The organism is Xanthobacter sp. NM-25, from assembly GCF_022138605.1.
GTDB lineage: Bacteria > Pseudomonadota > Alphaproteobacteria > Rhizobiales > Xanthobacteraceae > Xanthobacter.
Genome location: NZ_JACBFS010000010.1, coordinates 1 through 56,588, shown reverse-complemented (window position 1 = coordinate 56,588; position 56,588 = coordinate 1). Strand labels below are relative to the sequence as shown.

52 protein-coding genes and 3 pseudogenes (1 of these 55 running past the window's edge) are annotated in these 56,588 nt (G+C 63.8%); 23 read left to right on the top strand and 32 right to left on the bottom strand.

Annotation, left to right across the window (positions count from 1 at the left end; genetic code table 11):
- From MEU52_RS20990 to MEU52_RS20980, 3 genes are all read right to left on the bottom strand, one after another.
- Positions 1-291 carry the 5' portion of a DUF2285 domain-containing protein gene (locus MEU52_RS20990; RefSeq protein WP_238123814.1) on the bottom strand. The gene continues 171 nt to the left of window position 1, outside the view, so only the first 291 of its 462 coding nucleotides appear in the window; the start codon lies at positions 289-291; its stop codon lies off the left edge, out of view.
- Positions 254-598: a transcriptional regulator domain-containing protein gene (locus MEU52_RS20985; RefSeq protein ID WP_238123815.1), complete on the bottom strand. Its 345-nt coding sequence runs from the start codon at positions 596-598 to the stop codon at positions 254-256. Before MEU52_RS20985 ends, MEU52_RS20990 begins: the two co-directional genes overlap by 38 nt.
- A gap of 119 nt (positions 599-717) precedes the next feature.
- Positions 718-978 carry a DNA -binding domain-containing protein gene (locus MEU52_RS20980; protein WP_238123816.1) on the bottom strand — a complete coding sequence of 87 codons (261 nt, stop codon included), beginning with the start codon at positions 976-978 and terminating at the stop codon, positions 718-720.
- Between the two features lie 134 nt (positions 979-1,112).
- Here MEU52_RS20980 and MEU52_RS20975 point away from each other — a divergent pair, with 134 nt between their 5' ends.
- Positions 1,113-1,361, top strand: a complete 249-nt coding sequence (locus tag MEU52_RS20975) for a helix-turn-helix domain-containing protein (protein ID WP_238123817.1) — start codon at positions 1,113-1,115, stop codon at positions 1,359-1,361.
- Positions 1,362-1,435: 74 nt separating this feature from the next.
- On the opposite strand, the gene MEU52_RS20970 is transcribed toward MEU52_RS20975, so the two are convergent.
- A complete protein-coding gene (locus MEU52_RS20970; RefSeq protein ID WP_238123818.1) occupies positions 1,436-1,762 on the bottom strand; it encodes a DUF736 domain-containing protein in 327 nt (108 codons plus the stop codon).
- Positions 1,763-2,478: 716 nt separating this feature from the next.
- Between MEU52_RS20970 and MEU52_RS20965 the strand changes: the two genes are divergently transcribed.
- Positions 2,479-3,024, top strand: a complete 546-nt coding sequence (locus tag MEU52_RS20965) for an AAA family ATPase (protein WP_238123819.1) — start codon at positions 2,479-2,481, stop codon at positions 3,022-3,024.
- 20 nt (positions 3,025-3,044) lie between these two features.
- Here the strand turns inward: MEU52_RS20965 and MEU52_RS20960 are convergent, their stop codons facing one another.
- The 8 genes from MEU52_RS20960 to MEU52_RS20925 form a co-directional block, all read right to left on the bottom strand.
- The gene (locus tag MEU52_RS20960) at positions 3,045-3,212 is read right to left on the bottom strand and encodes a hypothetical protein (protein ID WP_238123820.1); all 168 of its coding nucleotides are present in this window, start codon (positions 3,210-3,212) and stop codon (positions 3,045-3,047) included.
- Positions 3,213-3,595: 383 nt separating this feature from the next.
- The gene (locus MEU52_RS20955; RefSeq protein WP_238123821.1) at positions 3,596-4,516 is read right to left on the bottom strand and encodes a DUF2493 domain-containing protein; all 921 of its coding nucleotides are present in this window, start codon (positions 4,514-4,516) and stop codon (positions 3,596-3,598) included.
- Positions 4,517-4,854: 338 nt separating this feature from the next.
- On the bottom strand, positions 4,855-5,892 hold the full coding sequence (locus MEU52_RS20950) for a DUF7146 domain-containing protein (protein WP_012112596.1): 1,038 nt from the start codon (positions 5,890-5,892) through the stop codon (positions 4,855-4,857).
- A 90-nt stretch (positions 5,893-5,982) separates the two neighbouring features.
- Entirely contained in the window at positions 5,983-8,046 is a 2,064-nt protein-coding gene (locus MEU52_RS20945; RefSeq protein ID WP_012112595.1) for a ParB/RepB/Spo0J family partition protein, read from the bottom strand.
- 166 nt (positions 8,047-8,212) lie between these two features.
- Complete coding sequence (locus MEU52_RS20940) at positions 8,213-9,409, bottom strand: hypothetical protein (protein ID WP_012112594.1); 1,197 nt, start codon at positions 9,407-9,409, stop codon at positions 8,213-8,215.
- 374 nt (positions 9,410-9,783) lie between these two features.
- On the bottom strand, positions 9,784-11,268 hold the full coding sequence (locus tag MEU52_RS20935) for a hypothetical protein (RefSeq protein ID WP_238123822.1): 1,485 nt from the start codon (positions 11,266-11,268) through the stop codon (positions 9,784-9,786).
- A complete protein-coding gene (locus MEU52_RS20930) occupies positions 11,265-12,257 on the bottom strand; it encodes a nucleoid-associated protein (protein WP_238123823.1) in 993 nt (330 codons plus the stop codon). Before MEU52_RS20930 ends, MEU52_RS20935 begins: the two co-directional genes overlap by 4 nt.
- Positions 12,258-12,575: 318 nt before the next feature.
- The gene (locus MEU52_RS20925; protein WP_238123824.1) at positions 12,576-13,208 is read right to left on the bottom strand and encodes a tyrosine-type recombinase/integrase; all 633 of its coding nucleotides are present in this window, start codon (positions 13,206-13,208) and stop codon (positions 12,576-12,578) included.
- Positions 13,209-13,598: 390 nt separating this feature from the next.
- Between MEU52_RS20925 and MEU52_RS20920 the strand changes: the two genes are divergently transcribed.
- From MEU52_RS20920 to MEU52_RS20860, 13 genes are all read left to right on the top strand, one after another.
- A complete protein-coding gene (locus tag MEU52_RS20920) occupies positions 13,599-14,357 on the top strand; it encodes a DUF5131 family protein (RefSeq protein ID WP_238123825.1) in 759 nt (252 codons plus the stop codon).
- A 42-nt stretch (positions 14,358-14,399) separates the two neighbouring features.
- Complete coding sequence (locus MEU52_RS20915) at positions 14,400-15,665, top strand: three-Cys-motif partner protein TcmP (protein WP_238123826.1); 1,266 nt, start codon at positions 14,400-14,402, stop codon at positions 15,663-15,665.
- A 304-nt stretch (positions 15,666-15,969) separates the two neighbouring features.
- Positions 15,970-16,956: a P-type conjugative transfer ATPase TrbB gene (trbB, locus tag MEU52_RS20910; protein ID WP_238123827.1), complete on the top strand. Its 987-nt coding sequence runs from the start codon at positions 15,970-15,972 to the stop codon at positions 16,954-16,956.
- 29 nt (positions 16,957-16,985) lie between these two features.
- Positions 16,986-17,285 carry a TrbC/VirB2 family protein gene (locus MEU52_RS20905; protein WP_238123856.1) on the top strand — a complete coding sequence of 100 codons (300 nt, stop codon included), beginning with the start codon at positions 16,986-16,988 and terminating at the stop codon, positions 17,283-17,285.
- Entirely contained in the window at positions 17,285-17,557 is a 273-nt protein-coding gene (locus tag MEU52_RS20900; RefSeq protein WP_238123828.1) for a VirB3 family type IV secretion system protein, read from the top strand. The genes MEU52_RS20905 and MEU52_RS20900 overlap by 1 nt, the downstream gene beginning before the upstream one ends.
- 14 nt (positions 17,558-17,571) lie before the next feature.
- Entirely contained in the window at positions 17,572-20,001 is a 2,430-nt protein-coding gene (gene trbE, locus MEU52_RS20895; RefSeq protein WP_238123829.1) for a conjugal transfer protein TrbE, read from the top strand.
- Positions 19,998-20,732 (top strand): P-type conjugative transfer protein TrbJ, encoded by a 735-nt coding sequence (gene trbJ, locus MEU52_RS20890; protein ID WP_238123830.1) that lies wholly within the window; start codon positions 19,998-20,000, stop codon positions 20,730-20,732. Before trbE ends, trbJ begins: the two co-directional genes overlap by 4 nt.
- Positions 20,733-20,741: 9 nt before the next feature.
- Entirely contained in the window at positions 20,742-21,002 is a 261-nt protein-coding gene (trbK-alt, locus tag MEU52_RS20885; RefSeq protein ID WP_238123831.1) for a putative entry exclusion protein TrbK-alt, read from the top strand.
- The gene (trbL, locus tag MEU52_RS20880) at positions 20,999-22,306 is read left to right on the top strand and encodes a P-type conjugative transfer protein TrbL (protein WP_238123832.1); all 1,308 of its coding nucleotides are present in this window, start codon (positions 20,999-21,001) and stop codon (positions 22,304-22,306) included. Before trbK-alt ends, trbL begins: the two co-directional genes overlap by 4 nt.
- Entirely contained in the window at positions 22,303-22,992 is a 690-nt protein-coding gene (gene trbF / locus MEU52_RS20875; protein ID WP_238123833.1) for a conjugal transfer protein TrbF, read from the top strand. The genes trbL and trbF overlap by 4 nt, the downstream gene beginning before the upstream one ends.
- Positions 22,989-24,041: a P-type conjugative transfer protein TrbG gene (trbG, locus tag MEU52_RS20870; protein ID WP_238123834.1), complete on the top strand. Its 1,053-nt coding sequence runs from the start codon at positions 22,989-22,991 to the stop codon at positions 24,039-24,041. The genes trbF and trbG overlap by 4 nt, the downstream gene beginning before the upstream one ends.
- The gene (locus MEU52_RS20865; protein WP_238123835.1) at positions 24,038-25,285 is read left to right on the top strand and encodes a TrbI/VirB10 family protein; all 1,248 of its coding nucleotides are present in this window, start codon (positions 24,038-24,040) and stop codon (positions 25,283-25,285) included. The genes trbG and MEU52_RS20865 overlap by 4 nt, the downstream gene beginning before the upstream one ends.
- A gap of 1 nt (position 25,286) precedes the next feature.
- The gene (locus tag MEU52_RS20860; protein ID WP_012112629.1) at positions 25,287-25,508 is read left to right on the top strand and encodes a DUF2274 domain-containing protein; all 222 of its coding nucleotides are present in this window, start codon (positions 25,287-25,289) and stop codon (positions 25,506-25,508) included.
- A gap of 22 nt (positions 25,509-25,530) precedes the next feature.
- Here the strand turns inward: MEU52_RS20860 and MEU52_RS20855 are convergent, their stop codons facing one another.
- From MEU52_RS20855 to MEU52_RS20780, 16 genes and pseudogenes are all read right to left on the bottom strand, one after another.
- Complete coding sequence (locus tag MEU52_RS20855) at positions 25,531-26,448, bottom strand: LysR family transcriptional regulator (protein WP_012112630.1); 918 nt, start codon at positions 26,446-26,448, stop codon at positions 25,531-25,533.
- 119 nt (positions 26,449-26,567) lie between these two features.
- Positions 26,568-29,075: a heavy metal translocating P-type ATPase gene (locus MEU52_RS20850; protein WP_238123836.1), complete on the bottom strand. Its 2,508-nt coding sequence runs from the start codon at positions 29,073-29,075 to the stop codon at positions 26,568-26,570.
- Between the two features lie 522 nt (positions 29,076-29,597).
- Complete coding sequence (locus MEU52_RS20845) at positions 29,598-29,912, bottom strand: TFIIB-type zinc ribbon-containing protein (protein WP_393990513.1); 315 nt, start codon at positions 29,910-29,912, stop codon at positions 29,598-29,600.
- 526 nt (positions 29,913-30,438) lie between these two features.
- Complete coding sequence (locus tag MEU52_RS20840) at positions 30,439-30,900, bottom strand: hypothetical protein (protein WP_198139188.1); 462 nt, start codon at positions 30,898-30,900, stop codon at positions 30,439-30,441.
- Positions 30,901-30,994: 94 nt separating this feature from the next.
- Positions 30,995-31,246, bottom strand: a complete 252-nt coding sequence (locus MEU52_RS20835) for a hypothetical protein (protein WP_238123837.1) — start codon at positions 31,244-31,246, stop codon at positions 30,995-30,997.
- A gap of 421 nt (positions 31,247-31,667) precedes the next feature.
- A complete protein-coding gene (locus tag MEU52_RS20830; protein WP_238123838.1) occupies positions 31,668-31,970 on the bottom strand; it encodes a hypothetical protein in 303 nt (100 codons plus the stop codon).
- Positions 31,971-31,981: 11 nt separating this feature from the next.
- Positions 31,982-32,377: a hypothetical protein gene (locus tag MEU52_RS20825; protein ID WP_012112635.1), complete on the bottom strand. Its 396-nt coding sequence runs from the start codon at positions 32,375-32,377 to the stop codon at positions 31,982-31,984.
- Positions 32,378-32,401: 24 nt separating this feature from the next.
- Complete coding sequence (locus tag MEU52_RS20820; protein ID WP_238123839.1) at positions 32,402-35,611, bottom strand: efflux RND transporter permease subunit; 3,210 nt, start codon at positions 35,609-35,611, stop codon at positions 32,402-32,404.
- The gene (locus MEU52_RS20815; protein ID WP_238123840.1) at positions 35,608-36,009 is read right to left on the bottom strand and encodes a P-II family nitrogen regulator; all 402 of its coding nucleotides are present in this window, start codon (positions 36,007-36,009) and stop codon (positions 35,608-35,610) included. The genes MEU52_RS20820 and MEU52_RS20815 overlap by 4 nt, the downstream gene beginning before the upstream one ends.
- Complete coding sequence (gene ihpB, locus MEU52_RS20810) at positions 35,999-36,988, bottom strand: divalent metal ion exporter adaptor subunit IhpB (protein ID WP_012112638.1); 990 nt, start codon at positions 36,986-36,988, stop codon at positions 35,999-36,001. Before ihpB ends, MEU52_RS20815 begins: the two co-directional genes overlap by 11 nt.
- Complete coding sequence (locus MEU52_RS20805) at positions 36,985-38,301, bottom strand: TolC family protein (protein ID WP_238123841.1); 1,317 nt, start codon at positions 38,299-38,301, stop codon at positions 36,985-36,987. The genes ihpB and MEU52_RS20805 overlap by 4 nt, the downstream gene beginning before the upstream one ends.
- Before the next feature lie 65 nt (positions 38,302-38,366).
- Positions 38,367-38,792 (bottom strand): hypothetical protein, encoded by a 426-nt coding sequence (locus MEU52_RS20800; protein ID WP_238123842.1) that lies wholly within the window; start codon positions 38,790-38,792, stop codon positions 38,367-38,369.
- A 236-nt stretch (positions 38,793-39,028) separates the two neighbouring features.
- Positions 39,029-39,831, bottom strand: a pseudogene (locus MEU52_RS20795) (IS5 family transposase).
- 185 nt (positions 39,832-40,016) lie between these two features.
- Positions 40,017-41,375, bottom strand: coding sequence for a tyrosine-type recombinase/integrase (locus tag MEU52_RS20790; RefSeq protein WP_238123843.1), 1,359 nt, complete (start codon positions 41,373-41,375; stop codon positions 40,017-40,019).
- Between the two features lie 1,031 nt (positions 41,376-42,406).
- Positions 42,407-43,045, bottom strand: coding sequence for a response regulator transcription factor (locus MEU52_RS20785; RefSeq protein ID WP_238123844.1), 639 nt, complete (start codon positions 43,043-43,045; stop codon positions 42,407-42,409).
- The gene (locus tag MEU52_RS20780) at positions 43,042-44,859 is read right to left on the bottom strand and encodes an ATP-binding protein (protein WP_238123845.1); all 1,818 of its coding nucleotides are present in this window, start codon (positions 44,857-44,859) and stop codon (positions 43,042-43,044) included. The genes MEU52_RS20785 and MEU52_RS20780 overlap by 4 nt, the downstream gene beginning before the upstream one ends.
- A 545-nt stretch (positions 44,860-45,404) precedes the next feature.
- Between MEU52_RS20780 and MEU52_RS20775 the strand changes: the two genes are divergently transcribed.
- The 3 genes and pseudogenes from MEU52_RS20775 (at position 45,405) to MEU52_RS20765 (ending at position 48,799) form a co-directional block, all read left to right on the top strand.
- Positions 45,405-46,883, top strand: coding sequence for a DUF1254 domain-containing protein (locus MEU52_RS20775; protein WP_238123846.1), 1,479 nt, complete (start codon positions 45,405-45,407; stop codon positions 46,881-46,883).
- A gap of 337 nt (positions 46,884-47,220) precedes the next feature.
- A pseudogene (locus MEU52_RS20770) lies at positions 47,221-47,852 on the top strand (tyrosine-type recombinase/integrase).
- 245 nt (positions 47,853-48,097) lie between these two features.
- Positions 48,098-48,799, top strand: a complete 702-nt coding sequence (locus MEU52_RS20765; RefSeq protein ID WP_238123847.1) for a hypothetical protein — start codon at positions 48,098-48,100, stop codon at positions 48,797-48,799.
- Positions 48,800-48,961: 162 nt separating this feature from the next.
- On the opposite strand, the gene MEU52_RS20760 is transcribed toward MEU52_RS20765, so the two are convergent.
- Entirely contained in the window at positions 48,962-49,567 is a 606-nt protein-coding gene (locus tag MEU52_RS20760) for a hypothetical protein (protein ID WP_238123848.1), read from the bottom strand.
- 10 nt (positions 49,568-49,577) lie between these two features.
- Positions 49,578-50,489: a LysR family transcriptional regulator gene (locus tag MEU52_RS20755; RefSeq protein ID WP_238123849.1), complete on the bottom strand. Its 912-nt coding sequence runs from the start codon at positions 50,487-50,489 to the stop codon at positions 49,578-49,580.
- Positions 50,490-50,603: 114 nt separating this feature from the next.
- On the opposite strand from MEU52_RS20755, the gene MEU52_RS20750 reads away from it, so the two are divergent.
- The 5 genes from MEU52_RS20750 to MEU52_RS20730 all read left to right on the top strand — a co-directional run bounded on the left by MEU52_RS20750 (position 50,604) and on the right by MEU52_RS20730 (position 53,386).
- Positions 50,604-51,005, top strand: coding sequence for a (R)-mandelonitrile lyase (locus tag MEU52_RS20750; protein ID WP_238123850.1), 402 nt, complete (start codon positions 50,604-50,606; stop codon positions 51,003-51,005).
- Positions 51,006-51,036: 31 nt separating this feature from the next.
- Positions 51,037-51,780 carry an SDR family oxidoreductase gene (locus MEU52_RS20745; RefSeq protein ID WP_238123851.1) on the top strand — a complete coding sequence of 248 codons (744 nt, stop codon included), beginning with the start codon at positions 51,037-51,039 and terminating at the stop codon, positions 51,778-51,780.
- Positions 51,781-51,794: 14 nt separating this feature from the next.
- Positions 51,795-52,022 (top strand): tautomerase family protein, encoded by a 228-nt coding sequence (locus MEU52_RS20740; protein ID WP_238123852.1) that lies wholly within the window; start codon positions 51,795-51,797, stop codon positions 52,020-52,022.
- 113 nt (positions 52,023-52,135) lie between these two features.
- A complete protein-coding gene (locus tag MEU52_RS20735; RefSeq protein ID WP_238123853.1) occupies positions 52,136-52,606 on the top strand; it encodes a (R)-mandelonitrile lyase in 471 nt (156 codons plus the stop codon).
- A gap of 15 nt (positions 52,607-52,621) precedes the next feature.
- Complete coding sequence (locus MEU52_RS20730; RefSeq protein WP_238123854.1) at positions 52,622-53,386, top strand: carboxymuconolactone decarboxylase family protein; 765 nt, start codon at positions 52,622-52,624, stop codon at positions 53,384-53,386.
- 404 nt (positions 53,387-53,790) lie between these two features.
- Here MEU52_RS20730 and MEU52_RS20725 read toward each other — a convergent pair.
- Both MEU52_RS20725 and MEU52_RS20720 read right to left on the bottom strand, forming a co-directional pair.
- Positions 53,791-55,271, bottom strand: a pseudogene (locus MEU52_RS20725) (protein adenylyltransferase SelO).
- A gap of 809 nt (positions 55,272-56,080) precedes the next feature.
- Positions 56,081-56,588 (bottom strand): Fic family protein (locus tag MEU52_RS20720; RefSeq protein ID WP_443267912.1); only part of this gene is annotated, 508 nt, incomplete at its 5' end.

The following is a 56,588-nucleotide window of genomic DNA, read 5'->3' as shown; positions in this document are numbered from 1 at the left end:
GTCAGTGCGTCCGTCTGCGGCCAGCATCATGGCGCGCAGGCGCTGTCGCTGCTGTGTGGTCATCCGCGTGTCGGGGAGCGCCGGGCGACCTTCGATGGTGCGCCAAAAGCGGGATAAAGCTTCCACGCGGCCCACGATATCGGTGTCCAGCGGAATGATCGCAGCGATAGGCGCGTCAGAAACAGAGCCCGGCAAGGCAAGGAGTTGGGACGAACGCGCGGCCAAGCCAAGGATGGCAAGCTTCCCCTCAGGGCTACTTTGCACCACAGAAACGTTGTCGAGGACGTTCATGTGTGCGCCGGCCAAGAAATCCGGCGATGGACCAAGAAGCACGACGGCCGGGTCGACGATGGGAGACCACAAAACGGTCTGCTCGACGGCGCTCATGGCAGGGCGTGCTGCGAAATCGCAGCCCCCAGCGCTGCTCCACCTCCCGGGGGAGCGGCTCGGCGTCGGTGCCGGTGGTCACGATGGACTGATAATGATCCTGATAGGCTTCGTCCCGGCGCAGGCATTCCCAGGCGAGGCCTTCGACCGACAGGTCGTCGAAGTAATCGTAGCTGGCGTTATCCCGCCAGCGCGATGTGTCCGGCTTCATTCACTCGTCTCCGCATCAGAGGCGTGCGCATTGAGCAAAGACAATCGGGGATTGAGAGGGGCGTGAGAAGCCGGCTAAAAGGCATCGCGTGATGCGCTTGCGGCATCACCCCTGTCGACTCAGGCGGGGCTGCGGAGAAGGTCTTTATAGCCGCCGGCGGCCATCCATCGTGCTCGGGCAAGATGAGTGTCGTGAACATGACGGGCGCGCTCGGGCTCCCGAGCCGCGTCGATGCCGAACAGCACCGCGGCGATCTCCTCCCAGCCGGCGCCATCCGCCGTTGCATCAAGCAGACGGGCATAGAGCCTGATGTGGGCCCGGTCATAGTCCGTCAGTTCGGGACCCGTCGGTGCAATGTCCTCGAACGCCGCAGTCACCATGTCTGCCTGCCACTTCTCTCAAGATCGGGTTCTTCCCAAAATCCTACACGACTTCCAATGACACCACTGCCACGGTCGCGTTTGTAGAGAATACTCCGTGGTGAAATACTCATCAAGGCGATGCTCTCTCGACCATGGAGATCCGAGAGGTGTTCGCCCGGAATTTGAAGGCTGCGAGGCTCGCCAAAGGCCTGTCGCAGGAAGAGCTCGCCCATCGAGCCGGGATCGACCGCACCTATATCAGCTCGTTGGAGCGCAGCGTCTATAACGCCAGCATCGATGTCGTAGATCGCCTGGCCGGCGCCCTTGAGCTCGACGCCGCCGCCTTGCTGAAGAGACCCGCCGCGGACGTGCCGAGCGGCCCCGAAAACCCGGTCGAGTGAAGCGCGGGACCGGTTGGCAACTGCTGACTTCGAAGTGAGAGCCCCGGCCGGAGCCGGCCGGGGCGTTGGGCGGCTCACTCGCCGCGTCGCCCGCTGGGGCGGGACCAGATCAGCGAGAAGGTGTCGCCGTCCTCGTCGTCGAAGAGGTTGGCGTAGATCGGGGCGTTGAAGCTCGGATCGTCGAGCTTGAGGCCCAGATAGTCGCGCCCCTCGCTGGAGCGCTTGGACCAGGCGGCGCCGATCTCGATCCGACCCACCAGGACCCGGTGGCTGGGAGCATTCTCACCATTGGCGCGCAGCTCGGGGACGATGCGCACACCTTTGGCCTGAACGCTGAGGGTGACGATCTCGCCGGTGAACTCGTTCGCGCCGATCTTCTTGAAAGTGCCGATGGTGGCCATTGTCGATCTCCGTCTTCCGTTTCCGAGCCCGCACCGTTGCGGCCTCGATGGCGATCGAAGGGCGGAAGGCGACTGCCGCCGCACCCCGGCAGGGGCTTGATGGCCAAGGAGGACTTTCTTGTCCCGCGAGGAATGGGCGGAACGCTCAGGGGAAGAAAGCCCGACGCCGCCATTGCGGCAGAGGCGGTCGAGGCGCAGCCGGCCTTCGGCCAGATCAGGCCATGGAAGAGGCCAGCTGGTGCGCGCGATCAACGGTTGGAGATAAGGAGGAGATGGCGATCTCTCACGGGCCCTGCACGAAGGCGGCCCAACCTTCACCGGTGTTGACCTCTTCATTTTCCGGCCATTGCGTGTGCTTCGAACTGACAGGACCAACGGGTGGAACGCTTTCCTCACCGGCCATGCGATGGCTCGCGCGCAACCGCGCGAAGCTTGTCACCAAGCCCTGCCATGCTTGCGCACTCGCGGCCTCGTGCCTCGATCCTTTCGCCGTCGCCATCGCATCCTCGACGACATGGGAAATGTCGCCCCGCTGATTTGCTCTTGCCTGATCGGGTCGTGTCGCTCCAAGGCCCGCGCCAGGGGCTGGACAGAGCGTATGGCGAGGCTGCACTGGTCAGCCTGATGTCCCCATGAGGCAAGGATCGAAGGCCGAGATCGTGTGCACCGCGGGTCAGTTCAAACACCGCGTTACCGCGCCAAATGAGATGGTGGGTATGGATCGTTATGTCGTCATTTCGGGTTGCTCCGGCGGGGGCAAGTCGACACTGATCGCCGAGCTTGCACGCCGTGGCTTTGCCGTGGTCGAGGAGCCAGGGCGGCGCATTGTCGCCGAGCAGATCAGCGGCGGCGGATCGGATCTGCCTTGGGTGGATCTGGCCGCTTTCGCGCGACTTGCGATCGCCATGGCGCTGGAAGACAGGTCCACGGCGCTTGCCCAGAGCGGATGGGTCTTTTTTGACCGTGGGCTTGTCGATGCGGCCGTTGCGCTTGAATACGCAACCGGGGAGCCCATTTCCGAGACGCTCTGCAATGCCCATCGCTACAATCGCACTGTCTTTATGACACCCCCATGGCCAGAGATCTTCAGCGGCGATGACGCGCGCCAGCACGATTTGTCGGCGTCGATTGCCGAATATGAGCGCCTGATCGCAGCCTTTCCGAAGCTCGGCTATGAGGTGACGATCCTGCCCAGGGTATCGGCTGCCGACCGCGCTGATTTCATCATCGGCCAACTGGGAGCCCTGAACCAAGTAGATTGAGGCGTCTCGTTTCACTCCTGTTAGGACCCGAAGGGGTCGATCTCACGGATGATCTGGGAGGCGTCGCCGTCGAACTCGTCGGCAGGCACAACGGACAGAGTGCCGTCACCGGCGCGGAAGATCACGATGACGACCATCAAGGTCTTGGCGAGGCTGAGGGCGAAGGCCTGTGCATCGGTGGAGGACATGGGGTCCGGCTCCTGCTCGAAGCGGAGGAACATCCCCCGCTGACAGGCGCCCGACGGGTCCGGCCGCGGGCCGCAATCACCGTGGAGGCAAAGCCGCAACGGCGGCACGCTGTGCGTAGCCGACCCCTTGCGGGTTGATGGCGTCAGGCCCTCGGTCGGACCAAGGAACAGCGCAGGAAAGCGGGGGTGGTCTCTTGCTCGAAGAGCACCGGGTGCAGCCATTTGCCTGCATGGTCGGGCTCAGGAGGCGCGTTGAGCTCCACCCGTGATAAGCGGTGGTCCCGCTCGCTTGTCCGCTGAAAACCGATGATGGGAACCGCAATCTCGTGAAAAGCGGTGACGCACCGTGAAATCCGATTCCGACGATGAAGGAAGGGCAGCGCTCATGCGCCGCCCGACCCAAACCGGTAGACGGGGATGCCGAGCTTGCGGGCCTTGTCGGCGAGATTGTCCTGGATGCCCGTGCCGGGGAAGATGATGACCCCGATGGGCGTGACCGAGAGCATCTGGTCGTTGCGCTTGAAGGGGGCGGCCTTGGCGTGGCGTGTCCAGTCGGGCTTGAACGCGACCTGCGGCACCTTACGGGCATCAGCCCAGCAGGCGGCGATCCTTTCGGCACCCTTGGGTGAGCCACCGTGCAGCAGCACCATGTCAGGGTGCTTCGCGCGGACCTGATCGAGCTTCGCCCAGATGAGCCTGTGGTCCACCGTGTCGCCGCCGGAGAAGGCGATCTTCGGACCTGCGGGTATCAGCACCTCGGTCTCCGCCCGCCTGCGGGCGGCGAGGAAGTCGCGGCTGTCGATAAGAGCTGAGGTCAGGTGCCGATGGTTCACTAGGGATCCGGCGCGTGGGCGCCAGGCTGAGCCGGTGTGCCGCTCGAAGGCATCGGCGGCTTCATCCCGCATCAGCTCGAAGGCATCGCGGCGCTCCATGAGGCTCTGCCCCTCGACGATCAGACGTTCCAGTTCCACCGAGCGCACCTCGCTGCCGTCCTGCTCCTGCTGGCTACGGCGCTGGCCCTGCTCATTGTCGTCGAGGGTACCGGAGATGCGGCCGGCGGCACGGTGGAAGAGATGGACGGTCGACCAAAGGAGGTCGGGAAGGTCGGGCTCCAGGCGGGTGTCCTGCAGTGTCGCGATCAGCGCATCGAAGATATCGGCGATTGCGCCGGTGATACGGTCAGTTTCGGGAAGCGGCCGGGAATCGGGCTCGTCCCCGAAGGGACGGTAGCCGTAGAGCTGAAGTTCCTGCAGCAGGTGATCAGTGGGAGAAGAGGCGTGGGGTTCGTCGTGCTCGGTGCTCATGGGAGGCTCCGTCGATTGGACCGCAGCCTTGCGGCCTTCATGGCGACGAAGCCGGCGGGCGGGACGGACCTGCACCCCGCGGGAAACGCGGGGCCGGAGCGGCAGCGGAGGATGGCGGAGGCCGGCGATTTTGCTTCGCGATGGAAAGGCGTGTGTCGGGACCCGCGACGCTTGCGTCGTGGGGAAACACCGCCGCCGGAAAATCACCGGCCGGAGCCATTGCCGGTCCGGAACGACTGCCGGCCGATCGCCCTCTGGAAGGCCTGGCTGCGGATCCTCTAGCAACGGTGGGCATCAGAGCGTGACGTCAGAGCATTCCCGCTCCCTGTCGCTCCAGCTCACGGGCTCAGCACCATGAAGCGGCCGACGTCATCAGGTGCAAGCTGACATCGGAGTCCCGCTCGCAACGCGTCGACGCCAAAGGCGCGCAGATCCTCGTTGAAGTCTCCGAGAGCTGGTGAGAGCACGATGGCCTCGATCCCGGCAGAAGCCGCTCGTGCGATAAGGCTGTCCCGTGCCCTGTCGCCGGCAGGATCGTTGTCGCGGACGATGTAGAGCCGCCGCAGGTCGGGTGGGAATGCGACGACGGCAAGGTGAGCGGCCGAGAGCGCCGCTGCCATCGGGAGGCTGGGCAGCACGGTCCGCACGGAAAGGATGGTCTCGATGCCCTCGCCGGTGGCCAGAACGTTGTCAGGCCTGCCGAAGCGAACGGCATGTTCCAGCAGGTGGCCCATGGCACGTCGGGGCGTGGCGATGCTTGCCTTGTCCGATCCGTCGGGAGCGAGCCATGTCCGGTGGATGCCCATGACTCGTTGTCTGAGATCGGTGACGGCGGCGATCATGGCCGGCCGGGGTTGAATGGGCTCGCGTGGATCCGGGCGGTAATAGCAGCGCGGGTGAAAGCGCATGCTTCCGGTTTCGTGCAGAGCCGTGATGCCGCGCTTCCGCAGATACGTCTCCACGATTGTGCCCGGAATCGGCTTTGCGGCCGCAAAGAGACGACATGCCGAGGTGACAGGGTCACGTGAAGGGCTGTTCGTCCTGAACACGGGAGCTTCCGCGACCTGCCAGGATCGGGGCATGTGCAGAAAGGCTTGAGCCTCGGCCACCACGTCGCTGAAGTTGGGCAGACCTCGGCTTTCCCGGATGACGTCGAGGAGATCGCCGTGTTCTCCCGTCGCCGCATCGGTCCATTTGCCGGCATGGCCTTTCACGCTGTCCGTCAGCCGCACGAACATGGAGCGGCCGGGCGAGTTGCGAGCATCGCCCACCTGCCAATAGTGCCCCTGCCGCCGACCCGCGGAGAGATAATGGCGGCAAACTGCCTCCGCCTGCCGCCCCAGCCGCCGTGCGAGATCGTGCGCAGCATCCGTCATAGGGACGCTCCAAGAGAAAAGCCCGCCGTCCGGCCACGCGATGGGGGGATCGCGGAGCCACGGACGGCGGGCCAGGTTGCCCGGGGAGGATTATTCGGCAGCAATCGAGGAGGAGATCACTTCGGGCTCCTCAGTGTCGGCGAGGTCTTCCCCTTCGCCCATGGCCGTTTCGCCGTCGGTCTCCGCCGTCTCTTCGCCGGCGGTGTCGGAGGGCTGGTTCCGCAGCGCCTCCGGGAGCCAGCCGCTGTCGGCAAGGAGGGCTTCTGCCTCCCGTGCCATGTCGCCCTTCTTGAGGTGGGCGATCCGCTCAGCTGCACGTTCCCCCTTCGCCTCGGTCACCGCCTGCAGGATGCGGGCCTTGGTGACCCGGCCGAGGAAGGTGTCAACAGTGGGCCTCCATCCCGCCGCCGCCATGTCGAGCCCTACCGCCTGCGCCAACCGGTCGGCATGGGCGAAGGCGCGGGGACGGCGGTTCCATGCTTCATGCACCGCATTGACCGAGAGGCTCACCACATGGGCGAACAAGGCGGCCTGGCTGTCACGCTCCCACCCGCTCAAGGTGTCCCAGAGCGTGCCCGGCTCCTTGGGCAGAGCCTTGGCCCAGTTTTCGTGCCGGACACGAATGGCCTCGGCCGAAACGCTGTCGTTGAGGCCCGGCGCCTGGGCGTTGAAGGACACGCTCTTGAGGTCGAGCTCAAGGCAGCTGTCCGAGCCGTAGACGTAGAAGGCCTTCAGCGTCAGAGCGTGGACCGCAGCGAGGAAGGCGACATCGGGCTGCTCGCCCAGGGCATGGCGCAGGCCGAGGGTGCGATGGGTGGTCAGCTCCGTAAGTAGCCGATCGGAGATCGGCGCGAGGCCGTCTTCTTCCTCGGGCTCCGCAGGTGCATCACCTACGGCTGCTTCCTGACGAGGGGCCGAGGCCGCATGGTCTTCTCCATCGGTCCCGGCGGGAGCTTCATCGTCCTGCACGACCGGCACCTCGTCCTCCGGGCAGACATATCCCCGCTCCACCCGGAGCTTGCCGTCCTGGGCGATGCTGACGAAGGCGCCGGCGCGGCCGACCTCCGCCGGATCGAACGCGAGGGGGCGCGTCTCAAAGGCCTCCAGCACCGCCTCGAGCTCACCGAGCCGCGCATCGACCTCCTCGGGAAGCTCGTCGGCATCGGCATATTCTTCGGAGAGGCGATCATATGCGGCCTGGGCCCTCGCCCGAGCTGCCTCCTCCTCCTCGGTCAGGGGCGTCGGCTCACCCCGCAGCTGGCGCAGGCCGTAGGTGTGGCCATAGGCAAAGTCCGGCGCCACCTCGATCCACTTCCAGCCTTCGCCGCGGATCCCGTCGGCCTCAATGGCGAGCTTTGCCGCCACCATGCGATCGACGAGGGTGACATCCTGCAGCCAGCCGCCGTCGTCCCCCTGGAACAGGTCGCGCAGCACGGTGCCGCCAGCCGTCTCATAGGCCCCGATGCCGATGAAGCGGGCCCGCTTGTCGGATGCCCGCACCGCACCCTCCGTCATCATGCGCCGGATCGCATGGGGTTGCTTGTCGTAAGCCTGGGCGAGACGCTCCAGCACCTGCTCCTGCCGCTCATGATCACCCGACACGGTGAAGGCCATGAGCTGGTCGAGGGTGAGGCCATCCTCGGCATAGACGTCGAGCAGCTTCGGCGAGACGGAGGCGAGCTTCAACCGCTGCTTCACCACTGCGACCGAGACGAAGAAGGCGGCCGCGATCTCCTCCTCGGACTGGCCCTTCTCCCGCAACGCAAGGAACGCCCTGAACTGGTCGAGCGGGTGCAGCGGTGCGCGCTGGACATTCTCGGCAAGGGAATCCTCCTCGGCAATGCCGCCTTCGCGCAGGATGCAGGGCACGGGAGCCGTCCGGGCGAGGCGCTTGCGCTTCACCAGCAACTCCAGCGCCCGGTAGCGCCGGCCGCCGGCCGGGATCTCGTACATGCCGGTCTCGACGCCATCAGCATCGATCACGGTGCGGACATTGAGGCCCTGGAGCAGGCCGCGCCGGGCGATGTCCTCGGCGAGTTCCTCGATGGAGACGCCGGCCTTCACCCGGCGGACGTTGGACTGGCTGAGCACCAGCTTGTTGAAGGGGATGTCCCGCGAGGACGAAAGGGTGATCTTCTGAACGGACGTGGCCATGGGATGCTTCTCCGCGACGGGCGGCCGGAGAACCTCTCTCTCAACTTCGAACCCGTCACGAAGCACGGCGCCACCCTCTTCCTCTGAGGGCAGCGCCGCAAAGCCGATGATCCGGAACAACGCAAAGCCGGAGACACGGCAATCCCCATCTCCGGCTTTGCGGATCTCAGGGAGCGCGATCGAGGAGCTTCTTCGCCCGCGCCTCCAGATCGAGACGGGCGTCCTGGTGCGGCTTGTCCCGCGCCACGGCGGTGATGCCCTGCACGAAGTCGAAGATGCTCTCGGGCTTGCGCCCCTCCTCGGCGAGCACGGTCTCGATCACCTTCTGCGTCTCCGCCTTGGAGAAGCCCTTGCGGCGCAGGAACTTGGTGCGGTCCTCGTCGCTGCGCGCTACGATGCGCTCGCGGGCCGCCCTGATGCCGTTGACGAAGGGCATGGGGGAGGAGTTGGCAAAGCGCTCCAGGGCCGGCGCGGCCTGATGGGCGAAGCGGGATGCGGCATACTTCGAGTGGCGGATGGTGATCTCCTCGAAATCCTCCACGCCCCACAGGTTCCGGTTCTGGCAGACCGCCCTGAGATAGAAGCTCGCGATGCCCAACGTCTTGGCGCCCACCTCTGAGTTCCAGCAATAGAAGCCGCGGAAGAACAGGTCGGGGGAGCCGTCCGGGAGCCGCCCGGCCTCGATGGGGTTGAGATCGTCCACCAGGAAGAGGAAGACGTCCCGGTCGGAGGCGTAGAGCGTGGTCGTGTCCTTCGTGATATCGACGCGGGGATTGTAGATGCCGGTCGACCAGTCGAGCACGCCAGGCACTTTCCAACGGGTGTCCCCGGTGCCGTTGCCGGCGATACGGCGCACGGCGTCCACCAGCTCATGGTCATAGATGCGGCCATAGTCGGGGCCGGTCACAGCCCGGAGCTCGACGCGGCCGTCCTCCACCTCCAGTGTCTTCACCTGTTCGGCGCGGTGCGTGAGCAGGCCGTGCTGCAGGTTGATGCCGGCGAGCGGCGCCGGAAGCTGGCGCAGATAGGAGGCCGGCGCGCCGATGAGGCTCGCAAGCTGGCCGAAGCTCCAGTGGGTCGGCGCAACCGGAGCCTCCGCCCCGGGCAGCGTGAGCGTCAGCCGGTCTGGCACCTCGCGGCTCGCCTCGACGCGGATGGCGGCGCTCTCCACGGTGCGCGTCCGGCTCCGGTCGGACCGACCGCGCACCGCGCCATACAGCTCAGACAGGGACAGATAACGCTCGTCCGCCGGCCGGGAAAACCACTCGGAGGACACACGGCCGTTCCGCTCGCCGCGGCTCGCATCCACCTTGTAACCGCCGGCCGCTTCCCGGCCCGCATCTAAAACCTCAACCTCAGTCATGGGACTAAACTCCACGACGGGCGCCGGGAGCCTCTCTCCCTGCCCTCAACCCGTCACGGAAATCCGCTCCAACCTCTCACTCTCGATCGCGCGGATGAGGGGCTCAACCTCCCCACCCCAAAAACGCGTCGCTCCGATGGATGGCATCCCGCCGCATTGACGCGAGAGAGGGCGATGCTGCCATTACCTCTGGAGTGCGCCAGAAGCAGAAGTTCGCTGCGGTGAGGACGAAGGGCCGGTTTGGGGCCGGGAGCGGACTGTCCGGTTCTGGCCGAGAAACTGAGAAAGCGGACGTTCGGTCAACGACCCCATGGCCGTCATTGGAGATCCGCGTAAGTTCTGTCTGATATTGGAGCGGACATATCGGGCCAGGCTTATGAAGGTTTTGGTGTAGATGGGGGCGAAGACGGTAAAATCGGAGCAGATTTAAACCGATCCCACAGGTCGCCAATTGAACGCCAAGCGTCTGACAGCAGGGCGAGGATAAAACCCGCTACCGCCTTCACTTCGGCGGGATACACTACCCATAAGAGTGCACCAATCAGCACAATATAGACTGCGAATACCGGGACAACTGATAATCGATAAACCCATCGAGCGCGAGAGACTGGTCGGATCACCAGTTCAACCCACTGCTTCTCGGACATGAAGGCGTAAAGGCGCTGCCGCCATTGCGCGCGCACTTGCTTGGCGAGGACATCAAATCGCCAATTGGAAAGCACCGTGGTCAGCAAGCTCGCAAACAGCAGAGCCGCCGCACCCAACGAGGCAATGTTCATCGCAGAGGAGTTGGTTGTAGCCGAACGCAAAGCAAATGCCGCACCCGCGATGGCTGAATCTCGCCAAAGAGCAGACAAAAGATCGCGCGTGGCTGTCTGCGATCGCGCAACGTCTTCCTGCAGGGCCTTCCGGAGATCGCCTAAAGATTTGATTGCTTCCTTGCTGTCGTCTTGCAGGTGGAAAGCAAAGGCCTCTCGAGCGCTGGCCAACGCGTGGTCCAACACGCCTGCAAGACCCATGGGCCACTTGGCCTTCTCCGGCCAGTACAACGCCAAGTGGTTGTTGAGCAGGTGGAACTTCGTCTCGGTGTCACGCCGTTGATCGTAGACCCACCGGACCGCTTCCGTGACAATGTCAAAAAGCTGAGATTGCGGCTTGGTGAGATCGACATCAGCGAAGGCAGATCTGGCGCCCTTCAGCACGACCTGTCTAGCCTCATCAGAGGCTCGAATTTCGGTTGGCAGGCAAAAAATCAGGTTCCTGACGGCAGCTTCTTTCCAAGAGGCTAAAACACCGGAACTCTCATCACCTGGAATCATAAGGTACCAGGGTCTGATGTCAGTTGGAGCCAACAGATAGCTCTGGTCCCGAACCAACCGTCGTGGGCTGTCAAAGGTGTCTTCGAAGTGCTTGTGTTCGATCGCGCTCCCCCAGGGCGAATAGACGCATGATCTCGTAGAAAAGGGCAAAAAGTCTTCGGCGATCCAGATTTTGCGAACGCCACGCATGAACTCTGCATCACTGAGGGCGGCCTCGAAGCCTCTTCGAGTGACAAAATACGCCGCCTCCGCTTCGATGTTCTTCGTCAGACGAACGGCAACAGCTTCGCCCTCTATGCTCGACACGTCCCCATTTGCGAGGTCAACTTCCCCGCTGATGCTCCCAAACACAGCCAGCTTTCCTCGCTTGGCCTTGGCCAGCGCTGAGGCCAATTCAGAAATCCGTTTGAAGTCCACAGCGGTGATTTTCGGGACCTGATCGACTCGGCAGACCGAATTCGTCTCGGCAAAGATCGCATCTTTCGATGCGGCCATTCGCTGAAACAGGACACCGAGTTCGATCATCTCATCGAGCGTCATAGGTTCGTCAATCGGCTGGTCGTGATGGTGATGACGGTACCCGCTTCAGTCGTCTTCGTTTTCACGGTATCTGAAGCCTGCTCCGGCACATCGATCTTCACACCTTCAGCAGTCTTATACTTCTGTGGACGCTGCTTTTTTACTGCACCTTTGTCGAACTTGAAGACCTCGCCTTCCATGCCCTTTTTGGCCAAACCTTTGTCGAAGCTGGCCCTCACTGCAGCGCTGCCATGTGCGCCGAAAAATTCTGCGAAGAACTCGGCGGCATCGAACTTATCGCGCTTCTGAACCGTGTCGTAGTACCGATCACGCACATTCTGCGTGATATCGTTCGGCAGGTCGCTTTGATGCTTTTTGACCACCTCAACGACCAGTTCCTCGACAGCTTGAGTCATTTGCTTGTCATCGAAGAGGCGCTTGCATGCAAGAAATCCACGGAAGAAGTCGGTGATCTCGTGACGAACGGTTTTGTCTACAACAACGATGTTGTCATCGTCATCGCCATCGACAAGCTCGATTAAGGCAGACTTTTGCAGAGCGTCAGCCGATTTCGTGAACGAATTCGCGATTGCCTTCAGGATCGCCTTTGCATCGTCGGTAATATCATAAGTGACTGCCTCTTCATGGTCGTATTTCAGCACGGACAACAGCTTGCGCTGCCCGGTGACGAGCGTCATCAAGATCATCACGCCTGGCTTGATGCGCTTATCCCTGCCAGCGTGAAATGTCTGCGCGAGCGTCTTTGACACCGGTACGAACTGGCTTTCGTCATCCAGGACCTGCCTCAGCAGTGTCCTGGTTATGGAACCGTCGGCGAAGGTGAACCGGTTTCCTCGTAACGTCTCCATCGCCCTCTCGAGGAAGAAATCCTCGAATTCCCCTATGGGCGTCTCATCAAGCAAGATCGGCTCATCGTTACGATGATGAACGACATGAAAGATGAACTTGTCGATCGAGAGATTTTCGATCTCTTCTTCTGAGAGCTGCAATTGCTTTCCCCCAATGAAATCACACGGAGCGCAAGCTACAGATTCCGCTCAGAAACGCAATTCGTTTGCGTTTTGTTCTATCATGGGCCGGAGGCGCTGTGAAGGCTTCTGACAGGCTCGCCAGGGCAGGAAATTTGCGTTAGCGCGCGGTCCAGCTGAGCCAGCAAAAGCGCTGGTCTTTCCGTCCGCTTGTGACGGTAGGCCGTCGGAGGCGCCTCAAAAGCAGCCAGCCCGCTCTCCACCCCAAGATCGACATGCAGGCAACATATCCTGCGCGTCAAAGCGGCCATCCGGGCCTGCTCGGATGGCCGCCCGACGTCAGATTTCTGTCCGCTCTGCCAGCAGCAGTGCGTCCTCCACGTCGACACCAAGATATCGGACGGTGTTCTCAATCTTGGAGTGACCGAGCAAGATCTGGATGGCGCGGATGTTGCCCGTCGCCTTGTAGATCATGGACGCCTTCGTGCGACGGAGCGAGTGCGTGCCATACTCCTCTTGGCGCAGGCCGATCGCGGTCACCCATTCGTTAACGAGGCGAGCATACTGCCTTGTGCTCATGTGGTGCGAATGATCGATCCGACTCGGAAAGGCATAATCCTCGACGGTGCCACCGCGCCGTTCCAGCCAGGCCAGCAGGCTCGCTCTCACGTCGCTGGTGATCTCGAACTGGACGGGCCGCCCCGTCTTCTGCTGGACGACGATCGCGCGAGTCCTAATCCCCGGACCGGCGACCACATCACGGATCTTGATCTTGACCAGGTCGCAGCCGCGAAGCTTGCTGTCGATGGCCAGATCGAACAGCGCACGGTCACGAATGCGTCTTTCGCGATCGAGGAAGAATCGAATTGCCCAGATCTGTTTCTGAGTGAGAGGGCGCTTGGTGCCGACCAGCTTTCCGGCATTCCAAGCTGCACGCTCGCGGCTGGCATCGTCAAATTGAGAATGGCCCATGTGAGTTCTCTCTGGCCTTGATTGGCCGAGGGAGAAACATCAAGGGCCCCTTCCGCAAAAGGGGGCCGGTAGCTAACTGGCCGCTTTTGGTTCTGAAGTATCAATAGCGGACTGTTCGAATTCACGCGCCGTCCGCAAGTGGGGCGTAGATCCCGCCCCACCTAATACCCTGACAAATGCCAGTGTGGATCAAGGATCAGTACTGCCCGCGAAGTCAGAGGTTCACGAGTGCCACCAAGACCCGCGGGAAGGCTATAGAGATGGACGACCTTCTGCTCGGCATCGACGCCTGACGCTTCCAAAGGCGGAAATCCCGATGACTCATCGAAGCCTGATTGGCATGGTTTGTTTACGCCAAGTGACCCATGATGAGGAGAGGAGACAGCTCGAATGGCCGAAACCTCAATCGAATGGACCGATGTGACTTGGAACCCGGTAGCGGGATGTACCATCGCTACGGCTGGTTGCACCAACTGCTATGCCATGCGTATGGCGGCGCGGCTCGAAGCAATGGGCGTGGACAAGTACATCGGGACCACGCGCAAAAGCGGCGGACGAGCAAAGTGGACGGGCCAAATTGTTTTGGACCCGCAGGCGCTGACAATACCCATGACGTGGAAACGGCCCCGTAAGGTCTTCGTCAACTCCATGTCCGATCTCTTCCACCCTGATGTGCCAGCAGATTTCATCGCACAAGTTTGGGCCACTATGGCAGCCACGCCACATCACACCTATCAAATATTGACCAAGCGACCTGAGCGGATGACGGAAGTCCTATCGGTGGCCGAATTCGCCGTACTCCCCAATGTTTGGCTCGGCACCAGCGTCGAAGACAGTCGCGTTGTGCATCGCCTCGACAGCCTCCGTCAGGTACCCGCTGCGGTCAGGTTCGTATCCTTCGAGCCACTGATTGGATCTGTCTCCGGTGCTGAGCTGCTCGACATCCACTGGGCGATTATCGGCGGAGAGTCCGGGCCTGATGCGCGCCCAATGGACCCGACTTGGGTCGATGAGATCCACGACGCCTGCCGTCGGGCGGGTACAGCTTTCTTCTTCAAGCAGTGGGGGGGCAGGAACAAGAAGGCCACCGGCAGGACCTATCGCGATCAAACGTGGGATGAACTACCGAGATTTAGTCCCACTTGCTAACCGGTAGTTTTCGTGGAGTTATGCGCAATCTGGGGGCAACGCATGGCAAAAGACGGCTTTCGATGGGTAGTTGGTCAATCAGCGCCGAAGATCGAGTGCCATAGCAATGCCAAGCTCGACCTGCTTGCAGCCTATCTAGATCGGTACTTTGAGACCGTCGCTTCTCAGCCCCAGATCGACAATATCGCCATTACATTGGTCGACGGGTTTTCCGGGGGCGGCAAGTATCAGCTTTTCGGGGAAGAACGTCCCGGCTCGCCACTGGTGCTCCTGGAGGCGGTTAAACGGGCCGAACGCCTTCTCAACGAAAGCAGGCGAAAACCCCTGATCCTTGATGCGAAGTTCTACTTCATCGACGCCAATAAGGATGCAGTAGATTATTTGCGTCAGACCCTCACCGACAAGGGCTATGGCGACGACATTAACTCCGGCCGTATTATAATTCTCCCCGGCGAGTTCGAGGCTTTGTGGGTAGATGTCCTAAATGGAATTCGTTCTCGCCAACGCGCTGGTCGGTCTCTCTTCGTTTTGGACCAGAAGGGGTGGAATCAAGTCCAGTTCGCTACCATCCGGACCATTCTTAGAGATTTGCCGAAGGCCGAAGTGTTGCTGACCTTCGCGGTCGACTGGTTGCTGTCCTACCTCAATGAGGGGCCGGCGTTCGCGAGCGCCATGGCGAAAATAGGTATTCAGGGTCAGCAGCTTGCAGAGTATATCGAAGCCCGCGGAGAAGCGGGCTATCAGTACGTCATTCCTCGCCTACTCGCGAGGGACATCCAGCAATTGACCGGCGCGCCGTTTTTCACGCCGTTCTTTTTGAGGTCGCAGCAAGCCGGTCGCCACTTGTGGCTCGTCCACCTATCGAAAATCGTCACCGCGAGAAATGTGATGGTTGAGAGCCACTGGACCGTGGGAAACACGTCGCTTCACCGCGGCACCGCAGGTCTGAACATGCTTGGCTTTGACCCGCACTGGGCGGACGGCGTCGCCTTCGACTTCGGTTTCGACGCCCAGGCCCAAGCCGACATCAATACGGCGATTATTGACCAGTTGCCGCACCGGGTCGAAGCCCTTGAACGGCGATGCGTTCCAACCGTGGGTCACCTCATCGAGGAAATCGCAAACGACACCGCTGCTACCCGAGACCAGATGGAGGCCAGCATCATGCTGCTCTGTCAGGAACGTCAGATCGATTTGGTGAGCGCTGCAGGTTCGCAGCGGAGGCCGGGCGCAAAACCAGCGCCCGGCAATTTCATAAGGCTATCGCGGCAATTGCTCATACCCGGTATCGCAATGCCGTCGAGATAAAGCCTTTGGGCGCGGGGCAACGTTAGTTGCACAGACCGCTTTCGGGCACAGCCATAAGGGTGACGAACGACCGGGATGGGGGCGCAAAGCCGACGTCGCTGCAAGCGACGTCGAGGGGCCTCTATGGGTCAACAGCGCTATTTTCCTGACCACGGTGATGTCAGAGCTATTGGCCCTTTTGCCTGTCTTTTCACGCCACACTGCGATGGCTCATTCCTGTTGTTGAATCTCCCCCAATTCCCCCTTCTTTAATCATCCCCGTCCGGGAAGCCCTTGCATCGCGCCCGGCCACGGCGGGGATGACATGGCGGCTTCAGCTTACAGTTCGGAAGGCCTGACGCGCGGCGTGCGTATGTTGCGCACCGCACTCGGCCCGGTGATCTCCCGTCTTCTCGATGATCCCACTGTCGTCGAGGTCATGCTCAATCCGGACGGTCGCCTCTGGGTTGACCGGCTGTCCGAAGGCCTCGGCGCTACGGGCGAGCGGCTATCACCCTCTGACGGCGAGCGCATCATCCGCCTCGTCGCGCACCATATCGGGGCTGAGGTCCATGCCGGTGCCCCGCGGCTCTCCGCCGAGCTGCCCAGGACGGGAGAACGCTTCGAGGGACTGCTCCCGCCCGTCGTAGCGGCTCCAACCTTCGCCATCCGCAAGCCCGCCGTCGCCGTGTTCACGCTCGACGACTACGTGGCCTCCGACATTATGTCTGCGGCGCAAGCCGAGGCCCTACGCAAGGGCGTGGCATCCCGCGCCAACATCCTGGTGGCGGGCGGCACCTCCACCGGCAAGACCACCCTTACCAATGCCCTCCTCGCCGAGGTGGCCAAGACCTCCGAGCGTGTCATCCTGATCGAGGACACACGTGAGCTTCAGTGCGCTGCGCCCAATCTCGTAGCTCTGCGCACCAAGGACGGCGTCGCCTCGCTCTCGGATCTGATCCGCTCGTCGCTCCGCATGCGTCCGGACCGCATTCCCATCGGCGAGGTGCGCGGTGCGGAAGCCCTGGACCTGCTGAAGGCGTGGGGCACGGGCCATCCCGGTGGGATCGGCACCATTCACGCCGGCAGCGCTATGGGCGCCCTGCGACGGCTCGAGCAGCTCATCCAGGAAGCCGTCGTCAGCGTCCCCCGCGCACTGCTCGCCGAGACCATCAACCTGATCGCCGTGCTGTCGGGCCGCGGTGCCGCACGCCGGCTCACCGAACTCGCCCACGTCGAAGGGCTTGGCCCTGACGGTGACTACCGGATCTCGCCCGCGATCTCTCCCACCGAAGAAGGAACCTCCCTGTGAAGACAAGCTTTGTCTCTCGCCATCGCCGCCTGCTGCGAACCGCCGTGGTGGTCGTCGCCTTCGCCTGCGCGGTATCCGCTGCCCATGCCTCTGGTTCTTCCATGCCGTGGGAGACACCGTTGCAGTCGATCCTGGAGTCCATCCAGGGGCCGGTGGCCAAGATCGTGGCGGTGATCATCATCATCTCGACCGGCTTGGCGCTCGCCTTCGGCGACACCTCGGGCGGGTTCCGACGGCTGATCCAGATCGTGTTCGGCCTCTCCATCGCCTTCGCCGCCTCCAGCTTCTTCCTTTCCTTCTTCTCCTTCAGCGGCGGGGCGCTGGTCTGATGGCGAGCGATGCGGGCGAGGTGCCGGGGTTCTCCGTTCCGGTCCACCGAGCGCTCAGTGAGCCGATCCTGCTCGGCGGCGCGCCGCGGGCGCTGGCCATCTTCAACGGCACGCTCGCCGGCGCCGTCGGACTGGGGCTCCGGCTCTGGCTCGTGGGCCTTGCCCTCTGGGCGATCGGCCACCTCGCCGCCGTCTGGGCTGGCAAGCGCGATCCGCTCTTCGTCGACGTGGTGCGCCGGCATCTGCGCATCCCCTCCCACCTGTCAGTCTGAGGAGGGGACGCACCATGATGAACCTTGCCGAGTATCGCGGACACGGGAGCCGGCTCGCAGACTATCTGCCTTGGGCGGCCCTGGTCGGCCCTGGCACCATCCTCAACAAGGACGGCAGCTTCCAGCGCACCGCGCGCTTCCGCGGGCCGGACCTCGATTCCGCGGTGCCTGCTGAGCTGGTGGCGGTGGCGGGTCGCCTCAACAGCACCTTCCGCCGCCTCGGCTCCGGCTGGGCACTGTTCGTGGAAGCCCAGCGGCACGAGGCGGGAGCCTATCCCGAGAGCCTGTTTCCCGATCCTGCTTCCGCGTTGGTGGATGCCGAGCGGAAGGCCGGGTTCGCCGAGGCCGGAATCCATTTCGAGTCGAGCTACTTTCTCACCTTCGCTTGGCTCCCCCCGGCGGAGGATGCCGCGCGGGCGGAGAGCTGGCTCTATGAGGGGCGTGGGGACGAGGGTGTCGATCCCCGCGAAGCATTAGATGGCTTCGTCGATCGCACGGACCGCGTCCTGAGGCTGGTCGAAGCCTTCATGCCTGAGTGTCGCTGGCTCGATGACACGGAGACCCTGACCTATCTGCACGGATGTGTCTCGACCCGGCACCAGCGGGTGCGTGTCCCCGAAACGCCCATGTATCTGGACGCGCTCCTCGCCGATCAGCCACTGACCGGCGGGCTCGAGCCCATGCTCGGGGACCAGCACCTGCGCGTGCTCACTATCGTCGGCTTTCCCACGGCAACCACGCCCGGGATCCTCGACGATCTCAACCGGCTGGCCTTTCCCTATCGCTGGTCAACCCGCGCCATCCTCCTCGACAAGACCGACGCCACCAGGCTCCTCACGAAGATCCGCCGGCAGTGGTTCGCCAAGCGCAAGTCCATCGCCGCCATCCTTAAGGAGGTGATGACCAACGAAGCGTCGGTACTGGTGGATTCGGATGCCGCCAACAAGGCGGAGGACGCAGATCTCGCCTTGCAGGAGCTCGGCGCCGACCATGCCGGCATCGCCTATGTCACCGCCACAGTGACGGTCTGGGACGCCGATCCCCGCATCGCGGACGAGAAGCTCCGGCAGGTGGAGAAGGTGATCCAGGGCCGGGACTTCACGGCCATGGTGGAGACCCTCAATGCAGTGGAGGCCTGGCTGGGCAGCCTGCCGGGACACGTCTACGCCAATGTCCGCCAGCCGCCCGTCTCCACCCTCAACCTCGCCCACATGATCCCTCTCTCCGCAGTCTGGGCGGGCGACGAGCAGGACACGCATTTTGCCGCGCCGCCGCTGTTCTACGGCAAGACGGAAGGCGCCACCCCCTTCCGCTTCTCCCTCCATGTGGGGGATGTGGGCCACACGTTGGTGGCGGGGCCGACCGGCGCCGGCAAGTCGGTGCTGCTGTCACTCATGGCGCTGCAGTTCCGGCGCTATGCCGGAGCCCAGGTGTTCGCCTTCGACTTCGGCGGCAGCATCCGGGCGGCGGCCCTCACCATGGGCGGCGACTGGCATGATCTCGGTGGAGGTCTCGCGGAGGACAGCATCGCCCTCCAGCCGCTATCACGCGTGGACGAGCTGCGCGAGCGAACTTGGGCGGCCGACTGGATCGTGGCGATCCTCGCCCGCGAAGGTGTCTCCACTGCCCCGGAGGTGAAGGAGCACATCTGGTCGGCGCTCTCCTCGCTCGCCTCCGCTCCCATCGAAGAGCGGACGCTCACCGGCCTTGCCGTCCTTCTCCAGTCCAATGCCCTCAAGCAGGCGCTGCGCCCCTATTGCATCGGCGGTGCCCATGGCCGGCTGCTTGATGCCGAGACCGAACATCTGGGGCAGGCCTCCGTCCAGGCCTTCGAGACCGAGGGGCTGATCGGCACCAGCGCCGCCCCGGCGGTGCTCTCCTATCTCTTCCACCGCATCGAGGACCGGCTCGACGGGTCTCCCACCCTCCTCATCATCGACGAGGGGTGGCTCGCCCTCGATGACCACGGCTTCGCCGGGCAGTTGCGGGAATGGCTCAAGACCCTGCGCAAGAAGAACGCCAGCGTGGTGTTCGCCACGCAGTCTCTGTCCGATATCGATGGCTCGGCCATCGCCCCCGCCATCATCGAGAGCAGCCAGACCAGGCTACTTCTCCCGAACGAGCGGGCGGTGGAACCCCAGATCACGGCTATCTACCGCCGCTTCGGCCTTAACGACCGACAGATCGAGATCCTCGCCCGGGCGACGCCAAAGCGGGACTATTACTGCCAATCCCGGCGCGGCAACCGCCTCTTTGAGCTCGGGCTCTCGCAGGTGGCGCTCGCTTTATGCGCCACTTCATCCAAGACCGACCAGGCTGCGCTCTCGCAGGTGTTGGCCGAGCACGGGGGCGATGGCTTCCTCGCCGCCTGGCTGCGGTACCGCGGCCTCGGCTGGGCGGCCGACCTCATCCCCACCCTCGACAATCTGGAGACACCCTCATGATCCGCCACTCTTTGCGGGCGGCGCTCGTCTCCGCGCCGCTCCTCTTATGCCCGCTGGCGCCGGCTGCCGCGCAGTACGTCGTCTACGACCCCTCCAACTATGCCCAGAACGTCCTTCAGGCCGCTCGGGCGCTGCAGCAGGTCACCAACCAGATCACCTCCCTGCAGAACGAAGCACAGATGCTGATCAACCAGGCCCGCAACCTCGCGAGTCTGCCATACTCCTCCCTCAGCGCGCTCCAGCAGTCCGCCCAGCGTACCCAGCAACTGCTCGGGCAGGCCCAGAAGATCGCCTATGACGTCAGCGCCATCGATCAGGCCTTCCAGAGTCAATACGGCTCCGTCTCCCTGAGCACTTCGGATGCACAACTCGTCTCCCAGGCGAAGACGCGGTGGGAGACCACGCTCGCCGGCCTTCAGGATGCGATGCGGGTGCAGGCCGGTGTCGTCGGCAATCTCGACACCAACCGGACGCAGTCCTCCACATTGGTGGACCAGAGCCAGGCGGCAACCGGCGCGCTGCAGGCCATGCAGGCCGGCAACCAGCTTCAGGCGCTCCAGGCCCAGCAGCTCTCCGACCTCACCGCCGTGGTCACGGCCAACGGCCGAGCGCAGGCTCTGTCGGAAGCCGAGCGGGCAACTGCGGTGTCGGAAGGGCAGGAGCGCTACCGGCGCTTCTCCACCGGGTCGAGCTATCAGCCCGCCGCCGTCACCATGTTCCACGGCAAGTGAGGCGTGGCCATGGACCGGGACACCGCGCTTCGAACCCTCATCGTCGCCGGCCTCGTGGGCGCAGTGCTGGCTGCGCTCGCTGCCGCCGCAGGTCGACGACCGGAGCCCAACGTCGTCGCAAGAGGGAGGATCGCGCCCGTCTCGTCGGTAGATCTCAAGAGCTGCGCCCAGATCGAGACGGCCGACCCCATCGATCCGCGCTGCGCCGCGCTCTGGGAGCAGAACCGCCGCCGCTTCTTCGGCGAGTCCGTTGAGGGAGTGATCCGATGAACGACGTAGGGGTCATCGACACCTTCCTCAACACCTTCACCAGCTACATCGATTCCGGCTTCGGCCTGATCAAGGGAGACGTGACGGGCCTCTCTTCCATTCTGATCGCCCTCGACATCACGCTCGCCGGCCTGTTCTGGGCCTGGGGTGCCGACGAGGATGTGATGCGCCGGCTGGTCAAGAAGACCCTCGCCATCGGCTTCTTCGCCTGGATCATCGGCAACTTCAATTCCCTGGCCCAGATCGCCTTCGAGAGCTTCGCCGGGCTCGGCCTCAAGGCCGGCGGGTCGACCATCAGCACGGCGGACTTCCTGCGGCCGGGGCGTCTTGCGGAAGTGGGGCTCTCGGCCGGCCAGCCGCTGCTCGATGCGGCAAGCCAGCTCACCGGGCCAGTGGCGATCTTCGTCAATGCCGTGCAGATCGCCGTGCTGCTGATCTCTTGGCTCCTGATCCTGATCGCCTTCTTCATCCTGGCGGTGCAGCTCTTCGTCACCCTTATCGAGTTCAAGCTGACGACGCTGGTGGGCTTCGTGCTCATCCCCTTCGCTTTCTTCGGCAAGACCGCCTTCCTCGCCGAGAAGGTGCTCGGCAATATCGTCGCCTCGGGCGTGAAAGTGATGGTGCTTGCCGTCATCGTCGGCATTGGCTCAACGCTGTTTTCCCAATTCGCCTCCAGTTATGGCGATGCCCAGCCGACCATCAGCCAGGCCCTGTCCGCTGTCCTGGCCGCGCTGGCGCTCTTGGGCCTCGGCATCTTCGGTCCCGGAATCGCGACGGGACTGATCACGGGCGCGCCCCAGCTCGGGGCCGGCGCTGCCGTGGGGGCCGGGCTTGCCGCGGGTGGTGTCGCGCTCGCAGGCCTCGGTGCCGCGGGCCTCGCCGCTCGCGGGGCTGGCGCGGCACTCTCCGCGACCGCTGCCGCCGCACAAGCGGGGGCGGGTCTCGCTGGAAGTGCGGCATCCGCGTACGGCGCCGGCGCTGCTGGCCAGTCGGGTCTTTCCGGTGTCGCAGGTGGCCTTGGCGGCATGGCGAGGGCGGCCGGTGCGGCAGCGACATCTCCCCTGAGGCGCTCCGCTGACGCAGCTGGCGAGACGGCATCCGCCGCCGCCGGCCCGAGTTCCGCGCCGTCGAGCGCTCCTGCTCCGACCGCCACCTCCACCAGTGATGCCCCCGATTGGGCCCGGCACATGCGGCGCTCCCAGCAGATGTCCCATGGGGTCCAGGCCGCCACTCATGCGGTGCGGTCCGGCGACAGCCATGGCGGCGGATCGTCCATCTCCCTCTCTGAAAGCGATCGTCCATGACCCCGTTCAAGCGACCTGCGGTTCATTACGGCCGCGCACCCGAGCCCGAGACGCCCTATCAGCGCGCGGCTCAGGTCTGGGACAATCGCATCGGTTCCGCCCGGGTCCAGGCGAAGAACTGGCGCCTCATGGCCTTCGGCTGCCTTGCCCTCTCGGCCGGCCTCTCTGGCGCCTTGGCCTGGCAGGCCCTGAGCGGCTCGGTGGTGCCGTGGGTCGTGCAGGTGGACAAGCTCGGACAGGCGCAAGCCGTGGCGCCCGCCGCCGCGGACTTCCGCCCGTCCGATCCCCAGATCGCCTTCCACCTCGCCCGCTTCATCGAGGAGGTGCGCGGTATCTCCGCCGATCCTGTCATCGTGCGGCAGAACTGGCTGAGGGCTTACGCCTACACGACCCAGGCCGGCGCCATCGCCCTCAACGATTACGCCCGCGCCGACGATCCCTTCGCCCGGGTCGGCAAGCAGCAGGTGGTGGTGGAGGTCTCGAGCGTGATCCGCGCCTCGCCGGAGTCCTTCCGCATCGCCTGGACTGAGCGCCGTTACCAGGACGGCAGCCTCGCCGACACCGCCCGCTGGAGCGCCATCCTCACCGTCGTGGTGCAGGCGCCGCGGGATGCCGAGCGCCTACGAGCCAATCCCCTCGGGATCTACGTCAACGCCATCAACTGGTCGAAGGAGCTCGCCCAATGACGCCTGCCATCCGTACATCCGCGAGGCCGGCGCGCCGTGGCCTCTCTTTTCCGGCTTTCCGTAAGTCCGGCTTGCCGCTTCTGCTGCTTTGCACGTCTGCGCTCGCCGGCTGCGCCACCTTCGAGAAGCCGCCCGAGATCGCCTATGACGATGCACCGCCTGCCGTCTTCAAGGCCGAGCCGCCGGGGCCGGTGCGTATTGTCGAGCTGCCGAAGCCTCTGCCTCTACCGGGCCAATTGAAGCCGGTGGGCAGGGACGGGAAGGCGGAACCGGAGCCGGCCGATCCGCAGGCCCGCGTCAAGCAGGCCAATGCGGCCGCCCGCGTTCAGCCGGTACGCAATGGCTTCATCAATTCCATGCAGGTCTATCCCTTCGTGGAGGGTGCCCTCTATCAGGTCTATGCCGCGCCTGGGCAGGTCACCGACATCGCACTACAGCCCGGTGAGCAACTGGTGGGCTCGGGGCCGGTGGCCGCCGGCGATACGGTGCGCTGGATCATCGGCGACACTGAGAGCGGAGCAGGGGCTGCCAAGCAGGTCCATATCCTGGTGAAGCCGACGCGGCCCGACCTCACCACCAACCTCGTCATCAACACCAATCTGCGCACCTATCACATGGAGCTGCGCTCCACCGAGAAGACCTACATGGCCTCGGTCTCCTGGCAATATCCCCAGGACCAGCTCATCGCCCTGCGGCGTCAGAATGCCGAGGCCCAGGCGGTACAGCCCGCCGCCACCGGCATCGACCTCACGCGGGTGAACTTCCGCTACGAGGTCTCGGGCGACCGGGCGCCGTGGCGGCCGCTGCGGGCCTTCGACGACGGCCAGCAGGTGTTCATCGAGTTTCCGCGCGGCATCGGCCAGGGCGAGATGCCGCCGCTCTTCGTGGTGGGCCCCGAGGGCGACACCTCCGAGCTCGTGAACTATCGCGTGCGCGGCACCTACATGATCGTCGATCGCCTCTTCGCCGCAGCCGAGCTGCGCTTTGGCGCCGACAAGGACCAGAAGCGTGTGCGCATCTCCCGCACCGACGGGAGACCTGTCCTATGAACGGCATCGACCCCGGGAAGGAGAAAAGGCCGGGGCGAACCGGCGACGACGGCGCTCGGCCGCTGGCGGGGGAGGCGGCTGCGGCCATGCGGCTGAGACCGGAGCCGCCGCGGGTGACCCGCCTTTCCCGCAAGGTGTTGGCCGGGTTGGGGCTCGTCGCGGGCCTTGGGATCGGCGGCGCGCTGATCTACGCCCTCCAGGCCCGCAAGGACCACGGGCCGGGCCAGGAGCTCTACGCCACCGACGTCAAGGCGACGCCCGACGGGCTCGCCGGCTTGCCGAAGGATTACACCAGCATCCCGAAGCTGGGGCCGCCGCTGCCCGGCGACCTCGGCCGGCCCATCCTCAATGCGCAGACTGCGGCGCAACCGCCGATGCCGACTATGGCAGGCATGCCCAATCCTGCCCTCAGTCCCGATGAGCAGCGCCAGCAGCAGGAAAGCGAGGCGGCGCGGACGGGACGGCTGTTCGCCCAGACCAACTCGCGGCCTGCGAGCACCGTCGTGGCGCAACAGGTGGATGCGGCCTCGGTGACCACTGCGGCGTCTGTCCCCGACCTCGCATCCCTCGGCCTTGGTCCGCAAGCGGCGACACCAACGGCCCAGGAGCGGCAGCTCGCCTTCCTTAACCAGGCAGTCGACCGGCGCACCGTGTCGCCAGATCGCGTCGCGGCTCCGGCCTCGCCCAATAGCCTGCAGGCCGGCGCGGTCATTCCCGCAGCGCTGATCACCGGCATCCGCTCCGATCTGCCGGGTCAGATCACCGCCCAGGTCACTGAGAACGTCCATGACAGCCCGACCGGCCGGATCCTCCTGATCCCCCAGGGCACCCGCATCATTGGCCAGTACGACAATGGCGTAGGTTTCGGACAGCGCCGGGTGCTGCTCGTCTGGAACCGCCTCATCTTCCCCAATGGCCGCTCCATCGTGCTGGAGCGCCAGCCCGGAGCTGACGTTGAGGGCTATGCCGGGCTCGAAGATGGCGTCGACTATCACTGGGGCGAGCTATTCAAGGCGGCAGCGCTCTCCACCATCCTGAGCGTCGGGGCGAGTGCTGGCACGTCAGGCAGCGATAGCGACCTCGCTAGCGCTCTACGCGAGGGAGCTTCCGACAGCATCAGCCAGACTGGCCGCCAGATCGTCCAGCGCCAGCTCAACATCGCACCGACGCTCACCGTCCGGCCGGGATATCCGGTGCGGGTCATCGTCACGCGCGACCTCGTTCTCGAACCCTATGGAGGCTGACATGCCGAAGCTGAAGCTCAGCGAGATCCTCGACGAGAAGCCGGTGAAGGTGACCGTCGAACTGCCGGCGAAGCTGCATCGCGATCTTGTCGCCTATGCACGGGTGCTGGGCGGAGAGACAGGAAGCCCAATCGCAGACCCGCTCAAGCTGATCGTGCCCATGCTGGAGCGCTTCATTGTGACGGACCGCGGCTTTATGAGAGTACGTCGCGCAGCCCGGTGAAGCATTGTGTTTTTCATTTCAGTCAGCTTCGATCCGAGTGCTGAGCCATGCTTCGAGCAAGACTGAGCAGCGCCCGAAATGCGGGATTGTCGTTTCGTCGCGAGAAGAGCACCGAGAAGGGTAGAGTTTCGCCCGCGATAGGACGGTAGACGACACCTGGGACCGAGATCACGGTTTCAGACTGGGTGGCGGGCGCCACCCCGCGCCCCGACGCCACAAGTCCCAACAAGCTGGAGCGGCCTATCCGTTGTGCATTGATGAGCGGGCGACGACCGAGAACAGCTAAGCGCCTTCTGAGATATTCCCGCACCTCGCCCCCTGAACCTTCGATCCGCACAAGAAATCTCTCATCAACGAGATCCTGCCATGTGACCTCTTCATTGCGAGTCAATGGATGGCCTTCCGGAAAGGCGATAAAGACCGTCTCGGTCCAAAGATGAAGAGAGTCGCATTCCGCCCACTGGAATCGACCGATGACGAATGCCGCGTCGATGTCAAAGCTCCGAATGGAGGCAGCGTGTTCATTGGCCTCGGCGTCAACAAATTCGATATGTACGCTTGAATGATGTACATCATACGCGCGAAACAGATCTCCCATAAAACCAGAAGCCAGGGTTGAGAAAATGCCTATCCTTAAGATCCCGTTTTCCGAACGTCCAATTGCCGCGACCTCTTCCCAGCCTTTCTGAAGTTGCACAAGTGCCTGACGTGCGCGGTGAAGAAAGCATTGTCCTGCCAACGTAAGAGTCACACCACTGGGGTGCCGGAGAAATAACGAGGCCCCGAGCTGATCCTCCAGGTCTCGCACCGATCGGCTGACCGTCGATTCCTGCAAACCCAGCACCTCCGCAGCGCGCCGAAGGCTTCCTGCCTCTGCAGCGGTGATAAAATGACGTAAATGTCTCATGCTCCCGGAGGTTTTTGGCGGATTATTATTCATTGATCAGACATCCACAAAAAATTACTATATAATATAATTTTACATATTCCTGTTTTCAACGCGATTCGCGTATAATTTTATCACGTTAATTATAGTATTTCAATATTTTATATACGTATTCAGTCCCCTGGATCGCTGTATCTCAACAGGCGCAAGGCATTGAATACGACCACAAGCGTGGAGCCTTCGTGCGCTGCGACGGCAGGTCCGATGCCCAGGCCGAAAATAGTTGCGGGAACCAGCAAGGCCACAACGCCGAGGCTGATGAACACGTTTTGCAGGATGATCGCGCGGGTGTGGCGGCTGAGCCCGACCGCAAAAGGCAGGTGCCTCAGATCATCGGCCATGAGCGCGACATCTGCTGTTTCCAAGGCTACGTCGGAGCCGGCGGCACCCATTGCGATACCGACTGTGGCATTGGCCATGGCCGGTGCGTCGTTCACTCCGTCGCCGACCATCGCGACCTTCGCCTCATCTCGCAGCGCCTGGACGGCCTTGACCTTGCCTTCGGGCATCAGGTCGCCCCAAGCTTCGTCCACGCCCACATCCCGGCCGATGGCTTGCGCCACCTTCTGGTGGTCGCCGGATATCATGATCATCCGCGTCATGCCGAGTTTGCGGAGACGCTTCAGCGCGAACTTTGCTTCAGGCCTCAGGGCATCCATCAGGCCGATAGCGCCCAGGTCCCGGTCTCCAAGCCGCACGATCATCGTGGTGCGGCCTTCTTCCCTTAGCTTCTCAATCGCCTGAGCCATCACGGGGCTCAGAGGTGCCACGCCTTCGCCCCCGAACATCTCCGCTTTGCCGATCCATGCGCGCTGGCCAGCGAACGTCGCGGTCACCCCACGTCCGATCAGGTTTTCGAGATCACTCGCCTCACCGATGTCACGCCCTTCGAGCCGCTTGCGCCCGTCGCGGGCGATGGCAGCGGCGAGAGGATGGTCGCTGAGAGCCTCTACTGCCACGGCCACAATGAGTAGGTCCTCAACGGAAACACCGGGGGCAGGGATCACGTCGGTGATCTGCGGTCTGCCTTCCGTCAATGTTCCGGTCTTGTCGAAAGCGATGGCTTGGAGGGAGCCGAGATTCTCCAACGGCGCGCCTCCCTTCACCAGCACGCCGCCGCGTGCGGCCCGTGCAACACCCGAGAGCACGGCACTCGGGGTGGCAATGGCGAGTGCGCAGGGGCTCGCCGCAACCAGGACAGCCATCGCACGGTAGAAGCTGGCACTGAAGGGTTCGTCCACCACCACCCACGCAAACAGCAGCAGGACGGCAAGTCCCAGGACTATTGGCACGAAGACCCGCTCAAACTTCTCGGTGAAGCGTTGTGTCGGGGATTTTTGGGTCTCCGCCTCACTCACCATTTTCACGACCTTGGCGAGCGCCGTGTCTTCCGACAGGCGAGTGACCTCTACCTCAATCGCTCCCGCGCCGTTGATTGTTCCAGCGAAGACGCGCGAGCTGGCCCCAACAGCATCCGGGCGCTCGCGTGCTTCCGCCACATCCTCTACCGGGCGCTTGTCCACGGGAATGCTCTCACCCGTGACCGGGGCCTGGTTGATGGCGGAGGAGCCCGTCACGACAAAGCCGTCCGCTGGCAACCGCGCGTTGGGTCGCACGATCACCACATCGCCGATCAGGAGATCCTCGACAGGCAGTTCGATGCTTCCCCCATCGCGCCGGACGATTGCGGTTCGCGGCGCAAGTTCCGCCAGCGCAGCGATGGCCTGCTTCGCGCGGCCCATGGCATAATGCTCCAGCGCATGGCCGAGACTGAACAGGAAGAGCAGCAGCGCACCTTCAGCAAATGCCCCGAGCGACGCCGCGCCTGCGGCTGCCACGAGCATGAGGGAATCGATCTCGAACTTGCGCAGGCGCAGGTTGTCCACAGCCTCCCGCACCGTGTAGAAGCCGCCGAAGACGTATGCTGCGATGAAACAGGCGTCGGGAAGCCAGCCCGGAGCAGCGGTAATCAGGTTTGCGATGGCAACACCGATCGCCAGCAGCGCGCCGCAGGCCAGGGAAAAGATCAACTCTGTATTGGGCCCGAGAAAGCCGCCATGAGCATGGTCATGCTCAGCCTCTGCGTCCCCATGCTTAGCGTTGGCATGCTCATGACTGCCTGCACCGTGTTCGTGGTCAGGGCGGGAATCCAGCTTTGCATGCTGGCTCCCCGCGGCAGGGTCTCCCACTACGGTGACTTCCATTTCAGCGAGGGCTTTTCTGATCTCATCCTCTGTTGCCGTCTCGCGGTCGAATTCAATACGCACGACGCCGGAAGCGCTCGCTTCCACTTCCAGCACGCCGGGCAGCCTGCGCAGGCTTTCGGCAACGGTGCGCGCGCGCCGTTCGTGGGTAATCCCGTCCACCTGCCAGCTCGCGTGGCCGAACCGTGCGGTAAGGCGCGCTCCGGCACCTTCGGCCAATTCCCGAATGCGGGACAAAGCTATGACCGCCGCGTCGTAGTGAACGCAAAGCTGGGCCGGTTCTCCGGCAGCGACATGCACATACGCAATGCCCTCGCGTCCCTGCAGCTCGGAAATCAGCCGGGCCACACAGGCGTCGGCAGCATCGCGCACCTTCGGCAGCAGGATCGGAATGTCCAATCGAAGCTTTTCAGTCATGCTCTTGAGACCTCATATTTTTCCGTATATATTTCACATCTCAAATACAAGTAAGTGTCGCATCATATTTATTTTCATAATTTTATATAAATTCTTATTTTTCTGGTGAGATGGATTTTAAAAAATATAAATTAAAATGTTATTAAATAGTGGATCTGCCGTTACATTATGACGAATGCTCGTGAGCGATATCGTTATTCAGATTGATTGTGAAAATAATTGAATGTGGCGGATCGACGATCATTCTGCCGTTCTGAATATATATCGTATGTTGTAAATACAGTTCACTCGCGTCTCGCGCGACCTCGCGAGGGCTGCTCGTATTGGTCCGTCAAGGGGGCGGTTATCGACGAAGCTCACTTCCCAAACCAAGTCCTCCAACACCGCGTCGAGTTCGTAGGAGAGCGTTTCCACGCTCTCCTGCTCGTTAAAGGTTGGCACGACGGCCCGCAGCTCCGGCGCCACATACGCCGGCAAGTGCTTGGAAGTGCACGACAGGGCGCGTTGCCCACGCATCGTACGCTAATCGAAGAGGCGGCCAAGAAAACCACGCTTGTGCCCGCCGTGCTCGCGCGAACTGCCGTGTGAATCGTGACTCGAACCGTGATGCTTCGAACCGTGAGCGCCTGGGGCTGGCGAATAGCCGCCTGGGGTCTGCCCCCACGGCATCGGCGCGCTGGGCTGCCCGGCCGTCGAACTCGGAGGCGCATTGGTGGGCGTGCTCGACGTCACCGTCGCAATGCTTCTTTCTACAATCCTGTCCAATTCTCCACGATCAAGCCAGATTCCGCGGCATCTCGGGCAATAGTCGATCTCGACGTTCTGCCGCTCGGTCATGACAAGATCGGTGCGGCAGACAGGGCAAAGCAGCCCCTGAGCTGAAGGTTCAATCATTGTTACGCTCCGCAGTTTGTCTTCCGGTTTTCGGGGGGGCGCCGGAGCCTGACCCATCTAGTTACTAGAGAGGCAAGACAGATCGTCGCCGAATTGAACCAATTCGCAGCGTCTTCGTGATGGGGTCCTCTGCTGGAGAAGAACTGCATCGTGAGTGTTTCGTGGAGAGGGAGAGGGAGAGGGAGAGGGAGTGGGAGTGGGAGAAATGAAGTCGTTGCGTCCCCGCGAGTCCCCGAGCCGTGGCGCTATCCAGGCGCAGATCGGATCGGCCAAGTTTTGCAAAGAGATCGGAATGTCCAGACGATGCCTCAGTGTCATCATCTGGGATCTCTCTCTCACGCTGCCCCTCCAAAGCGGAGCAGGCCTTTCCGGCGTGACGGGCGCGAAATCTCCAGCTCTTGACGTGTAGACGGTTAGAGCTTCCGAAGCGGATTGCGAGGCGGCGAAGCCACCCATAATCGAAGACACATCAAAAATCCTTCTCGATCAAAGGAATCGATCCCTTGAGCTGGCTGATCGCCATTTGCAGCTTTGATGTAATCGTCCTGAAAAACATTCCGCTCTGTCGGCACTTTTGGAAATTTTCTTCGGTTTTATGTTTCAGCGCCTCGCCAGTCGCCTGTCCGATGGAACTCATCTCGAGCCACGCCTGATCTATATCGATGCCGACCGAACGGGCGGAAGCGTCCGCCGCGCGCAGGACCTTCTGGGCTTCCGCGAAGCTGAGCGTCGGCTTAAATCTGGGGTCCGACTGCTCCTCAGCTGCCTCCGTGCAGGCCCGGATGGCAAAATACATTGCGTAGAGGAACTTCAGGTGCGCCGTGGCCTGCGCCCGTAGGTCCGCAGGAGCCGGCTGAGTGGCGGAACTGGCTGCCGCCCACGCCGGCGCCACGTCGGAAGCGCCTGCGGTGACCGCAAGGAGCGTGGCCAAGACCAAAAATATCCTCATGCTTTGATCTCGCAGCTGTTGGTCATCCAAGGGTGAGAGGGGCGGAGGACGCCCCTCTCGGTTCATGCCTTCGGCATTACTGCTGCGCGCCGGAGGCGGTGCTGATCGTCCTGCCCGTCGAGTTGCCCGTGGTGCTCTGGGCATCGGTTGGCTGAAGCCGCGGCGGCCTCACTCCGCTTTCGGCCCGTCCGCTTGGATAGTTGTTCTTCTGGGCGTCGAAGAATTCGTGCCGCTCCTGCTCCTCTGCGCTCAGCGTCGAGGAATAGGGCTCGGCCGAAGCCACGACCGGGAGAAGGGCGAAACCCAGGGCGATGACGTAACGCTTCATGATTGAACCTCGAATGTTGGATATCGTCTTGAACTGTTCATGTCGTTTCAACATTCAGGCTCGGGGTGGAGGCGGATCCACCTCCGGGGCGACGCCTCTCATCATGCGCTCCCCGCGCAACCACATGCCCCTCGAATCCCACCGGACCGGCCAGCTTGACGCCGCCGTCACGGCGAGATGCGGGCAGGCATGGCACTCGCACCGCACCAGCGCGCAGACCGGCTGCCCGGAGGACGAATCCCGTTCCTCGTGATGCGCAGAATCGGTCAGGCTCGCGCCGGCCACAGGCTGCGCATAAAGGCCATCGCCGATGCCGAGCGGCGCCAGGCACACCCCCACCGCGAGCAGGAGACGCAGCAGGGCAAGTCGTAGCAGCCTGCTCATCTGATCGCTCGCGCCAGCCGGTTGAGTGCTCGCGTCTTCATTGAGACGCGCCTCGTAGTGGACTCTGGTCGACCGGAGGCCGGCTGTCTTGCGCAGCCATGCTCGTACTGTCCTTGTTCCCATTCATGTCATTGCGACCAGCCGCGTTAGTGAGCGTGCTGCGACCGTGGGGAGCGGGATGGGACAGACCCAACTGCACGTCACGGAACTCGTGGCGCTGCTTCTCGCGGTAGGTCTTCGGCTGCGGGTCGAGCGCAAAGGCGGCGCTTGCCGGCAGCGTGAGAGCGGCGAGAGTGCTGAGCAGCACGATACGCTGCCGTAGGATGCGTGTTCCAGCCATGGGACCTCTCCTTAGTGGGTGGTGAACTTGGCCTGGCCGGATTTTCCGGCGGCGGTCTTGAGCACCAGCGTGACGGCGGTGCCGGCCGCGATGGGCGCGCCCGCCTCGCCGACGAGGGTCTCGCCCGCAGGCTTCAGCGCGACCGTCTGGCGCGCGCCGCCGAGGACCAGCATGGCCGAGCCGGTGAAGCCGGCGGTGTCCACGCCCTTTCCAGCGCCGTCGAGCACATGAACCGTCAGCGTCTTGCCCGAAACCTCGATTTCGGCGTGCACGCCCGCGATATCCTCCAGCGCGCCGCCGTGGGGTCCCTTCTGGGCGCCGTGGGCGTGGCCGCTTTCGGCGGGGGCCTGGGCGAGCGCGGGGGCCGCGGCCAGAAGGCTGGCCGCGATGATGAGAGGCTTCAACATGACTTGGTCTCCGTTCTTGAAGGTTCAGGAGGCTGGGTTTTCCGCCGCCGCCTGCGAGGTCTCGGCGGCCTTGGTCTCGCGCCGGAACAGCACGTAGAGCGCCGGCAGCACGAGCAATGTGAGGATGGTGGAAGAGACGATGCCGCCGATGACCACGGTGGCAAGCGGCCGCTGCACCTCGGCACCCGCGCCGGTGGCGAGCGCCATGGGCACGAAGCCGAGGGAGGCGACCAGCGCCGTCATCAGCACGGGCCGCAGGCGCGTCAGGGCGCCCTCGCGCACGGCGGCCACCATGTCGCGGCCTTCGTCACGCAGCTTCTGGATAAAGGCGATGATGACGAGCCCGTTCAGCACCGCGACGCCCGAGAGCGCGATGAAGCCGATGCCGGCGCTGATGGACAATGGCAGCCCGCGCAGCAGCAGCGCGGCGATGCCGCCGGTGAGCGCCAAAGGCACCCCGGAGAACACCAGCGCAGCATCCGCCACCGAGCCGAAGCTCATGAACAGCAGCAGGAAGATGAGGGCGAGCGCGATGGGCACCACGATGGCGAGCCGCTGGGTGGCGGAGACCAGTTGCTCGAACTGCCCGCCCCAGCCGATCCAATAGCCCTCCGGCAGCTTCACCTTCTCGGCCACCTGACGCTGCGCCTCGGTGACGAACGAGCCGAGGTCGCGCTCGCGCACATTGGCGCTCACCACGATGCGGCGCTTGCCGTTCTCCCGGCTGATCTGGTTGGGGCCGGGGGAGATGGAGAGACTGGCGATGGCGGCTAATGGCACATAGCGGATCTGGGCATTGGCACCCGAGGCCCACACCGCGGGACGCGGCTTGTCCGGGTCGGCCACCGCCGGGGGGAGGGGCACGGGCAGAGCGCGCAGGGCCTCGATGTCGGTGCGCAACTCCTCCGGCAGGCGCACCATGATGTCGAAGCGGCGGTCGCCCTCGAACAGCACGCCCGCGGAGCGGCCGCCCACGGCGATCTCGATCAGCTCCTGCACCTCCGCCACGCTCACGCCGTAGCGGGCCATGGCGGGACGGTTGAGGGATACTGTAAGCATGGGCAGGCCGGAAACCTGCTCGCTTTTCACATCGGCCGCTCCGGGAATGGCGCGGATGACCGCCTCCACCTGACCCGCCACCTGTAACAGGGTGTCGAGGTCATCGCCGAAGATCTTCACGCCCACATCCGAGCGGATTCCAGAGATCAGCTCGTTGAAGCGCAGCTGGATGGGTTGGGACAGCTCGTAATTGCTGCCGGCGACCTCCTCGGAGGCTTCCTCGATATCCGCCATCACCTGGGCCTTGGGCTTGCGCGGATCGGGCCACTCGGCGCGGGGCTTCAGGATGATGTAGCCGTCGGAGATGGAGGGGGGCATGGGGTCGGTGGCGACCTCCGCCGTGCCGGTGCGGGCGAACACCTCCTTCACCTCGGGCACCTGGAGCAGGCGCTTTTCCAACGCCTCCTGCATTTCCACCGATTGGGTGAGGCTGGTGCCGGGCACGCGCAGGGCCTGGATGGCGGCATCGCCCTCGTCGAGGCTGGGGATGAACTCGCCGCCCATGCGCGAGGCCGCCACGCCGGTGGCAAGGATGAGCCCCATCGCCATGAGCGCCACCACCGCGCGATAGTTGATGGCGGCGTCCAGCAGCGGCGTGTAAATGCGCCGCGCCGTGCGCATGATGATGTTCTCGTGCTCGGAGACCTTGCCGGTGACGAGCAGCGCCACCGCCGCCGGAACGAACGTCATGGAGAACACCGCCGCCGCCGCCAGCGCCATCAGCACCGTGACCGCCATGGGCGTGAACATCTTGCCCTCCACCCCGGTCAGCGTGAGCACGGGCAGATACACCACGGCGATGATGAGGGTGCCGAACAGGCTCGGGCGGATGACTTCCCGGGAGCCGGCGAGGATGGTCTGAAAACGTTCCGCGCGTGTCAGCAACCGGCCGCGCTTGTGCTGCTCTTCCGCCAGCAGGCGCAGGCAGTTTTCCACGATGATGACGGCCCCATCGATGATGATGCCGAAATCTATGGCGCCGAGGCTCATGAGATTGGCGGAAACCTTGTTCTCCACCATGCCCGTGATGGTGAGCATCATGGACAGCGGGATCACGCAGGCGGTGACGAGCGCGGCCCGGAAATTGCCGAGCAGCACGAACAGCACCACCACCACGAACAGCGCGCCTTCCAGCAGGTTCTTTTCCACCGTGGCGATGGTGGCTTCCACCAGATGGGCGCGGTCATAAACGGCGCGGGCAATCACCCCCTCCGGCAGGGAGCGGGAGATGTCCTCCAGGCGCGCGGCCACCCGCTGGGCCACGGTGCGGCTGTTCTCGCCAATGAGCAGCATGGTGGTGCCGAGCACCACCTCCCCGCCATTGAGCGTCGCCGCGCCTGTGCGCAGCTCGCGGCCCTCGCGCACCTCGCCAATGTCGCCGATGCGGATCGGCGTGCCATCGCGGCTGCCGATGACGATGTCGCGGATCTCCTCCAGGTTCGCCACCTGGCCCGGCGTGCGCACCAGATATTGCTCGCCATTGCGCTCGATATAGCCGGCGCCGACATTGGCGTTGTTGGCGGCGAGCGCGGTCATCACGTCGCGGAACGAGATGTTGTGGGCCATCAGCCGCGCCGGGTCCGGCAGCACATGGAACTGCCGGGCGAAGCCGCCAATGGTGTTCACCTCCACCACGCCGGGCACGGTGCGCAGCTGCGGCTTGATGATCCAGTCTTGGATGGTCCGAAGCTCGGTGGGGGAATAAGGCGTGCCATCCGGCTTCTTCGCTCCGGGCTTGGCCTCCACCGTGTACATGTAGATTTCGCCGAGGCCGGTGGAGATCGGCCCGGGGGCCGTCTCCACCCCTTGGGGAAGCTGGTCCTTGGCCTGTTGGATGCGCTCATTCACCAGCTGGCGGGCGAAATAGATATCGGTGCCATCGGCAAACACCACGGTGACCTGGGACAGGCCATAGCGGGAGAGGGAGCGCGTATATTGCAGCCCCGGCAGGCCGCCCATGGCGGTTTCGATGGGGAAAGTGATGCGCTGCTCCACCTCCAGCGGCGAGAAACCGGGCGCGGACGTGTTGATCTGCACCTGGACATTGGTGATGTCCGGCACCGCATCGATGGGCAGGCGCGTGAAGTTCCACGCCCCGAACGCACCGACCATGAGGCACACCAGAACCACCAGCCAGCGCTGGCGGATGGAGAAGGCGAGAATGGCGTCGATCATCGCGCGCCCCCCTCGGTCTCGCTCGGCGCGCCCACCTCGCGGATGCGGGCGAAGCTCTCCACGGGGGTGACGAACATCACGCCGTCGCCGCGCCGCCCGGTCCAGCCGGCGCGGGCGATGAGGCCGGATATGGCCTCCGTCTCGCTGGAGCGGCAGACGATCTCCAGCCGCAGATGGCGCTGGTAGACGAGGTCGTATTCGCTCGCCACATAGGTGCCGCCGACGCCGCGCCCGCGGCCCTGGCCGCGGACCTCCACCAGCGTGAAGCCGGGGAATTGCGGCAGCTCCTGCAGCGCCTGCACCACCCGTCCCTCAAGGTGGGGATGGATGAGCGCGGTCAAAAGCTTCAGATCCTCCTGGGGCGCAGGATCAATCCGGGGCGTGAGATCAATGCTCATGGCTGGCGCTCCCCTTGGCGAGCTCGGCCTTCACCACGAAGGAGTTCTTCGCGGCATAGACATCCCCCGGCATCAGGCCGAACAACACTTCGGCCCATTCGGCGTCGCGGTCGCCGATCTCCACGTCGCGCGGCTCGAAGGCGTCGCCGTTGCGCACGAACACCACCGTGCGCCCGTCGACGGCCTGCAGCGCGCCGGGGCGCACGGCGAGGTCCACAGGCTTCTCCGCAAGGGTGATGGTGCCCACCGCGAACAGGCCGGGGCGCAGGCGCAGGCCGTCATTGGGGATCACCACGCGGGCGAGCGCCGTCTGCGTGTCCGACGCGCCGATGGGCGAGACATAGGCCACTTCGCCGGCAATGGGGGCGCCGCCGTCGTCCGGGTCCACCTCCACCTTGTCGCCGACCCGCACCCGGGCGAAGTCGCGCCGGTAGACGGAGAGATCCACCCACAGGGTGGAGAGGTCCGCCACCACGAAGGCGGGCTTCTGCTCCGAGGCGTATTCGCCCAACGCCACCTGCCGGTCCACCACCGTGCCGGCGATGGGGGACTTCAGGTCATAGGTGGTCAGGCTTTGGTTGCTCTCGATGACGGCGAGCACGTCGCCCTTCTGCACCGTGTCGCCGATCCGCTTCCGGATCTCGCGGACGACGCCGGGAAAGCGCGGCGTCACCTGCACCACGGTCTCCTGGTTGGTCTGCACGAGACCGTTGAGCCGCAGCTTCTGCCGCAGCTTTTCCGGTCCCGCCGTCTCAAGGCCGATGCCGGCCGCTGCAAGCTTGGCGTTGTTCAGCTCCACGGCGCCCTCGCCGTGGGATTCGCCGCCCTCGCCTTGGCCCGGTTCGGCCCCATGTCCGGCTTCGGCGGCCACCGTGCCGGGCACCGGTGCCGTAGGCCCCTGAAAAGCATAGATGGCGCCCGCTCCGGCCATAAGGCCGACCACGAGCATCGCCAGGTCGCGTCGCGCCGTGCGGCTCATTTCGTCTTTCCCTTGCTGAGGTTCACCGGCCGGCCGATCAGGCCCTCGATGGTCGCGAGCGCGGTGTGGAAATTGACCAGGGCGTCGAGCTCGCGCAGCGACGCATCGGTGAGCGCGGACTGGGCGTCCAGCAGCTCGAGCAGCGTGTAGCGGCCCTCGCCGTAGCCACGCTCCACGCCCTCGAAGGCGCTGCGCGCGCCGGGAATGGTGCTGGTGCGCAGCAGGCTGACCTCGTCATAGGCCGCCTTCAGGGTGTCGTGGGCGCGCCCCAACTGGGCGATCAGCGCACCGCGGGCGATGGCCTCCTCCGCCTCCGCCCGGCGCAGGGATTCCTGTGCCTCGTAAATGCCGCCTTCATTGCGGTCGAAGATCGGGATCGGCACTGAGAGCGTCACCCGCATGCCGCTGTCGGCGGTCTCGTTGTAGTGGCGATAGCCGACCCCCAGGGTCACGTCGGGCACCGCTTTCGCCTGCGCGGCGCGCAGCTCGGCCCGCCGCTGCCCTTGGACGGCCGTGAAACGCGTGAGTTGGGGGTTGCCCTGAGCCTGCTTGATGAGGCTCGGCAGCGCTGGCGGCGCGCTGACTTTGAAAAGATTGCCCGTGGCGCGGCCGAACCGGGCCTCGTTCATGCCCATGAGCACGGCCAGGTCACGTCGCGCGGTCCCGAGAGACGCCTTGGCCCGGTCCAGCTCGACTTTCGCGAAATCTGCGGCGACACGGGCGCGCGAAATCTCCGCAGGAGAGGACGCGCCCGCATCCACCCGCGTCTGCAGCAGCGGCGCAAGGCGCGCAATCGCCGCCGCCTGCTGATCGAGGATGGAGACGCGCTGCTGCGCGCCCAGCACGGCGGAGAAAGCTGCGGTGGTTTCCGCCAGCACCTGCAGGCGGGTCGCCTCACGCTCCCAGCGCGCGACTGTGACACCCGCGCCGGCGGCGGCCATGCGCGCCTCGCGCTTGCTGCCCAGCTCCACCAGCTGGCTGATCTGCAGCGTCTGCTCGGCGAGGTCCAGCCCCTGGTAGGAGCCAGAGCCCATGGCGTTGTCCACCTCCAGCGACAAGGCCGGATTGGGCAGTGCGGCGGCCTGGGTGGAGCGGCCGGAGGCCATGCCGATGTCCCGTTCCGCCGCCGTGAGGCGGGGATTGGCGGCGAGCGCGCTCGCCATCGCACTGGTCAAGGCGAGAGGGCGCTCGGCTGAAGAACGCGCGGCTGCAGGGCGTGTGGATTGGGGACGCGCGGATTCGGCAAGCGTCGGCGACGCCGGAAGCAGCACAAGGGCTGCCATAAGCGCACGCGCAAGGGCACGAGGCGGCATGATCTGATCCGATGGCTGTGAGCTGAACGCAGGCGCAGGGCGCCCGCGCGCGGACAGGGGTCAGATCAGGCGCAGGGGGGACGGATTTCGGTGGGAACGGTACGGCTCGACGCGGTCGCCGGTTCAATCGCGACGCGAACGGGCGTCAGGCCGCCGAGCGGCGCGGTGGCCACCACGGGCAGCACGAACGCCACGCAGCCGTGACAGCTGTGATCGACCGTGGATGTGTCGGCCTGGGGGGAAGACTTGCCGTTGCTCTGAGACTGCGGCTCAGCATGCTCCGCGGCGAGGACGTCCGGCAAAACGCCACCGGGATCGGAAAAGCCCAGCGACAAACCGGCAATGGCCGCCTTCGCCTCTTCAGCATGGCGGGTGGTGAGCGTGTTGAGCATCGGGCCCGCGACGAGACCCATGACGAGCGCCAGCACCACGCCCTGGCGGAAGGCCAGCGCACGGCACGCGATCATCATGCGGGTGAGGACACGAAGCATGTTTCTGAAGTGCTCCGGGACAATCCGCCTGTCAAGGGTATCCCAGACACAGCACATCATCTTTTCGCTGCTGTGGCGTCAGATAACCGAGATGCAAGCGTCTCACGTTTCTGTGACCGGAGACCATCGATCTTCAATCCTGATTGCGATGGATTGGAGGATCGTTCCAGCCTCGTTGTTCGGCATTCGCAGATAAATTCGCAAGGGCTGAGGGGGTGTTTGAGAAGGGCATCGGTTCATTGCCATCTGCGCAGCAGTGTGGCTGAAGCCGCGACGGTGATGAGGGTTTCAGCAACAGCGGTGATCTGCTCGTAGTCGCGGACGAGGCGGCGGTTCTTGAAGATCCAGGCGAAGGTGCGTTCCACCACCCATCGGCGCGGCAGGACCTCGAAGCCTTTGGCGCTGGTGCCACGGCGGATGATTTCGAGGGTGATGTGGGCCTTATCCGCCGCCCATGCCGCAAGCCGCCCGGCATAGCCGCCATCGGCGAGGACGCGGGCGACGAACGGGTAGCGCTGGCGCGAGGCCGTCAGCGGCAGCTTGCCGCCATCGCGGTCCTGGATATCGGCTGCGTGGAGACACACGCAGAGCAAGCGCCCGTCTGTGTCGGTCAGGATGCGCCGTTCGCGGCCGGTGATTTTCTTGCCGGCGTCGTAGCTCTTGGCGTCCCCTTTTGATCAGCGGTGCGCACCGACTGACTGTCGAGGATCGCCGCCGAGGGCGAGGCAGCCCTGCCGCTGCGCTCGCGGTCGGCCATGACCAGGGTGTGGTGAACTCGCTCCCAGACGCCCTCGCGTTGCCAGCGGCGCAGATAATAATAGACCGTCCGCCACGGCGGCAGGTCACGAGACAGAAGCTGCCATGCCGGCCCGCACGAAATAGAGGATGGTGTTTACTAGTTCGCGCGACGTCGCCTTCCTGGGGCGCCCGCCCGCCCGCCCGCCTGCGCTGCAGGGATCAGCGGCGCGATCAGATCCCGTTGTCCGTCCGTCCGGTCGGTCTCGTAGCGGCGCCGTCCGGGCGGGGTCTTGCGGGGCATGGAGCGTCGGCTCGTCTCGTGGATCCGACGCCCTATGATCACGCCCCTTGGGAATCCTTGTCAAACACGCTCTCAGAACGGGGGAAGGGCGGCGCTGATGGTCGCTGCATGTTGCGCTCCGGGGGGCAACGGACGGCTATCGCCCGCGCTCCGGTAACGATTGACTATGATGAGGACCATTGAGCTTATGGCCCGACATGTTCCCCGGCGTTTTGACTGGTGCTCCGAGAGATCGAGGCTCCCTGTAGAAACTGGACCAGCGCCGCTTTCCGGGACCCACGATCGAGCGCATAGGCGGTCTGCTTGAACTCAATCCCGTCGAGCAGCCCCTGGATGTAGCCCGAAATGGTATCTGCGGCCATGATCAGAGCTGTGTCGAGCGTATGGATGTAGTTGCTGGTGACCGATCCCTTCGCATGGCCAACCAGGGCGGCGATGGTGACCTCGGTGAAACCCAGATCGTTCGCAACGCTGGCGAAGCTGTGGCGGAGGACGTGAGGGCTAATATCGGCCAGGGGTGAGTTTGCGAAGATCTTCCCCCAGTGATTGGGGAAGCTGCCGAACGCGTTCTCGCCGCCCCGGCCGGGGAAGACGTAATCTCCGATCGCCTCATTCCGGCGCCTCTCCAGATACTCCACCACGGGCAGCCCGATGGGCCGGATGGAGCTTCCCTCCTTGCTATCCTTCAGGCGCAGGCAACTGCAATCCGTATCGGCTTCATCCCATCGCAGCGTCACCATCTCCATGCGCCGGCAGCCGGTCAGGGCGATCTGGCGGATGATCTCCACCGACATCCTGTAGTTCTCGTTTTTGGAAGCCGTCTTGAGCAGGTCGCCGAGGACGCGATATTCGGCTTCGCTCAGTCGTCTGGCGCGGACATTGTCTTTCGGCCGCCGCACACCGTGCGCCGGGTTCGTTTCGATGATCCCCGCTTCGACAGCGTAGGTGAGAATGCCGCCCAACAGGCCGATTGTCCGCGTGGCTGTGCCGGCGCCGCCTCTCACGATGGACTTGCCGCGCAGGTTCTTCGTCATGACGGTGACACGCGTCTTCCCTGCCATGATGTCCTTCATGGCCCTCGTGATGTCGGCTTTCGTCAGGTCCCTGACGCGACGCGAGCCGAGGAGGGGAACGATATGACGGTGGATGCGGCCGAGATCGGAGGCGATCGTGCCCGGCTTCTTGGGGCGCCCGCCTTTTCCGAGGATGAGACCGGCTTGCAGGTCGGCGAGGTAGAGGTCACAGAGTTCCTTGACCGTGAGCGCCTTGCGATCAAGCAGCCGTTCTTCAGCCGGGTCGTCGCCTTGCGCGATCCGGCCCAATTGCGCTTTGGCTTCCTGGCGCGCGCGTTCAGGTGTCCATACCCCGTGCAGCCCTATCGTGAACCGACGCGATCGGCCCGCCGACCGATACTGAAGGACGTAGCTTCGCTTGCCGGACGTGAAAACCCGGAGGCCAAAACCAGGGAGCTCGTCGTCCCAGATCACGTAATCCTTGGCGCCGGCCTCTGCTGCATCGACGGCCCTTTTTGTGAGCTTAGCCATGGAAAATCTCCGCCCTTGTCGCTTCGTCTCGCGTAAGCGCCACGTAAGCGGCAGGAAGAAAGTGGTAGCGGAGAGAAGGATAGTCTCGGCTATGGCCAGCTACAAATTCTTTTTTAATAACAGTATGATATCGCATTTCTTCGTGCTCCATCGTGATTTCGACGGAGCTACAAGTAATCCCTCCGAAGGCGGAGGCCACACGTTCGAATCGTGTCGGGTGCACCATTTCAACTAATAGTTGTCTTGGCGGTTGGGTGGGGGACGCACGTTTTTGTCCTCGCGCTGAAAGCTGATTGACCGCCTTGGCAGGGTTGTAAAGCGGCCCTTACTGCATACGAATCCCGTCTTCTCCAAAATTCGACAGCGTATGAGACGCTCGGCTTGGCGCCCCTGGCTCCCTCGGCCTCTGGCGTGCCACGAGGTCGGTAGCCCCCTATGCCTCGCTGCGGCGATCCGGCCTTCCTTTCCAAGCACCGGGACAGCTCCCGTCTTTCATCCTGCCGCCGAGGCCTCGCTTTCACTTCCCGCTCGTTGGCAACCGATCTGAACAGGCCCTGCGACGGAGGCGTCGTGCTATGGTGGCGCTATCTCACCGTTCTGAACCAGGGCACAGCAGCCGCAGCAGGCGCCGTATCTCCGCTTCCAACGGGATTGTGCTTCAGGGTTTATCGAGCCAAACAATCGGGCCGGGGTACCCGTGTTCGCAAAGGCAAAAGATGACCCATACCTGCCCCTCCAAAGCCCTTTCAGAGACGTCTGCTTTGCGCCCCCAATGTCAGTCGTTACAGTGGACACAGACATTTCCCGGAAGCGGACATCGCAGCCTCACCTCTGGCGGTCGTGGTGCGCCAATATGGTACGTTCGAACGAAGCCAAAGAGCGGACGCTCTCAGCGGTGGACAACGTCAAAATGCTGGCCTCGTAGTTCGCAGCACACCCGTGTCGTCATCGACGATCGCAATGCGTTTCCGATCCTGCGTCATCCTGAAACGTTAGGCGCGCCGCGGGCGAATGAGAATCGGCGTGGGGGTCTACGGCTTGAGGCGCGGATGAGCCGTATTGGGGTCGCTTTCGACCATGGCGCGGACCAGTTCGGCCAGCGTCGGCGAGCCCATCTTCTGCATCATCCGCGCGCGGTGAACTTTGATGGTCTTGACCGCCGTGCCGAGCTCGGCCGCGATCTGCTTGTTCTGCCAGCCACGCACGACGAAATCGAGCACCTGGCGTTCCCGGGGCGTGAGCGTGTCGAGGCGGCTCCTGAGATCGGCGTTGGCTGAACGAACTGCGCGACGGGCGCTGTCGATCGCCAGAGCCTCTTCGATGGCCGCGAGCAGGGTCGCGGCATCGACAGGCTTGGCCAGGAAATCGACCGCGCCGGCTTTTATCGCGCGAACGCTCGCCGGAATGTCGCCGGTTCCCGTGAGAAAGATGACGGGCAGAGCCGTTCCTTGGGCGCTGAGCGCGTCCTGGATGCCGAAGCCATCCATGCCCGGCAAATCGAGATCAAGCAGGATGCAGCCCGACCCGCCCGGCTCGTAACCCGAGAGAAAGGCCTCCGCGCTCTCGTAAAGGACACGGCCATAGCCCGCCGCCGCCAGCAGCCGAGAGAGAGCCTTGCGGATCGCCGGATCGTCATCGACGACGTGAATGGTCGGTGGCTGGGCGGTCATGGCGCTCCTTGCGGCTCGGGCAGGACAAGGACAATGCGGGCCCCGCTCTGTGCACCGAGGTCGAAGTCGAGCGTGCCGCCATGCGCCCGCGCGATCGAGCGCCCGATCGACAGCCCTAGCCCTAGCCCCTCTGGCCGAGAGGTGACGAAGGGTCTGAAAGCCTCGGCCGCCGCCTCGGCCGAGACGCCGGGACCGTTGTCGGACACCGTCAGAGCGCGCCTGCCGTCGCCGAGAATATGGGTCTCGCAAAGGATGCGGCGCTGCGCCGGCGGCAGGTCCTTCATGGCCTCGGCGGCATTCATCAGAAGGTTGAGCACCACCTGCTGGAGCTGCGTCATGTTGCCGAGGACGGGGATGCCCCTTGGGCCGCGCCGGAACTCGACAGTGGTGGACCGCGCGATGAGCTCGCTGCTCAGAAGCCGAAGAGTGGCTGAGACCGCCTCGTTAAGGTCGATCGGCGAGAAGCCGACCTTGCCTTCCTTCATCATCCGCCGGAGCTGGACAATGATTTCGGCGGCGCGGCGGTCGTCCGTGGCGATGTCCGACAGGATCTCGGAGATCTCGGCCAGATTCGGGGGCTCGGCCTGCAGCAGGCGCGTGCCCGCCTCGGCGTTCGACAGGATGGCCGTCAGCGGTTGGTTCAGCTCATGGGCTATGGCGCCGGAGAGCTGGCCGAGCTGCGAGCTGCGCGCCGCACGTGCGAGCGCAAGCTGTCCTGCCTCCAGTTCCTGAGCCGCGTGCTTGCGCCGCCGCATCTCAACGATGAGCGCGCCGATCGTGACCGACTGCAGCAGCAGCACCATGGCGGCGAGCGCGATCCCGCGTCGGTATCGCTGCCATGCGGGCGGCTCGTAAAAAAGGCGCGAGGTCCCGGGCGGGACGCGATCCTCGTCGATGCCGAAGCGGGCGAGCTGGGGCCAGTTCACCATATTGGCGGCCGGCGCATCGACGATCGGCAACCTGCTGTCGCTCCCATTCTTGGTCGAGGAACGGGCCTCGGAAGCCAGGATCCTGCCGACGTCCCGATAGCTCGTCACTTGCCCGGCCGTGATCCCCGCCTGCAGATAGGTGCTGTAGAACCCATAGGTTGGCGCGCCGGAGGTCGCCGCGATGGCCTTTGCTGCGTCGCGGGGGATGATGGTCTGACCGCTGGAATCCTGAAGGATGGTCAGAAGGAGCAGGATGGTGTCGCGGCCGTATCCGCGCGCCGCTGCAACGAACCCAGCCAACGGCAGGCCCGAGACATACGACACGGGAAGGCCCGCAAACACCGTGCCGAGCGCCTTTTGTGCCCGCTGCTCCATGTTGCGATCGAACCCGGCCGAGCCCGACATCACGACGACCTGGCGCGCCGCGGGCTGGAGCTCCATCGCGAATTCGACCGCCCTGGCGATGTCGTAGTTCTGCAGAATGCCGCCAACATCGGGCGGCAGATCCGCTTCATCGATTCCCTCACCGGCGATCGCGTTGAACAGGATCGGGGCGCCCGGCGCCAGTTCCGCCCGCCGTTCCAGCGCAAAGGAAAGGGCGCCCCGTCCGATCGCCAGAACGGCGTCGAAGGTCATGCCCGCGAAATTGTCCTTGAGCAGACGCAGGAAATGCTGCGACGTCGGGTTGCCGGGAAACCGCGCGGTGTCGAGATAGACGCTGTAGATTTCGCGTTCGGTCGGCAAGGCCTCCGACAGCTTCTCTTCGATTCCCTGGGCGATCTCGATGTTCGCGATGAGCGAAGTGTCATATTCGTAGATGACAAGAAAGCGGCGCGGGGAGGTATCTGCATGGAGAACCTGCGCGGCATCCGCAAGCAACGCCATCAGGACTGCGCCGATGAGCAAGCACCGGCTTTTAGCTCCCCATCGTCGTCCCACTGTAGGCCCCAGGTCCCATTACGCCGCAACGTGGGAACTTGTAGCATTCGTCAGGCGAGGGGCAAGGCAACGCTTGGTCTCCCGCTCTCAAGGGGCGCGCGATCGAGAGTGACCGAACAGAGTTGAGATTCCGAATGTTCTTCCATGTGCCCTCGGACGAGGCGCCATCCACCGCCGAGGGGGGGCGTGCGCACCCGGCGCACCCTCTAAGCCTTCGCGGAATGCAGGTCCGCGGCGCCTCTCCGTGGCGCCTCCGCGTGGGCCGAGCCCCTGAGAAACGCCAACGATCGCCGGGGTGGCAAAGCGCGGTTCTGCATGCCCCCAACCATTGGCCGACCTGGGGCGCCAACACTGCTTCAGCGATCCACCCCGCGCGAAGGCTGCAAGCTACTAAAAAGGCAAAGACCTTTGCAGAACGCGAGCGATGATTTATGCGGCAAGGAAGAAAGCAGATGCTTATAAGAAAGTTGTTTTCAGTGACGCCCTGCGCCATGGCGTTGGCGACATTCTCTTTGGCGCTGTCCCCCATTGCGATCGGCCAGAGCGGCCACGCCAGAGCGGATGAGACGGCGCAATATTCGCTCGAGCAGGCTGCGGCTATTTCCAAATGGGGGCACGCGCTCGCCCTCGAGGCGGCGACCTTCGCCGCCCCCATCGTCGCCATGTACAACTTGCGCCAGACCGTTGCGACCGGAGCCAACCCCAAGGCCAAACCCGGCACGCTGTGGCGGATGCCGAACATCAGCACGCCCCAGCTGGCCGAAGAGTCGGGCTATGTGACGCCCAACGTCAACGTCATCTACGGCTTCGGCTTCATGGATGTGTCCCAGGAGCCGGTCATCCTCACCGCGCCGGATTCCCATGGCCGCTACTACATGATCGAGATTGTCGACATGTGGAACAACGCCTTCGCCTATGCCGCGGGCAAGAACGCCGGCTACAAGGGCGGAAAATTCGCCATCGTCGGTCCTGGCTGGAAAGGAACCCTGCCGGATGGCGTGAAGCGCATCGACAGCCCCACGGCCTGGGTCGAGCTCCAGCCCCGTGTGCATGTGAAGGATCAGGCCGACCTGCCCGGCGCGCAAGCGGTTCTGTCCGCGATCACCGTGCAAAGCCTATCGGAATATGAGGGCAAGGGGGCTCCGGCGCCGAAGGCCTACGATTACTTGACCCCGAAGCTCGATCCGAACGTCGCCAGCAGCCGGCTGACCTTTGAGGATCCGCTCCAGTTCTGGACGATCTTCGTCGACGCGATGAACGAGAACCCGCCGCCGAAGACGATGATCGAGGCGAAGCTCCCGAGCTACAAGTATCTGGGTATCGAGCTGGGCAAGGCGTGGGACCCCGCCAAGGTCGACCCGCTCTTTCTCGCAGAAATGAAGAAGGTGGTGCCGGAGATCGGCCCCATGATGGCCGAGATGGTCTATGTGATCGGGCCCCACGCCAATGGCTGGATGGCCACGCCGTATAATCTCGCCGCCGCCACCACCCCGCCGCATGCGGATTACCTCACTGCCGCCATCAGCGCCGTCGTCGGGCTCACGGCCAATACGGCCGAGGAGGCGTTCTACCTGTGGGGTCAGTATGACTACAAGATGCAGGGGCTGACCGGTGAGAAGAAGTACACCCTGACGCTGCCGGCCAACTTTCCCTATTTCCAAGTCGTTCCGCCAGGCTTCTGGTCCGTCACCATGTACGACCTGAAGTCGAACTACACGGTTCCCAATCCGATCAATCGCTATACGCTTGGTAGCGACAACGACCTGAAGAAGAACGCGGACGGTTCGATCACCATCTATCTTCAGACGGAGAGCCCGGGCAAGGACAAGGAGTCCAACTGGCTGCCCACGCCAGCCGGGCCGTTCTACATGGCGATGCGCAACTACGCGCCCACGGAAGCGGCATTCGGCGTGCTCAAGGATCCCGCCAAGGCGGCGGAGTTCATGCCGAAGGTCGTGCCCGTCCAATAATTGCGGGCAACGGCACTGAACGAAGCGGTCGGCGGCGCCATCACAGGCGGCGCCGACTGGCGTCCGCTTAGGCTATGGCAGCGGCTCTGCCACTGTCGACCAACGCACCGCCCCCGCCCATGTTCCTCGACCACTCGGCGCCGGATCCGCATCTCCCTCTCCACAAGCAGACCTTGCATAGGTCCGCGATGGGTCAGGTCGAGAAGTTTTGTCGGTCAACAGCAACGTCTGCTTCGATTGATCGGGCGCCAAAAGATGCCCGTCCGTTCCCGGCCCCCTGCGCGGTAGGGGCCCTCGGCGTTTCTCCCTAGGCCAATCAAGGCCAAGGAGAAGTCACATGGGCCACTCTCAATTTGATGATGCCGGCCGCGAGCGCGCAGCTTGGAATGCCGGAAAGCAGGTCGGCACCAAGCGTCCTCTCACCCAGAAGCAGATCTGGGCAATTCGATTTTTCCTTGATCGCGAAAGACGCATTCGTGACCGTGCGCTGTTCGATCTGGCAATCGACAGCAAGCTTCGCGGCTGCGACCTGGTCAAGATCAAGATTCGTGACGTGGTCGCCGGCCCGGAGATCAGGACGCGCGCGATTGTCGTGCAACAGAAGACGGGCGGCCGGTACAGTTCGAGATCACCAGCGACGTACGAGCGAGCATGCTGGCTTGGCTGGAACGGCGCGGCGGCACCGTTGAGGACTATGCCTTTCCGAGCCGCATCGATCATGCGCAGCACATGAGCAGAAGGCAGTATGCTCGGCTGGTCGACGAGTGGGTCACCGCGATCGGCCTACGCCATGAGGAATATGGCACTCACTCGCTCCGTCGCACGAAGGCGTCCATGATCTACAAGGCGACGGGCAACATTCGCGCCATCCAGATCTTGCTCGGTCACTCCAAGATTGAGAACACGGTCCGATATCTTGGTGTCGACGTGGAGGACGCTCTACTGCTGGCAGAGCGGACGGAAATCTGACGTTCGGGCGGCCATCCGCGCTACCTCGGATGGCCGCTTTGACGCGCAGGATATGTTGCCTGGCCGTCGGTCGTGGGGTGGAGAGCGGACAGGCAGCTTTTGGCTTTCTAGAAGGGAAAGCGGCCGGAGTCGTTCAAAAATGGCTGCTTATTGAATGCCACTGCCAGCCTTAGCCGTTGCATGATATAATTGTCTTGGCATCTAGTGTGATGACAAGTTGGTGTGAAGGGGCGACTGGGGGGGAGATGACGTCAAAACTAAAGATCAAAATGGGTCATATAGAATTTGAGTATGAAGGCGATTCTCAGTTCGATACCGTAGCCATCAAAGACGTATTTAGCCATCTTGAAAATTTGGTCGGCGTTACACCTGCCGCCGCCTTCGACCATGCTCCAAATAGCGGCGTGGCTGCGGCCGATGCAGGTGCGAGTGATGACCACGCTGGGATAAACATAGACATGGCAGTGGGAACGATTGCCGCCCGCTTGTCGGTGTCCAGCGGTACAGACCTCGCGATTGCTGCAGCGGCCCATCTTCAGCTTGCTCAGGGAAGGGCAAGCTTCAAGCGCGCCGACCTTTTGAGCGCCATGCAGAGCGCTACAGGCTATTACAAGTCGAGCATGGGCAGCAATTTGTCGAAATCACTGAAAACCCTAGTGAGCAGCAAGAGACTTAACGAGCTGACCGGGAGCGCTTACTCGCTGACAGCGGGCGAGCAGACATCCCTGAGGGCGCGCCTTGAAGCTGAGGGATGCCTAGCTAAAGCTGCTGCTGCAGGCAGACGGTCTGCAAAGGATAGACCGGGTCCTATTGACGCTCGCAACCTTCTCGCAACTTGCAAGCGCAAAAGATATCCGCTCAAAGGCGAAGTCGGTTGGTTGCAGGATGGTCGGCTGGAATATCTCCGACATAATCGCTCGAGCGAAGGGTGTGGCTATTCAGATTAACGGCGGTTATGAACTTTCAGAGAAGGGCAAGGCGAAGCTGCCGGAGTTAGGCGTAACATGGGGTAGCCCTGCGGCGACACAGGTTGCGGTAGACCTAAGAACACACCTAACCAACGTCACTGAAAAAGATGCCCGGCGTTTTGTAGAAGAGGATATTACCTGCTACGAGGCCCGCCTTTTTCGATCGGCGATAGTAATGTCTGGCTTGCTGCGGTCGGTGTACTGAAAAAAGTGGTGGTTAAGTCTCACCTTACCCAATTCAACGCAGAAGCGAGCCGGGTGGACGCAAAATGGAAAATCGCGGTAACGGCAGATGACATCGGGGCAATGAAGGAAGGTGACCTTCTGAATCGATTGGTCGCCATCTCCGTTATTGGAAAGAATACCAAACAGCGACTTGAGCAAGCCCTCACGCTGCGAAATGGGGCAGGCCACCCGAACAGTCTCAAAGTTGGTCGGAATGAAGTAGCCGCCCACATAGAGGCAATAATGCGCAATGTATTTGAAGTATTCTATCTCTAGATCGCGCTTCGTTCTATGTCGCGAGGGGGTGGCTATCGGCGTCTGCTTACCGGCATTCCATGCTTGGTCTTGAACGACAGCAATGGGGTCGGGTGCAGAAGGGCAGCTAAACGGCATTCCCCGACGGATAGCTGACGGTCCGGAGACGGACCCGATCGCGCCGTTGCGCTGGTGTAGCAGATCTCCCGCGGCCATGACCGGCTGGGGTTGGAAACCGGATGGACTGCTTTTGAGGGTGGGCTTCAAAAAGCGGACATCATGAGGACGGTCGGCCGCTTCGGTGGCGCATGGCCTCCACGAAAGCTGCAAACGCTGGCGAGTGCTGTTTGCGGGTCGGATAGTAGAGGTGGTATCCTTCAAGCACGGGGCACCAATCCGCCAAAACCTCGCGGAGTCGGCCAGCGGCCAGATGAGGCGCGGCCAGTGGTTCGGGAACGAAACCGAGCCCCAGGCTGTCGAGTGCACCGTTCAGAACCGAGATCGTGTTGCTAAACGTCGCTTGGCCGTTCACCCGCACGGCGACATCCCGCCCTTCGGGTGAACGAAACTCCCAGCGCAGGTTCCCGCCGGCCGTCGACATCTTCATGTTGATGCAGTTGTGGTTGGTCAGTTCCTGTGGCGTCACGGGCGCGGACCGTCGCTCGAAATAAGCGGGCGAGCCGACGACGCAGAAACGCCAGTCGGCTCCGATCCGTGTCGCCACCATGTCGCGATCGATCGCCTCCCCGATCCGCACGCCCGCGTCGAACCGTTCGGCGACGATATCGACCAGGGCGTAGTCCATAGAAATCTCGACACGGATATCCGGGTATCGCAGCAGGAAGTCGCCAAGCCGCGGCCGCAAGATCGTCTCGATCGCCGCATCGTCGCAGGTGATGCGGATCGTCCCGGCCGGTTTGTCGCGCGCCGCACTGAGGGCGTTGATCTCGGCATCGACCTGCTCGAACAGGGGACCGATCCGGCGCTGAAACGCCTCGCCGAGATCCGTCGGCGCGACGTTGCGCGTGGTTCTTGCCAGAAGTCGCACGCCCAACCGCTCCTCAAGGCGCCTGATTGTGTGGCTGAGAGCCGACGGGGTAACACCCAGTTCGGCCGCAGCCTTCGTAAAGCTGCGATGGCGAGCAACCAGGAGAAAGGCGGCAAGCTCGTTGATCTGATCGCGCGGCATTCCTGAGCTTATATCACAAATGCATTAAGTTTACGACGTCTAATCGATGTCGGCCGTCGGTGCCATCTTCTCCCCAACACGCGACGGGATGCCGTCCGAGAGAAGGAGAACATCATGGAAATCTTCCGCGCGGGCCATAAGCCCTCTGCCAAAGGGCCGACCAACTGGTTCACCGGCACGGTTCGGGTGGACGCCCTCTTCAACCCGTCCGCCCCCGATCGCGTCCAGGGTGCAAGCGTAACCTTCGAGCCGGGCGCCCGAACCGCCTGGCACATCCATCCGCTTGGCCAGACCATCTACGTCACCGCCGGCATCGGGCGCGTCCAGCGCTGGGGCGGGGCGATCGAGGAAATCCGTCCGGGCGACGTCGTGTTCTTCGAACCGGGCGAGAAGCACTGGCACGGCGCCAATCCCGAAGTCGCCATGACGCATATCGCGATCCAGGAAGTCCAGAACGGCCAGGTCGTCGACTGGATGGAGCAGGTCAATGACGAACAGTACGGCGCGACGCGCTGACGTCTCGACACAGTAAACAGGGAAAACCGTCATGATCGAGAACAAGGTCGTCATCATCACCGGCGCGTCGTCGGGCATCGGCGAAGCCACGGCCCGGCTGCTCGCCAGTCAGGGCGCCAAGGTGGTGCTCGGCGCACGCCGCGAGGCCCGGTTGAAAAGCATCGTCGAGGACATCAAGGCGAGCGGCGGAAAAGCCGCCTACCAGACCCTCGACGTCACCAAGCCCGCTGACAATGAGGCCATCGTCCAGTTCGCGGAGTCGACCTTCGGGCCGGTCGACGTCATCTTCCTCAATGCCGGCATCATGCCGACCTCGCCGGTTTCCGCGCTGAAGACCGACGAGTGGAACCAGGCGATCGACATCAACATCAAGGGTGTGATGAACGGCGTCGCCGCGGTCATGCCCACGTTTCTGGCCCGCGAGTCCGGCCAAGTGATCGCGGTGTCCTCGGTGGCCGGCATCAAGGCCTATCCGGGCAGCGCCGTCTATGGCGGCACCAAGTGGTTCGTGCGTGACTTCATGGAGGTGCTACGCATGGAATCGGCCATGGAAGGCACCAACATCCGCACGGCGACCCTCTATCCCGCTGCGATCAGCACGGAACTCCTCGGCGGTATCACCGATCCGGGAGCTGCCGCCGCCATGGGCAAGCTCTACGATCAGTACGCGATCAGCCCGGAGCGCATCGCCAGCGTCGTCTCGTTCGCGATCGACGCGCCCGAAGACGTGACAATCAACGAGTTCACGGTCGGCCCGACAACCCAGCCCTGGTAGGCAGGAGAGGACCCATGCCTCACGTGATCGTCAAGCTCTGGCCCGGCAAGTCGGAGGAGCAGAAGCGGGAACTCTCCGACCGGATCACCCGCGACGTGATGGAGGCGCTTGGCTACGGCGCCGACGCGGTCTCGGTGGCGCTGGAGGAGGTGAGTTCCTCAGACTGGGCTTCCAAGGTCTACCGACCCGACATTGAGGCCAAGGCCGACACGCTCTACAAGAAGCCTGCCTACAAGATGTGACGGCCGCCCGGCCGCGGAAATGCGGCACGTTTCCCATCCGGCTTTGGGCCAATGCCCCGTGTGCCCTTGACATTGCGTTCTTCCAACGACAGCGACTCTCGAAAGGATCGCCCATGAAACGCGTCCTGACGACGGCCCTCTCGCTCATGCTGATCTCTGCGCCGACGGCTTTTGCGCAAGAGCAGACGACACTCTCGGCCAACGGCGAACGCGAGTCCGTCGCCGGCGTCGTTCCCGACAATTTCACCGGCACGGTAACCGTGACGCCGCTGTTCGCCGCAAGTGACCTCAGCAATGCCGGCGGCGGGCTTGTCGAGTTTGCCCCCGGCGCACGGACCGTCTGGCACATCCATCCCGCCGGGCAGACGCTCATCATCACCTCCGGCCTCGGCTGGGTTCAGGAAGAGGGGGGCGAGCGGATCCACGTGAAGGCCGGGGATGTCGTGCAGTTCCCGCCGAACGTGCGCCATTGGCATGGCGCGAGCGCCACCAACTCGATGGCGCATATCGCGATCACGCCGACCGCAGGCGGAACCAACGTCGAGTGGCTCGAGCCTGTCACCGACGCAGACTACCTGAACTGAACGGAGACGACTGCGATGAAGACCCTTGCACCTCTTGCCCTCGCGTTGACAGTCTCCATGCCGGCGTTCGCGCAGGAGAACGGATCATCGACCGTGGGTGGGGGCTTCGCCAACGTCGCACCGGCGCTTGAGGCCTATACGAACATCACGATCATCGGCGACCTCTGGCAGCGCAAAGGGCTGACGCCGCGCGACCGCAGCATCGTCACGGTCTCGGCGATGATCGCGCGCGGTCACACGGCCAACCTTGCCGCCGAACTGGAACGGGCGCTCGCCAACGGCGTCACTGCCGTCGAGATCTCGGAGATCGTCACGCACCTCGCCTTCTACGCGGGCTTGGGTACGGCGCAGATGACCGCCCCGATCGTCGAAGACGTATTCGCCGCACACAACGTGTCGGCCGCAGACCTGCCTGGCCTCGACGTGGACTATCTCAAGCAGGATGCCGAGAGCGAGGCGACGCGAGTGCAGAGCGTTGCGGGCTTGCTCGGCGATGCCGCCCCCAGTCTCGCGGAGTTCACCACCGATCCGTTGTTCTCCGAGATATGGCTTCGTCCAGGTCTCGCGCCTCGCGACCGCAGCCTCGTGACCGTCACCTCGCTGATCGCCCTCGGTCAGACGGCGCAGCTTGCCGGGCACCTCAACCGAGCGCTGCAGAACGGACTGACCGGCGAGGAAGCCGGCGAAGTCGTCGCGCATCTTGCGTTCTATACGGGTTGGCCGACTGGATTCTCCGCAGGGCCTGTCGTTCGCGAGGTGCTACAAAGCCGTAGCGAGTAGCGAACTGCCATAGCTCCATGCCAACCGTCGAGGACGGTTGGCATGGAGCGTTCGGGGATGGCCCGGCAATACACTGGCAGATGGCCAGTCATCGAACTGGGTCTCTGAGATCAAATCTGGACAATGAACGTCCGCTTCCGGTTCGGGCGGCCTGACGGAAGAACGGCTGAGGTGAGGTCGGGTGCAGAAGGGCAGCTAAACGGCATTCGCCGACGGATAGCTGACGGTCCGGAGACGGCCCCATACCGGCCCTTCGTCCTCACCGCAGCGGACTTCTGCTTCTGGCGCACTGTGTCACCCACCCCATTGTCAATGACGCGGATCCCCGTCGGATCCTGTTGGTGACCGTCTCCCGCGGGGCCCGGCAGGAAATGCTCCGTCTCATCGCAAGGCGGAAGATCGCCTTACGTGCCACAGAACGTCCGCAGGACCTCTTCATCCGGACGCGGCGGCGCTTCGTAAGCCGCGTCGCCGGGCTGTTCCGAACCGGGCGTGGGCAGGAAGGGCGTGGCCAGGACACGGACGAGATCATGAAATGGCGCATAGTCGCCGTCATCCACGGCGGCGCGGATGACGGCTTCGATCCGGTGATTGCGGGGGATGAAACGCGGATTGACCTCAAGCATGGCGCGCGCCCTCTCCTGCAGGGAGACGGGATCTTGCAGCAGCCGCGCCTTGTACCGGTCGTACCAGACCTCGAGACGCCGCGGATCAGAGAACAGGTCGGCCAGCCCGGCAGGCGCGCTTTCGTCTGCCGGCAGCCGTGACAGGTTTCGGAACGTGAGGGTGAAGTCCGCCTCACCCTCGCGCATGGCCTCCAGGAGATCCTCGACGAGCCCGGCGTCCTCGGGCACCTCGGTGGTGAGCCCGAGCTTCGCCCGCATCCGGTTGAGGTGGGCCTCTTCGAACACCTGCTTGAACCCGCCGAGTACCTCCTGCGCAGCCGCGACCGCCCGGTCCGGGTTCTGATCGATCAGAGGTAGCAGGGTCTCGGCCAGCCGCGCCAGGTTCCAGACTGCGACGCGGGGCTGGTTGCCAAAGGCGTAGCGGCCCAACTCGTCGATGGAGCTGAACTCCTTTGCCGGATCGTAGGTGTCGAGGAAGGCGCACGGACCGTAATCGATGGTCTCGCCCGAGATCGCCATGTTGTCGGTGTTCATCACGCCGTGGATGAAGCCCAGTGACATCCAGTGCGCGACGAGGCGCGCCTGCGCGCGGACCACATGGTCGAACAGGGCCAGGTATCGATTGTCCGCATCGGCGGCAGCGGGGAAATGCCGTGCGATGACATGCTCCGCCAGGCCGACGAGAGCCTCGGCGTCACCGCGCGCGGCCGCATATTGAAACGTCCCCACCCGGATGTGGCTCGCGGCGACGCGGGTGAGAACAGCCCCGGAAGCCCGATTTCGCGCTGCACCCGCTCGCCGGTGGCGACCGCCGCCAACGCGCGCGTGGTGGGAACGCCGAGGGCGGCCATCGCCTCGCTGACGATATATTCGCGCAGCACCGGCCCCAGGGCCGCACGACCGTCGCCCCGTCGCGAATAGGGCGTGCGCCCCGCGCCCTTCAGCTGGATGTCGCGCCTCGTGCCGCTCCGGTCGACGACCTCTCCCAGGAGGACGGCGCGACCGTGTCCGAGCTGGGGAACGAAATGGCCGAACTGATGTCCGGCATAGGCGAGCGCGATCGGCATGGACGCGCCTGCGACCGCATTGCCGGAGAGCATCGCAAGGCCGTCCGCGCCTCCCAGCCACCGCGTGTCCAGGCCCAGTTCCTCGGCCAGCCCGTCGTTCAGCCGGATCAGGGGCGGCTGCCGGACGGCGGTGGGGTTCACTGCTGAATAGAGGCTCTCTGGAAGCGCGCTGACGGTGCTCTCGAATGCAATCGACGTGACCGAACCGATCTGATGGGACTTTCGCAATGTCGAAGAGATGGGGACGGGCGGCAAGCTCGGCAAGGCGCGGCCGTGGCCGTGGCCGTGGCCGCCTGCAGGTCCCTCGGCACCGGCGACGCCGTCCCTACAAAAGCGAAGGGCCGCCCCTTTCGGGACGACCCTTCCATTGTCCTGCCTGGAATGGGCAGCTCAGGCGAGCGCGACCCTCGAGGCGGAGGTCTTGCTCATGAGGACTGCCACGCACGGCAAGTGACAATGAGACATCTGACCACCTCCTTTCAGTTGTTGAACGTTCCGCAGGATGTGGTGACGCGCTTTGCGATGTCAATGGCCGCTCCTCGAAAGCGCCTCGCCGCAAGTCGCACGCCGAAGGCCTGACACCGGAGCGAAGTGAAGTGACCCGCTGTCATGTCAGCATGGGCCATGCGCGGCGACGAATGCTGATGTCATCGCGCGCGCCCGTTCTCTGCTCACCAGACCGGCCGCTGCCGTCGCCCGGCTTCTTCCGGACCTCATCGAGCCGGTGTGAGGCGCCGTACTTTTGCAGCGAAGCAACGCGGCAGCACGCGATGGCCCTCGCCCTTCCGACCTGGCCGGCCGATCGGGTGCGATGGACGGCGGGAGCGGCCCGCCGCCGGATGACGTTCCGCTCGTGTTGGGCCACGACCCCTCCAGGCGATGGGAAAGGCGCAAAGCCGAACGCCCGTTTTCCGGCGAGGAGTCAAGGTCTGAACATGGCGCGGCACGGCGGAGAGCCAACGTATGCCTGGATCGCGTGAGTGGCATGAGCCGAATTGGCGCTATGGCTTCGAAGCGGTTCCTGGCAGATTCAGGTGGTAGCGCGTATAGCGGCGCTCACCGGTTCGCGTCAGGGCACCTTTCGCGACCAAATCGTGGAGGTCACGCGTGGCGGTCGGACGCGAGGTGCGGGTGATCGCGATGTAATTCTCTGCGCTCAGGCCACCCGTGAATCCGCCCGCTCCTTCACGGAAGAGCCGGGCGATCACCTTCTCCTGGCGTTCGTTCATCTTGTCGCGGAAGCGATCGTAGAAGTGCGTCTTGGCGATGTGGAAGGCGACGCGGCCAAGCGTCGTCTTTTGGGCCGCGATGATCGTTTCGGCGAAGTAGCTCAACCAGCCGGTGATCTCGAGCGTCTGCTGGTGGAGCTCCAGCTGTTCATAATAGGCCTTGCGGTGCTGCTCGATGGTATGGGCGAGTGCGATCAGCGTCGGTTGTCCGATATTCTGCGCGAGGGACTTTTCCGCGGCGGCGCGACCGATCCGACCGTTGCCATCCTCGAAGGGGTGG

Excerpts from the sequence above, each read along its gene's own strand:
- MEU52_RS20985 (WP_238123815.1), bottom strand. The coding sequence starts at position 598 with ATGAAGCCGGACACATCGCGCTGGCGGGATAACGCCAGCTACGATTAC.
- MEU52_RS20980 (WP_238123816.1), bottom strand. The coding sequence starts at position 978 with ATGGTGACTGCGGCGTTCGAGGACATTGCACCGACGGGTCCCGAACTG.
- MEU52_RS20975 (WP_238123817.1), top strand. The coding sequence starts at position 1,113 with ATGGAGATCCGAGAGGTGTTCGCCCGGAATTTGAAGGCTGCGAGGCTC.
- MEU52_RS20970 (WP_238123818.1), bottom strand. The coding sequence starts at position 1,762 with ATGGCCACCATCGGCACTTTCAAGAAGATCGGCGCGAACGAGTTCACC.
- MEU52_RS20965 (WP_238123819.1), top strand. The coding sequence starts at position 2,479 with ATGGATCGTTATGTCGTCATTTCGGGTTGCTCCGGCGGGGGCAAGTCG.
- MEU52_RS20960 (WP_238123820.1), bottom strand. The coding sequence starts at position 3,212 with ATGTCCTCCACCGATGCACAGGCCTTCGCCCTCAGCCTCGCCAAGACC.
- MEU52_RS20955 (WP_238123821.1), bottom strand. The coding sequence starts at position 4,516 with ATGAGCACCGAGCACGACGAACCCCACGCCTCTTCTCCCACTGATCAC.
- MEU52_RS20950 (WP_012112596.1), bottom strand. The coding sequence starts at position 5,892 with ATGACGGATGCTGCGCACGATCTCGCACGGCGGCTGGGGCGGCAGGCG.
- MEU52_RS20945 (WP_012112595.1), bottom strand. The coding sequence starts at position 8,046 with ATGGCCACGTCCGTTCAGAAGATCACCCTTTCGTCCTCGCGGGACATC.
- MEU52_RS20940 (WP_012112594.1), bottom strand. The coding sequence starts at position 9,409 with ATGACTGAGGTTGAGGTTTTAGATGCGGGCCGGGAAGCGGCCGGCGGT.
- MEU52_RS20935 (WP_238123822.1), bottom strand. The coding sequence starts at position 11,268 with ATGACGCTCGATGAGATGATCGAACTCGGTGTCCTGTTTCAGCGAATG.
- MEU52_RS20925 (WP_238123824.1), bottom strand. The coding sequence starts at position 13,208 with ATGGGCCATTCTCAATTTGACGATGCCAGCCGCGAGCGTGCAGCTTGG.
- MEU52_RS20920 (WP_238123825.1), top strand. The coding sequence starts at position 13,599 with ATGGCCGAAACCTCAATCGAATGGACCGATGTGACTTGGAACCCGGTA.
- MEU52_RS20915 (WP_238123826.1), top strand. The coding sequence starts at position 14,400 with ATGGCAAAAGACGGCTTTCGATGGGTAGTTGGTCAATCAGCGCCGAAG.
- trbB (WP_238123827.1), top strand. The coding sequence starts at position 15,970 with ATGGCGGCTTCAGCTTACAGTTCGGAAGGCCTGACGCGCGGCGTGCGT.
- MEU52_RS20900 (WP_238123828.1), top strand. The coding sequence starts at position 17,285 with ATGGCGAGCGATGCGGGCGAGGTGCCGGGGTTCTCCGTTCCGGTCCAC.
- trbE (WP_238123829.1), top strand. The coding sequence starts at position 17,572 with ATGATGAACCTTGCCGAGTATCGCGGACACGGGAGCCGGCTCGCAGAC.
- trbJ (WP_238123830.1), top strand. The coding sequence starts at position 19,998 with ATGATCCGCCACTCTTTGCGGGCGGCGCTCGTCTCCGCGCCGCTCCTC.
- trbK-alt (WP_238123831.1), top strand. The coding sequence starts at position 20,742 with ATGGACCGGGACACCGCGCTTCGAACCCTCATCGTCGCCGGCCTCGTG.
- trbL (WP_238123832.1), top strand. The coding sequence starts at position 20,999 with ATGAACGACGTAGGGGTCATCGACACCTTCCTCAACACCTTCACCAGC.
- trbF (WP_238123833.1), top strand. The coding sequence starts at position 22,303 with ATGACCCCGTTCAAGCGACCTGCGGTTCATTACGGCCGCGCACCCGAG.
- trbG (WP_238123834.1), top strand. The coding sequence starts at position 22,989 with ATGACGCCTGCCATCCGTACATCCGCGAGGCCGGCGCGCCGTGGCCTC.
- MEU52_RS20865 (WP_238123835.1), top strand. The coding sequence starts at position 24,038 with ATGAACGGCATCGACCCCGGGAAGGAGAAAAGGCCGGGGCGAACCGGC.
- MEU52_RS20860 (WP_012112629.1), top strand. The coding sequence starts at position 25,287 with ATGCCGAAGCTGAAGCTCAGCGAGATCCTCGACGAGAAGCCGGTGAAG.
- MEU52_RS20855 (WP_012112630.1), bottom strand. The coding sequence starts at position 26,448 with ATGAATAATAATCCGCCAAAAACCTCCGGGAGCATGAGACATTTACGT.
- MEU52_RS20850 (WP_238123836.1), bottom strand. The coding sequence starts at position 29,075 with ATGACTGAAAAGCTTCGATTGGACATTCCGATCCTGCTGCCGAAGGTG.
- MEU52_RS20845 (WP_393990513.1), bottom strand. The coding sequence starts at position 29,912 with ATGACCGAGCGGCAGAACGTCGAGATCGACTATTGCCCGAGATGCCGC.
- MEU52_RS20835 (WP_238123837.1), bottom strand. The coding sequence starts at position 31,246 with ATGAAGCGTTACGTCATCGCCCTGGGTTTCGCCCTTCTCCCGGTCGTG.
- MEU52_RS20830 (WP_238123838.1), bottom strand. The coding sequence starts at position 31,970 with ATGGCTGGAACACGCATCCTACGGCAGCGTATCGTGCTGCTCAGCACT.
- MEU52_RS20825 (WP_012112635.1), bottom strand. The coding sequence starts at position 32,377 with ATGTTGAAGCCTCTCATCATCGCGGCCAGCCTTCTGGCCGCGGCCCCC.
- MEU52_RS20820 (WP_238123839.1), bottom strand. The coding sequence starts at position 35,611 with ATGATCGACGCCATTCTCGCCTTCTCCATCCGCCAGCGCTGGCTGGTG.
- MEU52_RS20815 (WP_238123840.1), bottom strand. The coding sequence starts at position 36,009 with ATGAGCATTGATCTCACGCCCCGGATTGATCCTGCGCCCCAGGAGGAT.
- ihpB (WP_012112638.1), bottom strand. The coding sequence starts at position 36,988 with ATGAGCCGCACGGCGCGACGCGACCTGGCGATGCTCGTGGTCGGCCTT.
- MEU52_RS20805 (WP_238123841.1), bottom strand. The coding sequence starts at position 38,301 with ATGCCGCCTCGTGCCCTTGCGCGTGCGCTTATGGCAGCCCTTGTGCTG.
- MEU52_RS20800 (WP_238123842.1), bottom strand. The coding sequence starts at position 38,792 with ATGCTTCGTGTCCTCACCCGCATGATGATCGCGTGCCGTGCGCTGGCC.
- MEU52_RS20790 (WP_238123843.1), bottom strand. The coding sequence starts at position 41,375 with ATGGCTAAGCTCACAAAAAGGGCCGTCGATGCAGCAGAGGCCGGCGCC.
- MEU52_RS20785 (WP_238123844.1), bottom strand. The coding sequence starts at position 43,045 with ATGACCGCCCAGCCACCGACCATTCACGTCGTCGATGACGATCCGGCG.
- MEU52_RS20780 (WP_238123845.1), bottom strand. The coding sequence starts at position 44,859 with ATGGCGTTGCTTGCGGATGCCGCGCAGGTTCTCCATGCAGATACCTCC.
- MEU52_RS20775 (WP_238123846.1), top strand. The coding sequence starts at position 45,405 with ATGGCGTTGGCGACATTCTCTTTGGCGCTGTCCCCCATTGCGATCGGC.
- MEU52_RS20765 (WP_238123847.1), top strand. The coding sequence starts at position 48,098 with ATGACGTCAAAACTAAAGATCAAAATGGGTCATATAGAATTTGAGTAT.
- MEU52_RS20755 (WP_238123849.1), bottom strand. The coding sequence starts at position 50,489 with ATGCCGCGCGATCAGATCAACGAGCTTGCCGCCTTTCTCCTGGTTGCT.
- MEU52_RS20750 (WP_238123850.1), top strand. The coding sequence starts at position 50,604 with ATGGAAATCTTCCGCGCGGGCCATAAGCCCTCTGCCAAAGGGCCGACC.
- MEU52_RS20745 (WP_238123851.1), top strand. The coding sequence starts at position 51,037 with ATGATCGAGAACAAGGTCGTCATCATCACCGGCGCGTCGTCGGGCATC.
- MEU52_RS20740 (WP_238123852.1), top strand. The coding sequence starts at position 51,795 with ATGCCTCACGTGATCGTCAAGCTCTGGCCCGGCAAGTCGGAGGAGCAG.
- MEU52_RS20735 (WP_238123853.1), top strand. The coding sequence starts at position 52,136 with ATGAAACGCGTCCTGACGACGGCCCTCTCGCTCATGCTGATCTCTGCG.
- MEU52_RS20730 (WP_238123854.1), top strand. The coding sequence starts at position 52,622 with ATGAAGACCCTTGCACCTCTTGCCCTCGCGTTGACAGTCTCCATGCCG.